53 protein-coding genes, 2 tRNA genes and 2 pseudogenes (1 of these 57 only partly in view) are annotated in these 55,428 nt (G+C 61.1%); 27 read left to right on the top strand and 30 right to left on the bottom strand.

The genetic code is table 11. The annotated features are described in order from the left end of the window. From BMZ91_RS14280 to BMZ91_RS14270, 3 genes are all read left to right on the top strand, one after another. A protein-coding gene (locus BMZ91_RS14280) for an ABC transporter substrate-binding protein (protein WP_092840317.1) crosses the window boundary here: on the top strand, nt 1–706 show its 3' portion. The gene continues 575 nt to the left of window position 1, outside the view; the window shows 706 of its 1,281 coding nt (coding positions 576–1,281); its start codon lies off the left edge, out of view; it ends in the stop codon at nt 704–706. 107 nt (nt 707–813) lie between these two features. Next, nucleotides 814–1,638 (top strand): ABC transporter ATP-binding protein, encoded by an 825-nt coding sequence (locus tag BMZ91_RS14275; RefSeq protein WP_092840314.1) that lies wholly within the window; start codon nt 814–816, stop codon nt 1,636–1,638. An 87-nt stretch (nt 1,639–1,725) separates the two neighbouring features. Further along, nucleotides 1,726–2,946, top strand: coding sequence for a phenylacetate--CoA ligase family protein (locus BMZ91_RS14270; RefSeq protein ID WP_092840311.1), 1,221 nt, complete (start codon nt 1,726–1,728; stop codon nt 2,944–2,946). Between the two features lie 38 nt (nt 2,947–2,984). Here the strand turns inward: BMZ91_RS14270 and BMZ91_RS14265 are convergent, their stop codons facing one another. From BMZ91_RS14265 to BMZ91_RS14255, 3 genes are all read right to left on the bottom strand, one after another. Beyond that, on the bottom strand, nt 2,985–4,226 hold the full coding sequence (locus BMZ91_RS14265; protein WP_092840308.1) for an NAD(P)/FAD-dependent oxidoreductase: 1,242 nt from the start codon (nt 4,224–4,226) through the stop codon (nt 2,985–2,987). Between the two features lie 211 nt (nt 4,227–4,437). Continuing rightward, a complete protein-coding gene (ykgO, locus tag BMZ91_RS14260; protein WP_092840305.1) occupies nt 4,438–4,563 on the bottom strand; it encodes a type B 50S ribosomal protein L36 in 126 nt (41 codons plus the stop codon). Between the two features lie 78 nt (nt 4,564–4,641). Continuing rightward, nucleotides 4,642–4,716, bottom strand: a tRNA-Val gene (locus tag BMZ91_RS14255). A 145-nt stretch (nt 4,717–4,861) separates the two neighbouring features. On the opposite strand from BMZ91_RS14255, the gene BMZ91_RS14250 reads away from it, so the two are divergent. Beyond that, a complete protein-coding gene (locus BMZ91_RS14250; RefSeq protein WP_092840302.1) occupies nt 4,862–5,725 on the top strand; it encodes an N-formylglutamate amidohydrolase in 864 nt (287 codons plus the stop codon). A 116-nt stretch (nt 5,726–5,841) separates the two neighbouring features. Here the strand turns inward: BMZ91_RS14250 and BMZ91_RS14245 are convergent, their stop codons facing one another. The 5 genes from BMZ91_RS14245 to BMZ91_RS14225 form a co-directional block, all read right to left on the bottom strand. Next, on the bottom strand, nt 5,842–7,095 hold the full coding sequence (locus tag BMZ91_RS14245) for a DNA polymerase IV (protein ID WP_092840299.1): 1,254 nt from the start codon (nt 7,093–7,095) through the stop codon (nt 5,842–5,844). 52 nt (nt 7,096–7,147) lie between these two features. Beyond that, nucleotides 7,148–8,083: an FAD:protein FMN transferase gene (locus BMZ91_RS14240; RefSeq protein ID WP_092840296.1), complete on the bottom strand. Its 936-nt coding sequence runs from the start codon at nt 8,081–8,083 to the stop codon at nt 7,148–7,150. Next, nucleotides 8,064–10,277, bottom strand: coding sequence for a PepSY domain-containing protein (locus BMZ91_RS14235; RefSeq protein WP_092840293.1), 2,214 nt, complete (start codon nt 10,275–10,277; stop codon nt 8,064–8,066). Before BMZ91_RS14235 ends, BMZ91_RS14240 begins: the two co-directional genes overlap by 20 nt. 25 nt (nt 10,278–10,302) lie before the next feature. Next, a complete protein-coding gene (locus BMZ91_RS14230) occupies nt 10,303–10,767 on the bottom strand; it encodes a DUF2271 domain-containing protein (protein ID WP_092840290.1) in 465 nt (154 codons plus the stop codon). Between the two features lie 120 nt (nt 10,768–10,887). After that, nucleotides 10,888–11,277: a PepSY domain-containing protein gene (locus BMZ91_RS14225; protein ID WP_092840287.1), complete on the bottom strand. Its 390-nt coding sequence runs from the start codon at nt 11,275–11,277 to the stop codon at nt 10,888–10,890. Nucleotides 11,278–11,424: 147 nt separating this feature from the next. On the opposite strand from BMZ91_RS14225, the gene BMZ91_RS14220 reads away from it, so the two are divergent. The 3 genes from BMZ91_RS14220 (at nt 11,425) to BMZ91_RS14210 (ending at nt 14,811) form a co-directional block, all read left to right on the top strand. Beyond that, nucleotides 11,425–12,084, top strand: coding sequence for a response regulator transcription factor (locus BMZ91_RS14220; protein ID WP_092840284.1), 660 nt, complete (start codon nt 11,425–11,427; stop codon nt 12,082–12,084). Then, entirely contained in the window at nt 12,081–13,424 is a 1,344-nt protein-coding gene (locus BMZ91_RS14215; RefSeq protein WP_092840281.1) for a HAMP domain-containing sensor histidine kinase, read from the top strand. Before BMZ91_RS14220 ends, BMZ91_RS14215 begins: the two co-directional genes overlap by 4 nt. A 127-nt stretch (nt 13,425–13,551) precedes the next feature. Further along, entirely contained in the window at nt 13,552–14,811 is a 1,260-nt protein-coding gene (locus BMZ91_RS14210; protein ID WP_092840279.1) for a D-amino acid dehydrogenase, read from the top strand. A 30-nt stretch (nt 14,812–14,841) separates the two neighbouring features. Here BMZ91_RS14210 and BMZ91_RS14205 read toward each other — a convergent pair whose 3' ends face one another. From BMZ91_RS14205 to BMZ91_RS14195, 3 genes are all read right to left on the bottom strand, one after another. After that, on the bottom strand, nt 14,842–15,765 hold the full coding sequence (locus BMZ91_RS14205; RefSeq protein ID WP_092840276.1) for a sulfite exporter TauE/SafE family protein: 924 nt from the start codon (nt 15,763–15,765) through the stop codon (nt 14,842–14,844). A gap of 253 nt (nt 15,766–16,018) precedes the next feature. Next, nucleotides 16,019–16,094, bottom strand: a tRNA-Ala gene (locus BMZ91_RS14200). Nucleotides 16,095–16,180: 86 nt separating this feature from the next. Next, entirely contained in the window at nt 16,181–16,507 is a 327-nt protein-coding gene (locus tag BMZ91_RS14195) for a TIGR02300 family protein (RefSeq protein WP_092840273.1), read from the bottom strand. Between the two features lie 112 nt (nt 16,508–16,619). Here BMZ91_RS14195 and BMZ91_RS14190 point away from each other — a divergent pair, with 112 nt between their 5' ends. From BMZ91_RS14190 to BMZ91_RS14180, 3 genes are read left to right on the top strand one after another with little or no spacing between them, the layout of a single operon-like run. Next, entirely contained in the window at nt 16,620–17,312 is a 693-nt protein-coding gene (locus BMZ91_RS14190; protein ID WP_092840270.1) for a M48 family metallopeptidase, read from the top strand. Nucleotides 17,313–17,342: 30 nt separating this feature from the next. Next, nucleotides 17,343–17,990 carry a GntR family transcriptional regulator gene (locus BMZ91_RS14185; protein ID WP_092840267.1) on the top strand — a complete coding sequence of 216 codons (648 nt, stop codon included), beginning with the start codon at nt 17,343–17,345 and terminating at the stop codon, nt 17,988–17,990. A 6-nt stretch (nt 17,991–17,996) separates the two neighbouring features. Continuing rightward, entirely contained in the window at nt 17,997–19,163 is a 1,167-nt protein-coding gene (locus tag BMZ91_RS14180; protein ID WP_092840264.1) for a cation:proton antiporter, read from the top strand. Nucleotides 19,164–19,255: 92 nt separating this feature from the next. On the opposite strand, the gene BMZ91_RS14175 is transcribed toward BMZ91_RS14180, so the two are convergent. The 7 genes from BMZ91_RS14175 to BMZ91_RS14145 form a co-directional block, all read right to left on the bottom strand. After that, nucleotides 19,256–20,218, bottom strand: a complete 963-nt coding sequence (locus BMZ91_RS14175) for an acetyl-CoA carboxylase carboxyltransferase subunit alpha (RefSeq protein WP_092840262.1) — start codon at nt 20,216–20,218, stop codon at nt 19,256–19,258. 55 nt (nt 20,219–20,273) lie between these two features. After that, nucleotides 20,274–20,891 (bottom strand): hypothetical protein, encoded by a 618-nt coding sequence (locus BMZ91_RS14170; protein WP_092840259.1) that lies wholly within the window; start codon nt 20,889–20,891, stop codon nt 20,274–20,276. 19 nt (nt 20,892–20,910) lie between these two features. Continuing rightward, entirely contained in the window at nt 20,911–21,510 is a 600-nt protein-coding gene (locus BMZ91_RS14165; protein ID WP_092840256.1) for a LysE family translocator, read from the bottom strand. Nucleotides 21,511–21,677: 167 nt separating this feature from the next. Then, on the bottom strand, nt 21,678–22,328 hold the full coding sequence (locus BMZ91_RS14160) for a LysM peptidoglycan-binding domain-containing protein (protein ID WP_092840253.1): 651 nt from the start codon (nt 22,326–22,328) through the stop codon (nt 21,678–21,680). Between the two features lie 300 nt (nt 22,329–22,628). Then, nucleotides 22,629–23,903: a bifunctional folylpolyglutamate synthase/dihydrofolate synthase gene (locus tag BMZ91_RS14155; RefSeq protein WP_092840251.1), complete on the bottom strand. Its 1,275-nt coding sequence runs from the start codon at nt 23,901–23,903 to the stop codon at nt 22,629–22,631. After that, entirely contained in the window at nt 23,900–24,850 is a 951-nt protein-coding gene (gene accD / locus BMZ91_RS14150) for an acetyl-CoA carboxylase, carboxyltransferase subunit beta (protein ID WP_092840248.1), read from the bottom strand. The genes BMZ91_RS14155 and accD overlap by 4 nt, the downstream gene beginning before the upstream one ends. A 60-nt stretch (nt 24,851–24,910) precedes the next feature. Further along, nucleotides 24,911–25,834, bottom strand: coding sequence for a CPBP family intramembrane glutamic endopeptidase (locus tag BMZ91_RS14145; protein WP_245736395.1), 924 nt, complete (start codon nt 25,832–25,834; stop codon nt 24,911–24,913). A gap of 63 nt (nt 25,835–25,897) precedes the next feature. Here BMZ91_RS14145 and ilvD point away from each other — a divergent pair, with 63 nt between their 5' ends. The 4 genes from ilvD to BMZ91_RS14125 all read left to right on the top strand — a co-directional run bounded on the left by ilvD (nt 25,898) and on the right by BMZ91_RS14125 (nt 29,563). Next, on the top strand, nt 25,898–27,625 hold the full coding sequence (ilvD, locus tag BMZ91_RS14140) for a dihydroxy-acid dehydratase (protein WP_092840243.1): 1,728 nt from the start codon (nt 25,898–25,900) through the stop codon (nt 27,623–27,625). Further along, nucleotides 27,606–28,340 (top strand): hypothetical protein, encoded by a 735-nt coding sequence (locus tag BMZ91_RS14135; protein WP_177193875.1) that lies wholly within the window; start codon nt 27,606–27,608, stop codon nt 28,338–28,340. The genes ilvD and BMZ91_RS14135 overlap by 20 nt, the downstream gene beginning before the upstream one ends. A gap of 72 nt (nt 28,341–28,412) precedes the next feature. Beyond that, a complete protein-coding gene (locus tag BMZ91_RS14130) occupies nt 28,413–29,171 on the top strand; it encodes a DUF6478 family protein (protein ID WP_092840240.1) in 759 nt (252 codons plus the stop codon). A 14-nt stretch (nt 29,172–29,185) separates the two neighbouring features. Next, complete coding sequence (locus tag BMZ91_RS14125) at nt 29,186–29,563, top strand: hypothetical protein (protein ID WP_092840237.1); 378 nt, start codon at nt 29,186–29,188, stop codon at nt 29,561–29,563. Nucleotides 29,564–29,977: 414 nt separating this feature from the next. Here the strand turns inward: BMZ91_RS14125 and BMZ91_RS14120 are convergent, their stop codons facing one another. The 5 genes from BMZ91_RS14120 to BMZ91_RS14100 all read right to left on the bottom strand — a co-directional run bounded on the left by BMZ91_RS14120 (nt 29,978) and on the right by BMZ91_RS14100 (nt 35,281). Continuing rightward, the gene (locus BMZ91_RS14120; protein ID WP_092840234.1) at nt 29,978–30,364 is read right to left on the bottom strand and encodes an ankyrin repeat domain-containing protein; all 387 of its coding nucleotides are present in this window, start codon (nt 30,362–30,364) and stop codon (nt 29,978–29,980) included. Between the two features lie 63 nt (nt 30,365–30,427). Then, nucleotides 30,428–31,597: a DNA recombination protein RmuC gene (locus tag BMZ91_RS14115; protein ID WP_092840231.1), complete on the bottom strand. Its 1,170-nt coding sequence runs from the start codon at nt 31,595–31,597 to the stop codon at nt 30,428–30,430. After that, nucleotides 31,594–33,456 carry a DNA mismatch repair endonuclease MutL gene (mutL, locus tag BMZ91_RS14110; RefSeq protein ID WP_092840228.1) on the bottom strand — a complete coding sequence of 621 codons (1,863 nt, stop codon included), beginning with the start codon at nt 33,454–33,456 and terminating at the stop codon, nt 31,594–31,596. Before mutL ends, BMZ91_RS14115 begins: the two co-directional genes overlap by 4 nt. 134 nt (nt 33,457–33,590) lie before the next feature. Next, nucleotides 33,591–34,916: an ammonium transporter gene (locus BMZ91_RS14105; RefSeq protein ID WP_092840226.1), complete on the bottom strand. Its 1,326-nt coding sequence runs from the start codon at nt 34,914–34,916 to the stop codon at nt 33,591–33,593. Nucleotides 34,917–34,942: 26 nt separating this feature from the next. Next, the gene (locus tag BMZ91_RS14100) at nt 34,943–35,281 is read right to left on the bottom strand and encodes a P-II family nitrogen regulator (protein ID WP_073196730.1); all 339 of its coding nucleotides are present in this window, start codon (nt 35,279–35,281) and stop codon (nt 34,943–34,945) included. 255 nt (nt 35,282–35,536) lie between these two features. On the opposite strand from BMZ91_RS14100, the gene BMZ91_RS14095 reads away from it, so the two are divergent. Next, a complete protein-coding gene (locus tag BMZ91_RS14095; protein ID WP_177193874.1) occupies nt 35,537–37,678 on the top strand; it encodes a transglycosylase domain-containing protein in 2,142 nt (713 codons plus the stop codon). 54 nt (nt 37,679–37,732) lie between these two features. On the opposite strand, the gene BMZ91_RS14090 is transcribed toward BMZ91_RS14095, so the two are convergent. Both BMZ91_RS14090 and BMZ91_RS14085 read right to left on the bottom strand, forming a co-directional pair. Further along, a complete protein-coding gene (locus BMZ91_RS14090) occupies nt 37,733–38,338 on the bottom strand; it encodes an MlaC/ttg2D family ABC transporter substrate-binding protein (RefSeq protein ID WP_092840221.1) in 606 nt (201 codons plus the stop codon). Next, complete coding sequence (locus BMZ91_RS14085; RefSeq protein WP_092840218.1) at nt 38,328–39,125, bottom strand: MlaA family lipoprotein; 798 nt, start codon at nt 39,123–39,125, stop codon at nt 38,328–38,330. The genes BMZ91_RS14090 and BMZ91_RS14085 overlap by 11 nt, the downstream gene beginning before the upstream one ends. Before the next feature lie 204 nt (nt 39,126–39,329). Here BMZ91_RS14085 and BMZ91_RS14080 point away from each other — a divergent pair, with 204 nt between their 5' ends. From BMZ91_RS14080 to BMZ91_RS14055, 6 genes are all read left to right on the top strand, one after another. Then, on the top strand, nt 39,330–41,069 hold the full coding sequence (locus BMZ91_RS14080) for a type I secretion system permease/ATPase (protein ID WP_092840519.1): 1,740 nt from the start codon (nt 39,330–39,332) through the stop codon (nt 41,067–41,069). Further along, nucleotides 41,066–42,373, top strand: a complete 1,308-nt coding sequence (locus tag BMZ91_RS14075) for an HlyD family type I secretion periplasmic adaptor subunit (protein ID WP_092840214.1) — start codon at nt 41,066–41,068, stop codon at nt 42,371–42,373. The genes BMZ91_RS14080 and BMZ91_RS14075 overlap by 4 nt, the downstream gene beginning before the upstream one ends. Nucleotides 42,374–42,467: 94 nt before the next feature. Then, complete coding sequence (locus tag BMZ91_RS14070; protein ID WP_092840211.1) at nt 42,468–42,929, top strand: RidA family protein; 462 nt, start codon at nt 42,468–42,470, stop codon at nt 42,927–42,929. Beyond that, complete coding sequence (locus tag BMZ91_RS14065) at nt 42,926–43,693, top strand: glycerophosphodiester phosphodiesterase family protein (protein WP_092840208.1); 768 nt, start codon at nt 42,926–42,928, stop codon at nt 43,691–43,693. The genes BMZ91_RS14070 and BMZ91_RS14065 overlap by 4 nt, the downstream gene beginning before the upstream one ends. Before the next feature lie 53 nt (nt 43,694–43,746). After that, nucleotides 43,747–44,934 carry a GNAT family N-acetyltransferase gene (locus tag BMZ91_RS14060; protein WP_092840206.1) on the top strand — a complete coding sequence of 396 codons (1,188 nt, stop codon included), beginning with the start codon at nt 43,747–43,749 and terminating at the stop codon, nt 44,932–44,934. After that, nucleotides 44,931–45,227 (top strand): 4a-hydroxytetrahydrobiopterin dehydratase, encoded by a 297-nt coding sequence (locus BMZ91_RS14055; protein WP_092840203.1) that lies wholly within the window; start codon nt 44,931–44,933, stop codon nt 45,225–45,227. The genes BMZ91_RS14060 and BMZ91_RS14055 overlap by 4 nt, the downstream gene beginning before the upstream one ends. 155 nt (nt 45,228–45,382) lie before the next feature. On the opposite strand, the gene BMZ91_RS14050 is transcribed toward BMZ91_RS14055, so the two are convergent. After that, nucleotides 45,383–45,871 (bottom strand): peroxiredoxin, encoded by a 489-nt coding sequence (locus tag BMZ91_RS14050; protein WP_092840200.1) that lies wholly within the window; start codon nt 45,869–45,871, stop codon nt 45,383–45,385. Between the two features lie 101 nt (nt 45,872–45,972). Between BMZ91_RS14050 and BMZ91_RS14045 the strand changes: the two genes are divergently transcribed. Continuing rightward, nucleotides 45,973–47,184: an NAD(P)/FAD-dependent oxidoreductase gene (locus BMZ91_RS14045; RefSeq protein ID WP_092840197.1), complete on the top strand. Its 1,212-nt coding sequence runs from the start codon at nt 45,973–45,975 to the stop codon at nt 47,182–47,184. Then, complete coding sequence (rsmD, locus tag BMZ91_RS14040; RefSeq protein ID WP_092840194.1) at nt 47,181–47,741, top strand: 16S rRNA (guanine(966)-N(2))-methyltransferase RsmD; 561 nt, start codon at nt 47,181–47,183, stop codon at nt 47,739–47,741. Before BMZ91_RS14045 ends, rsmD begins: the two co-directional genes overlap by 4 nt. On the opposite strand, the gene BMZ91_RS14035 is transcribed toward rsmD, so the two are convergent. Next, nucleotides 47,738–48,991 (bottom strand): UbiH/UbiF/VisC/COQ6 family ubiquinone biosynthesis hydroxylase, encoded by a 1,254-nt coding sequence (locus BMZ91_RS14035; protein ID WP_092840191.1) that lies wholly within the window; start codon nt 48,989–48,991, stop codon nt 47,738–47,740. The genes rsmD and BMZ91_RS14035 overlap by 4 nt on opposite strands. Before the next feature lie 57 nt (nt 48,992–49,048). Between BMZ91_RS14035 and BMZ91_RS14030 the strand changes: the two genes are divergently transcribed. Then, complete coding sequence (locus BMZ91_RS14030) at nt 49,049–50,377, top strand: amidase (protein WP_092840187.1); 1,329 nt, start codon at nt 49,049–49,051, stop codon at nt 50,375–50,377. Between the two features lie 146 nt (nt 50,378–50,523). Further along, nucleotides 50,524–51,198, top strand: a pseudogene (locus BMZ91_RS14025) (IS3 family transposase); the annotation flags it as partial. Between the two features lie 46 nt (nt 51,199–51,244). Here BMZ91_RS14025 and BMZ91_RS14020 read toward each other — a convergent pair. Beyond that, nucleotides 51,245–52,186 carry a LysR family transcriptional regulator gene (locus BMZ91_RS14020; protein ID WP_092840184.1) on the bottom strand — a complete coding sequence of 314 codons (942 nt, stop codon included), beginning with the start codon at nt 52,184–52,186 and terminating at the stop codon, nt 51,245–51,247. A gap of 121 nt (nt 52,187–52,307) precedes the next feature. Between BMZ91_RS14020 and BMZ91_RS14015 the strand changes: the two genes are divergently transcribed. Together BMZ91_RS14015 and BMZ91_RS14010 are read left to right on the top strand one after the other, a co-directional pair. Next, a complete protein-coding gene (locus BMZ91_RS14015; protein ID WP_425441581.1) occupies nt 52,308–53,555 on the top strand; it encodes a TRAP transporter substrate-binding protein in 1,248 nt (415 codons plus the stop codon). Nucleotides 53,556–53,569: 14 nt separating this feature from the next. Continuing rightward, complete coding sequence (locus BMZ91_RS14010; RefSeq protein ID WP_092840181.1) at nt 53,570–54,508, top strand: alpha/beta fold hydrolase; 939 nt, start codon at nt 53,570–53,572, stop codon at nt 54,506–54,508. A 252-nt stretch (nt 54,509–54,760) separates the two neighbouring features. On the opposite strand, the pseudogene BMZ91_RS21155 reads toward BMZ91_RS14010, so the two are convergent. Beyond that, nucleotides 54,761–54,841, bottom strand: a pseudogene (locus BMZ91_RS21155) (integrase core domain-containing protein); the annotation flags it as partial. Between the two features lie 213 nt (nt 54,842–55,054). Beyond that, a partial coding sequence (locus BMZ91_RS21630; RefSeq protein WP_218145673.1) for a hypothetical protein occupies nt 55,055–55,428 on the bottom strand: 374 nt, incomplete at its 5' end.

Genomic DNA, 55,428 nt, shown 5'->3' with positions numbered 1-55,428 from the left:
TGAGCTTACGCTGCTGCCGGTTGACCACCCCGGTCAGGAGCAGAAATCGCAGTGGCTGCAAATTCGCCGTGAAAAGCCGGATTACGTGATTATGTACGGCTGGGGCGTGATGAACCAGGTCGCGATTCAGGAAGCCGCGAACATTCGGTTCCCGATGGAAAACTTCATCGGAATCTGGTGGTCAGGATCGGAAAATGATGTGGTTCCCGTCGGCGAGGGCGCGCATGGCTACAAGGCGGTGGCCTTCCACAACGTAGGCGACGACTACCCGCTTTACGACGACCTGAAGGCCTATGTCTTCGACAAAGGTCTGGCTGCGGGTGCTGGCGATCAGCATGGCAGCGTCGTTTATAACCGTGGTGTATATGCCGCGATGTTGGTTGCCGAAGCTGCCAAGGCCGCGCAGGAAATCCACGGTACAGCCGCGATCACCCCGGTGATGATGCGCGATGGCATGGAAAACCTTGAAATGACCGAAGAGAAGATGACCGCACTTGGCCTTCCGAAATTCGGGCCCGAGTTCAAGGTGTCTTGTGAAAACCATGGTGGCAACGGCTATGGCGCCATTGCGCAATGGGATGCGACGGCAGGCGAATGGAGCCTGATCACCGACTATTTCCAGTCGGATCAGGAGGTGCTTGCGCCGTTGGTTGAGGAAGATTCGGCCGCTTATGCCGCTGAGAACGGCATCGAGCCGGGCTGCTAAGCCAGACCCTTTTCCCCGGCCGCCCTATATGTGGCGGCCGGGGGATTTTGAGTATTTTTCGAAAGATGAAAGCAGGGCCAGGTGCCCGACCGGGACGGAGACACGGGATGTTGGATGCAGGACCGAGTGACGAGACCCTTCTTGAGGTCAACAATATCGAGGTGATCTACAATCACGTCATCCTTGTGCTGAAAGGTGTCAGCCTGAAGGTGCCGAAAGGCGGGATCACGGCCCTTCTGGGGGGCAATGGCGCGGGCAAGACGACGACGCTCAAGGCGGTGTCGAACCTGTTGAAATCCGAACGCGGCGAGGTCACCAAGGGCAGCATCGTGTATCGCGGCGAACGCGTGCAGGATCTGGTGCCGTCCGACCTTGTTAAAAAGGGTGTCATTCAGGTGATGGAGGGCCGCCATTGCTTTGAACATCTGACGGTCGAGGAAAACCTGCTGACCGGCGCCTATACGCGTGGCTCGTCGCGGGGTGAGATCGACGAGGATCTTAACAAGGTCTATGAATATTTTCCGCGCCTGAAAGAGCGGCGTAAAAGCCAGGCGGGCTATACCTCGGGGGGAGAGCAGCAGATGGTTGCCATCGGGCGCGCCCTGATGAGCCGCCCCGAGACGATCCTGCTTGACGAGCCAAGCATGGGCCTTGCGCCGCAGCTTGTGGAGCAGATTTTCAACATTGTGAAAACGCTGAACGAAGAAGAGGGCTATACCTTTCTTCTGGCCGAGCAGAACACCAACGTCGCGCTGCGGTTTGCCCATTACGGTTATATTCTTGAATCCGGGCGGGTGGTGATGGATGGCCCTGCGGCCAGCCTGCGTGAGAATCCGGACGTGAAGGAATTCTATCTTGGGGTGTCGGACGAGGGCCGCAAATCGTTCCGCGATGTGCGCAGCTATCGCCGCCGCAAGCGTTGGCTGAGCTAAGACGCAGAACGGCACCTTGGCCGGAGACCCGATATCACAAGGATAGACAATGCATGATCTGCCGGGGGACCGGCGAAGGATGAGGCTATGACCCAGTTTTACGACCAGCTCGAAACCCGCAGCAATGATGAGCGTGCCGCAGCCCTGGCAAGGGCCCTGCCAGATCAGATTGCCAGAGCGCAGACCTTGCCGGGCTACGGTGGGGCGCTCAGGGATGTTGACGCGGCGGTGATCACGACCATCGCCGATCTGGCCCGTTTGCCGGTCTTGCGCAAATCTGATCTGGGCAAGGCGCAGGGCAATGCGGCGCCCTTTGGTGGGTTGACGACGCGGCCCGCACATGGGTTTTCCCATATTTTCCAATCGCCCGGCCCGATTTATGAACCCGGCGGTACCGATCATGACTGGTGGCGGATGGGCCGGTTTTTGCATGCCTGTGGTGTCGGTAAGGGCGATATCGTGCAGAACTGTTTTGGCTATCACCTGACGCCGGCCGGCATGATATTCGAGAATGGCGCGCGCGCTGTCGGGGCGGCGGTCTTGCCTGCGGGCACCGGGCAGACCGAGCTTCAGGCGCGTGCCGCACATGATGTGGGGGTCACCGTTTATGCCGGCACGCCCGATTACCTCAAGGTTATTCTCGACAAGGCCGACGCGCTTGGCCTGCCGCTCAAGATTACCCGTGCGGCGGTTGGTGGCGGGGCGCTTTTCCCGTCATTGCGGGCGGAATACGCCGAGCGCGGCATTCAGTGCCTGCAATGCTATGCCACCGCCGATTTGGGCAATATCGCCTATGAAAGCGCGACGCAGGAGGGGATGATCGTCGATGAGGGCGTGATCGTCGAAATCGTCACCCCCGGCACCGGCAATCCGGTCGCCCCCGGTGAAGTGGGCGAGGTTGTGGTGACCACGCTCAACCCCGATTATCCGCTGATCCGTTTCGCCACCGGCGATCTGAGCGCGGTGATGGAGGGGACAAGCCCTTGTGGCCGTACCAACACGCGCATCAAGGGCTGGATGGGGCGCGCCGATCAGACCACCAAGATCAAGGGCATGTTCGTGCGCCCCGAGCAGGTGGCGGCGCTTGTTGCCGGGCACGCGGGTATTGTGCGCGCCCGCGTCATCGCCAGCCGCGAAGGCGAGGCCGATGTGATGACCGTGCAGATTGAGGCCGATGGCAATGATGCCGATGGTTTTGCCGGTGTCGTGGCCGATACGCTCAAGCTCAAGGGCCGGATCGAGGTGGTCGCCAAGGGCAGCCTTCCAAACGATGGCAAGGTCATCGAGGATCTGCGCAGCTACGATTGAGAGGTCATGATTTTTCGCAGAAAAATCGAAGGCGGCGCTTAGAACCGGTTGGCGTCATAGGGCGCAAGGTCGATATTGGGGCGTTTGCCGCTGATCAGGTCGGCGACGAGGCGCCCGGTCTTGGGCCCTGCCGTCAGGCCGACATGTTGGTGGCCAAAGGCCGCATGCACGCCGGTTTGACCAATCTCACCAATCAGCGGCAGGCTATCGGGCGTTGAGGGGCGAAAGCCCATCCATTCCTCGACGCCCTCATGGCGCATTTCGGGAAAGACGCGCGCGACCCCGCGTCGGATAAGGTCAAGCGGTGCGCGTGACGGGCCCTTGGTGATGCCGCCCAATTCCACCGTCCCGGCACAGCGCAGCCCATGCGCCATCGGGTTCACCGCAAACTTGTCACGGGCGATCATCATCGGATTGTTTGGCATCTGGCTTGGCGCGGTAAAATGCAGGTGATAGCCGCGCTCGGCCTCAAGCGGCACCTTGAGGCCAAGTTTCTGCATCAACGGCTTTGACCAGATTCCGGCGGCGAGCACCGCGTGATCGCAGGGCATGGTCCCGCGGCTTGTTTCAAGCCCGGTAATGCGGCCATTTTCAAGGGTGATATCCTGCACTTCGGCCTGTTGATAGGTGCCGCCCTCTTCCTGAAGCACAAGCGCCAGATCGGCCATATAGGCGCCGGGGTTCAGGATATGCCCATGACTCTTGAGCGTCGCAAGGCATTGGATCGCCGGGCCGAGAATCGGTTCGGCCTCTTGCACGGCCCCATCTGTCAGAACCTCGGGCACATAGCCCGCATCGCGTTTGAAGGCCCAGGCATAGGCGTCGGCGTCGAACGCCTTGCGGCTCTCATAGGCATAGCTGAAATCGCTGGCGGTGACCCATTTCGCGGCGCGGGTACCACGGGTCAGGGCGATATGCTGATCAAGGCTGTCGCCGACAATCGGCGCGATCCCGGCAACCATGCGGCGGGTGTCGCTGTCATTGGCATTGGCGGCGAATTTCATCAGCCAGGGCAACAGGCGCGGAAAATAGGACCATTGCACGAACAGCGGCGAGCGCGGGTTCAGGATATACTTGAGCCCGGTGCCGATCAGGCCGGGGGTGTTCACCGGCACGATCGCCCATTGCGCCAACAGGCCCGCATTGCCGAAAGACGCCCCCGCGCCGGGCGCGTCCTTGTCGACAAGCGTCACCTCATGGCCCGCCCGACGCAGCCAAATGGCGGAACTCAGCCCGCAGATACCTGCGCCGATGACGATGATCTTCTGTGGGGTGCTCATGGGGGGCCAGTCATGGGATGGAACGTATGCCACCTAACCGCAGCAGGGGCAGCGCGGCAAGTGGGCTGTTATAGGTAACGGCAGAAAACAGGAGAGGCGCCCGCAAACAAGGCGCATCACGCCGCCGGGCAGCGCCCGAAGCCATCCACACAAAAGAAAACCCCGCCGAAAAGGCGGGGCTGATATCGTCCACCCAAGGGTGGGTGCAGGCTTATCCCTGGCGGGCTTTGAACCGGGGCTGCGTCTTGTTGATGACGTAGACGCGGCCTTTGCGGCGCACGACACGGCAGTCGCGGTGCCGTTTCTTAAGCGAGCGGAGTGAATTACGAACCTTCATGGTCGTCTCCTCAGTTGTCGCGGCGCGGGCCAGCGCCTTGGTTGCGGGCGTTCTGCGGGGTGCAGAACAGTGAATTCATGGTGGGCGATACAAGGTTCGAACTTGTGACCCCTTCGATGTCAACGAAGTGCTCTACCACTGAGCTAATCGCCCATGAATACCGATCTGGCCCCAAGCCCCAACAAAAGGGGCGCGGGAGTCCGCGCCGGTTCGCTGGTCTATAAAAGGAGTCGGAAGAGGGATCAAGGGCTTTTAGAACCTCAATTTCAGTCTATTATGGGTTTCACAAGGAGAGGTCATGCCAAAGGTCGCCTATCACCTCACATATCCGGAACGGCGCACCACCTCTGTGGTGTTCGCCTCGCCCCATAGCGGGCGCGATTATCCCTGGACTTTCCTGCGCCGCACCACGCTCAACGAGCATTCCGTGCGTTCCTCCGAGGATGCCTTTGTCGACCAGTTGTTTGAAAGCGTGCCAGAGGTTGGCGCGCCCTTCATCAGGGCCGGTGCGCCGCGCGCCTATGTCGATCTCAACCGAAGCGAGGACGAGCTTGACCCCGCTCTGATCGAAGGCGTCAGCAAGATCGGGCACAACCCGCGCGTCGCCTCTGGCCTTGGGGTGATTCCGCGGGTCGTGGCCAATGGTCAGGCGATCTATTCCGGCAAGATCTCGATAGCCGAGGCCAGGCGCCGGATCGACACCTATTGGCGGCCCTATCATACCGCGCTTGCCGGGCAATTGGATCAGGCGTTCTTGATGTTTGGCCAGGCGATTCTCGTGGATTGCCATTCGATGCCGCACGAGGCGATGGATGCGGTGGCGCGGCGCGGGGTCCGTCGCCCCGAGGTGGTGCTTGGCGACCGCTTTGGCGCGGCCGCCAACAGCGATATCGTCGATCGGATCGAGGCCGCCTTTCAGCGCACAGGTCTGGTGGTGACGCGCAACACGCCCTTCGCCGGGGCCTATATCACCCAGACCTACGGCCGCCCCACGCGGGGCCGCCATGCCATCCAGGTCGAGATTGACCGCGCGCTTTACATGAACGAGGGGCTGATCCGCCCAAATGGCAATTTCGACGCCTTCCGCACCCTTCTGCGCGGTGTGATCCGTGAGATTGCCGATATTGGCCGCCCCATGGCCAAGCCGTTGGCGGCTGAATAGTACCGAAAACACCTGGCTCAGGGCTTTGACCTTCTTCTTGGTCCAAATACTCATCGCGCCCTCCGGGCACACGAACCGGCTTTGGCCATGGATGCCGATGCCTTTGGCTGACCCTGTCAGCGCAGGGCACGCCCCTTGAGAATCGCGTCAGCGCCAAATTTCTGCCGAATCAGATCGGTGGCCTTTTCCGCCTTGCCGCGCTGAGCCGCCTGCGGATCAAGCAGATCGCCGGATCGGTCCGCCCCCGCCTCTGGGCCAAGCTCCGACAGACCCACCCCGATAAGACGATAAGCGGCCCCGGTGGGGAGTTGATCCATCAGACCGCGCGCCGTGCGATAGAGCGTATCGGCAAGCTGGGTCGCGTCGCGCAGCGCCTGGCGCCGGGTGATCAGCGAATGATCGCTACGCTTGAGCTTGAGCGTCACGACCCGCCCGGCAATCTGTTTCGCCTTGGCGCGATCCGCCACCTTTTCCGACAGCCGCCATAAATGCCCGTCAAGAATATCCGCATCCCTGGTATCTTCAAAAAACGTGGTCTCGTTCGAGATGGATTTCACCGGCTCATGCGCCGAGACGCGCCGCGCATCGCGCCCGCGCGCAAGATGCCAGAGCCGCCCGCCCATGGCGCCAAACCGCGCCGTGAGGTCTTCGCGCTCCCAGCGGAGCAAATCGGCAAAGGTGCGGATACCCGCAGCGTTCAGCGCCGTGCGCGTGCTCTGTCCGACGCCCCAGATCAGGCTCACGGGTTTGTCGCGCAGAAAATCGGCGGTTTCGCGCGCGCCGATCACCGAAAAACCTTGGGGCTTGTCGAGGTCCGAGGCGATCTTGGCCAGAAACTTGTTATGGCTCAGCCCGATTGATCCGGTCAGGCCAAGCTCGCGCCGCATCTGGCGCACCAGCCGCGCCAGCATCACCGCCGGCGGCGCCCCATGGAGCCGCTCTGTGCCGGTGAGATCAAGAAACGCCTCATCCAGCGACAAGGGTTCGATCGCGGGGGTCAGCGCCTGCATCATCGCGCGGATCTGGCGCGAGACATCGGCGTAGACCTGCATCCGCGGCTTGATCACCACCGCCTCGGGGCAGAGCTTGAGCGCCTGAAACATTGGCATTGCCGAGCGCACGCCACGAATGCGCGCGATATAGCATGCGGTCGAAACCACACCGCGCCGCCCGCCGCCGATGATAAGCGGCTTGTCCGCCAGGTCCGGGTTGTCGCGCTTTTCGACGCTGGCATAGAACGCGTCGCAATCCATATGGGCGATGGACAGTTGGAACAACTCGTCATGCGCAATCACCCGCGGGCTGGCGCAGTTGGGACAGCGCGCGGCGGTTTCGAATCGGGCAAGGCAATCGCGGCAAAGGCTTGGCATGATGGCACCATATTACCCTATCGCGCGCGCCATGCCAGCCGACCCTTTCGCGCTAGCCGATATGGGTCTGGCGAAATGTCGCGCCGTCGCGTTCAACGAAAATGGCGCTTAACCCGTGGTTCCGGGCCAGAGACTTGGCCCGTTCCTTGCCCATCACCATGAAGGCGGTCGCCCAGGCATCGGCGTCCATGCAGGTCTCGGCCAGCACCGTGACCGAGGCCGCCGCCCCCAGCACAGGCCCGCCGCGCGACGGGTCCATTGTATGCGAAAGACGCTGCGTGCCAAGGTCGACCCAATGGCGATAATCCCCGGATGTGGCGAGGGCGCTGTCGCGCAGCTCAAGGATCGAGAGCGGCGCGCGCGCCTCGTAATCGGGTTTTTCAAGCGCCACCGTCCATGGTTTGCCCTCGGGGCGCTGACCGATGGCGCGCAATTCGCCATCAAGACCGACAAGCGCATGTTCGATGCCGAACCGGGCGAGCACCGCAACCATCTGATCGACGCCAAAGCCCTTGGCGATGCCCGAAAGGTCAAGTGTGAGGGGGGCGCATTTGCGCACCCGTTGCGTCGCGTGGTCAAGCTCAAGCGCCTCATGCGCTTGTGGTCGGGGCTGAATCAGGGCGCGACGCATCGCGTCGGTGTCATGCTCTTGCGCCCCAAACCCCCAGGCGGCGACCGCGTCGCCCATGGCGATATCGAATGCCCCTTCTGAGAAGCGCCCGATTTCAACCGCGCGCATCAGGACCGTCCTCAATTCGCGCGGCACCGCGACCCATTCGCCGACCGGCGCGCGGTTAAGCCGCATCAGGTCGCTGTCGGGTTTCCAGGTCGACATCTGTTGGTTCACCAAGGCGACGCTTGCGGCCAGTGCCGCCTCAATCGGGGCACGGTCGCGCGCCTCGTGGGCATGAAACTGCGCCGACCAGCGGGTGCCCATGGTCGGCCCGCTTAGGGTGTGGCGGGTCAGTTCAGTAGGTGTCTTCAACATACTGTCCCTCGGCTTTCAGCAGGGCCGGTGTCAATCCGGCAGGGGCTAGGATTTCGCTCAGGGCTTCGGCCACGCCGGCGGCCATGTCGCGGCCACCGCAGACCAGAACCTGCGCGCCCTCACTGATCAGCCGGGCAATCCGGGTGGCATCATTGCGCAGGGCGTCCTGCACATAGGTCCGCGTGTCGGTGCGCGAAAACGCCGCTGTTACCGAGGCAAGCCGCCCATCGGCCTGCCAGCCCTGTAGTTCCTCGCCATAAAACAGGTCGCTGTCGGGGTGACGGGCGCCGTAATAGAGGTGCATCTCGCGGCCCGGCCGATTGGCCCGTGCAAACCCGGCCAGCGGCCCGATCCCGGTGCCGGCCCCGATCAGGATCACCGGCCTGGCATTCGCCTGGGGGCGAAAATCGGGGTTGCGGCGCAGAAATCCCTGAACGCTGTCGCCGGGGGTGAGCGACAAAAGCTGCCCCGAGCACAGGCCGCCGGGGTGGCGGCTGACGCAGATTTCGATAAACCCGTCGGCCTGCCCTGAGGCCAGCGAATAGAACCGTGGCACCGCGGCACCCTCGGGGATAATCCCCAAAAGGTCACCCGCCGAGAATCTGGCAAAGCCGCGCCCCACCAGCCGCCCAAACCGTCCGGTTTTGGGCAAGGCAAAGCGCAGGATCGCCGAAGGGGTCTGCATGTCAGAGCCATAATCGCGGCGCGAAATGAGTGTAAGCGCCTGAGTTTGCGGGATCACCGGGCTATGCAATAGCTCAAGCGGATGGCCAAGCGCCTCGCCCAGGGCGTGGCCCCAGCGGGCGAATTCCTGCGGCGATTGGCGGTCAACCGTGCCCATCGGCAAAAGCGAGGGCCAGCCGTTTTCGTCGGCCACGCGCGCCACCTCGGCGCCATAGGCGCAGAATTGCGGGAACTGACGGTCGCCAAAGCCAAGCACGGCAATAGACAGGCCGGGCGCTGCTTTCAGCGTGGCAAGGCGGTCAAGAAACCCCTTGGCCGAGGCCGGTGCCGCACCATCGCCATATGTGGCGGCGAGCACGATCACCTGCGCCGCGCAGGCATAGCGCTCGGGGCGAAACTCCGACATTGCGCCGGTGTGAACGGTGTGCCCGGCCTCGCGAAGCGCGCGGTGAAGCGTCGCGGCAAAGCCCCAGGTGCTGCCGCCCTCGCTGCCGACCAGAACGATGGTGTCGGCCTGACCGGCGGGGGTGTTGCCCTTGATCCGGGGGCGCGCGCGGCGCGATTGCAGCCAGAGCATCGCGCCGGTGATCGCCATGACCGGCGCGCCAAGCGCCATCAGGCCAAGCACCACCCCAAGCAAAGCCGCGCCTTGCCCGGTATGCAACATATAGATCGTCTCATTCACCCGCTGCCAGAGGCCCGCATCGGCCCAGATCAACACCTCGCCGGTGCCCTGGTCAATATAGCCCTCGCCGACATCGGTAGTGAGCTTGAACACATCCGTGGGATCATCCGGGTAGGGATAGGTCAATTCGCGCAGCGCACTGACGGGGGTGTCGCGCAGCATCGCCATGGTGCCGGGAATGGCGCCGGTCTGTTCGCTGACCGCGCGGGGAAAGGTGGGGGGATTTTCCGCCTCGGGGATAAGGCCAAAGGTGCTTGCGGTCATGAAAAGCGCGGTGATGGACGAGAGCAACAGCCCGGCAACGCTAAACCGTGCCACCTCGACATGAAGCCGACCGGTCAGCGGGCCACGCAAGCGGGAAAAGAAATGCCGCCAGCCGCCCACGCGCCGCGCCGTCAGCATCAGGCCCGACACCGACAGCATCAAAAGGGACGCCGCCCCGGCCGCAACGGCCCACCGACCGGCGTCATCCAGAAACAGCGAGCGGTGCAGATTGGTCATCCAGCGTGCAAAGGCTGAGCGTTGGGCGTCTGCAACGCCAACGCCGGTTGCGGGATCAATCACCACCGCGCCGGGCTGTCCGCCGTCAAAGTAAAACGCGATGATCTTGCCCGAGGGCGAGCGCTTGATCTGTTCAACGCCGGGATAGGTGATCGCGATCCGGTCGGCCAGCGTCGCGACGCTCAGGCCGGCCCCGGGCCGGGCCGGGACCTCTGCCACGACCTCCCAGGCGGGCAGGACCGAAAGAACCGCGCCGCTCAGTGTGATAACCACGATCAGGATTGCCGCGATCAGACCGGGAATTTTGTGCAGGTTACGCAACATGGCAGGGGCCTTTCGTCTTCTTGGCTTACATGCCGTAGGTGAAATCACGGATATAACGACGCCCTTTGACGGGGGTGTTGGCCCCGGCGCGGGTAAGCGGAACGACCACCTCGGAGGGGCTGTCGCGCATATCCTCGACAGCGGCGTCGATATGAAGCTCATAGCCCGCGTCAAACAGGGCATCCGACAGATCCAGCGTGATATTGAGCTGTCGCCCCGCGCCGACGCTGGCACCGGTGATGCCGTTGATCTCGGCGGTATCGCCGCCGGTGGCGCGATGCCAGTCGGTAAGATGCGTGTAATATTTCGCTTTGCCGCCCGCCATCCAGAGGCTGCCCATATAGGCGCCGCTGGCGTCGGTGACATAAAGCGCAAGATAGGCGCCATCGCCGCCATAGTTGGACAGGTTGGTGGTAAAAGTGACCGGCGCGGCCAAGGCCGGGCCGCTCAGCGCCGTGCTCAGGGCAAGCGCACAAAGCAGGGTTTTCATGGTGTCATCTCCTGGTGTTGTCTTGATTGGCCCCTGTATGACGGGCCCGGCTGAAGCGTGGCTGACCGGATTGGGAAAATTGCTTCAGCCTGCCGTCAGCTTGGGTGTCAAACCTGCGGTTTACTGTTTGACCACCGGCTTGCTGCCGGGGGTGAACAGGCCATTATCCGGCGGGGCGAGGGTGCCGACGGGGGCGGCTTTCCTGCCCGACTTGCCGTAATCGTCGTCGTCATCGTCGTCCTCATATTCCATCTCGACGATGGCGAGCGTGCCGGGGTCGACCTTGACCTCGATCTCGCGGCCCTGGGCATCGCGCCCGTCGATTTCGTAACAGCCGTCGTCGGTCTTGATGCGGCGCACGCTCCAGCCTTTGGCCTCGGCCATCGCCTTGACCGCCTCGCGGGGCTGCCAGTTGGACATTGCCACGTTGCAGTCGTCGTCATCGGCCAATGCAAACCCTGCGGCGCCGATCCCGGCCAGAAATGTCGTTGCGATCAGATATTTTTTCATTTTCCCATCTCCTGAGATTGCTGGTGATGGGGCTTTATTGCGCGCTATGCTGACTTGAATCTGAAGCCCGCAATTTTTCTGTGTCAGGTCCGCGTCAGCTTCGCGGGTGATAGAACGGGCGAAAATTGAAACCGGACGGGAAATGCGATGCGCGTGCTGCTGATCGAGGATGACAGGGTTCTGGGGGCGGCGGTGCGCGACCAGATCACGGCTGATGGCCATTCCACCGACTGGGCGACGCGGCTTGATGAAGCCGGCGAATACCTTGATGTGGCCGCCTATGACCTTATCCTGCTTGATCTGATGCTGCCCGATGGGCGCGGTCAGCCGTTCCTGCGCGCGCTGCGGGGGCGCGGGGAGGCGACGCCGGTGATCATCCTGACCGCGCTCGATCAGATCAGCGACCGGATCGAGGGGCTGAATGCGGGGGCCGATGATTACATGGTCAAGCCGTTTGATCTCTCGGAGCTTTCGGCGCGGGTCGGGGCGGTGGCACGGCGCTATTCCGGCAATCCCAATCCGCTGGTGACTCTGGGCGATCTCGAGATCGACCTTGCCGCCAAATCGGTGCGTCGCGCGGGCAAGCCCGTGGCCCTGACCGCGCGCGAATGGGTGCTGTTTGAGGCCTTCGTTCAGCGCCCCGGTCAGCTTTTGTCAAAGGCGCAGCTCGAAGAGCGGCTTTATTCGTTCGAGACCGAGATCGAGAGCAACGCGATCGAGGTCTACGTCAGCCGGTTGCGCAAAAAGCTGGGCCGCGAGCGGATCGAGACGGTACGCGGGCTAGGCTATCGGCTGGGCGCGGCGTGAGAGGGCCGGGCTCTCTGCAAGGCAAACTGGCGCTTGGGCTTGGGCTTGGGCTTACGCTGGTCTGGCTTGCCACCGCTCTTGTCACCGCGACCCTGCTGCGCGGCGAAATGGACGAGGTGTTTGATTCCGCCCTTGAGGAAACCGCGCAGCGCATCCTGCCGCTGGCGGTTCTGGACATTCTTGATCGCGACGAAGAAGGTGTCAGTCAGCGCATCGCAAGCCTGCGCCAGCATGAAGAGTTTTTTACCTATATCGTGCGCGATGATCAGGGCCGTATCCTGCTGCGTTCGCATTCCGCCGATGTCTCGGTTTTTCCCCCCTTTGAGGCGGTCGGGTTTTCCCAATCCGCGACGCATCGGCTTTATTTCGATGCGGCGCTGCGCGGTACGATCACCATCGCCATGGCCGAGCCGCTTGAGCACCGCGCCGAGGTGGCGCGCGAAACCCTGATGGCGCTTGCCCTGCCGCTTGTCGTGGTGATCCCGCTAAGCCTGATCGGTCTGTTGCTGATCGTGCGGCGGAGCCTTGCCCCGGTGCGCGACTTCAGCGGGGTCTTGTCAAGCCGTGGCGCGCGCGACCTGTCGCATGTCGGTGACGAGAGCCTGCCGGAGGAATTTCTGCCAATGGCCGATGCGGTCAATCAGCTTCTGGATCGTCTGCGCCGCACGCTTGAGGCCGAACGCAGCTTTACCGCCAATGCGGCCCATGAATTGCGCACCCCGGTTGCCGCCGCCCTTGCCCAGACCCAGAGGCTGATGGCCGAAACAAGGGACGCGAGCGCAGGGGCGAGGGCAGGCGAGATTGAAACCGCGCTCAAGCGCCTGAACCGGCTGTCGGAAAAGCTCATGCAACTGGCGCGCGCCGAGGGCGGGCGGTTGCGCGCTGACACGGTCACCGACCTGCGCCCGGTGCTGCGCCTTGCGCTGTCCGATTTTGAACGGGTCGTCGGGGCCGGTCGGATTCTGGCCGAGACTTCCGACAGGCCGGTGCTCTCCAATATCGACCCGGATGCCTTTGCCATCGTTCTGCGCAACCTTGTCGAAAACGCCCTGCGCCATGGTCGCGACGAGGCCCCGGTGCGGGTCGCGCTGACGGCAGACGGCGTTTTGCAGGTGATCAACGAGGGTCCCGCCCTTGCGCCCGAAACCTTGGCGCGCCTGACCGCGCGCTTTGAGCGGGGCCAGAACACTGGATCGGACGGCAGCGGTCTTGGCCTTTCGATTGTCCAGGCCATCGCCGACGGTGCCGGGGCCGGGCTTAGCCTTCACTCCCCGGCGACGGGGCGCCCGGATGGGTTCGAGGCTCGGCTTCAGCTTCCCATCGGTGCGCCGTCGACATAGACGGCGCACCAGACTCTCCGGAGGATAAGGCGACATCCCCGTCGGTGTGCAAAATCGTCGGACCTATTGTGGTGCCGCCCTTTGCAATGCAAGGATAGGGTTGGAAACGCGTGGAAAGGACAGAACCATGAAGGTAGTCGTGATGGGGGCCGGCGTGATCGGTGTTACAACCGCCTGGTATCTGGCCAGGCAGGGCGCCGAGGTTGTCGTGCTCGACCGACAGCTTGGGCCAGGGCTTGAGACAAGCTATGCCAATGCCGGAGAACTATCCTATGGCATGACCTCACCCTGGGCCGCGCCGGGGATCCCGGTGAAGGCGCTCAAGTGGCTGTTCATGAAGCGCCGCCCCTTGTTTATCTGGCCGTTGATCAGCCCGACGATGTGGATGTGGTCGGCGCAGATGATCCGTAACTGCAACGATAAGAGCTATTCGATCAACAAATCGCGGATGGTCAGGGTTTCGAACTATAGCCGCGACGTGATGCCAGAGCTGATCGAAGAAACCGGAATCGACTATGACGGGCGCGAGCAGGGCACGCTTCAGCTGTTCCGCACCGTCAAGCAAATGAAGGGTTCTCGCGCCGACCAGGAAATCCTTGCGCAATTCGACAGCCCGTTCGAAGAACTGGGCCGCGACGCCTGCATTGCGGTGGAACCGGCATTGGCCGAGGTGCGCCACAAATTCGTTGGCGGTTTGCGGCTTACGGCGGATCGGACCGGGGATTGTCGGCTGTTCACGATTGCCCTTGCGGAAAAGGCCGCAGAACTGGGGGTACAGTTTCAATATGGCCAGTCAATCCGCAGCATCGCGATTGAAAACGGCCGGGTTGCGGGCGTGGACACGGAATTGGCGGGGCGCATCACCGGTGACAAATATGTCTGCGCCCTCGGGAGTTATGCCCCGCATTTGCTCAAGCCCATCGGATTGAAATTGCCGGTTTATCCGGTCAAGGGCTATTCGGTGACCATTCCGGTCGTTGATGATGCCATGGCGCCACAATCGACCCTGATGGATGAAACCCACAAGGTGGCGATCACCCGGCTTGGCGATCGGATCAGGGTGGCCGGCACCGCCGAGATTGCGGGCTATAGCAATCGGCTGGGGCCGCACGCCACGGATACCGTCAAACATGTGATCAACGACCTGTTTCCCAAGGGCGGCGATCTGAACCAGGCCGAAGGCTGGACCGGCCTGCGCCCGATGACACCCGATGGCACGCCGGTTCTGGGCGGGACGCGCTATGACAATCTTTACCTCAACACTGGCCACGGCACATTGGGCTGGACCATGGCCTGTGGATCAGGGCGCGCTGTGGCCGACCTTGTTGTCGGCAAAGAGCCCGAGATTTCATTCGATGGTCTGACAGCCGCGCGGTATGGACAGTAGTGCAAGGACGGGGCCAGACAGCCCCTGCGATCAGAGTCGAGGGGGTACGGAGATCGAGAACACCTCGGCCGGGTGCAGCACCAGATCAAGCCCCAGCTTGAGGCAGACGGCGAGAACCAGCAAGGCCAGCAAGATGCGCAGTTGTTCGGCCTTGAGCAGCAGACCAATGCGGGCGCCGATCTGGGCGCCGATCACGCCGCCGACGATAAGCAGAACGGCCAGCACCGTATCGACTGTGTGGCTGTTGTAGGCATGCATCATCGTCGTGTACGCCGAAACGAAGATGATCTGGAACAGCGAGGTTCCAACCACGACTTTGGTCGGCATGCCAAGGACATAGATCATCGCAGGCACGACAACGAATCCGCCTCCCACGCCCATGATGGCCGAAAGCACGCCGACGAAGAAGCCGACAATAAGCGGCGGAAAGACCGAGATATAGAGCCCCGACGAGCGGAAGCGGATTCGCAATGGCATGGCGTGGACCCAACCGTGACCGGCCCGCTTGCGCTTGGGTTTGGGGCCCTGCATCTTTGCCTTGCGCATCGCGTTCAGGCTTTCGATGAACATCAGCCCGCCGATCAGCCCGAGAACGACCACGTAGAAGATATTGACCAGAAGATCGACCTGCCCGAGTTCGCGCAGTAAATTGAAGATGTAGATCCCCACGGTCGAGCCGGTAAGGCCGCCGACCATGAGCGCAAGACCCATCGGAAAATCGACGGTACGACGGCGGATATGGGCAAGGATGGCTGAAAAGGACGAGGCGACAATCTGGTTGGCCGATGTGGCCACCGCGACGGCAGGTGGGATGCCGATGAAGAACAGCAGAGGTGTAATCAGGAAACCGCCGCCAACCCCAAACATGCCCGAGAGCAGGCCAACAACGAGCCCGATAGAAAGAAGAAGTGGACCGTTCACCGAAACCTCGGCGATGGGCAGGTAAATTTCCATGGGAGCCGGGAATACCTAGTTGCACAGGCCCCGCACCTACGCCCAAGCCATGTCGAACGCAAGACACCAGTCCCTGAAAACCTGTCGCAGGCCTGATGAACGGCTGCTTTCATGGTCGCTGTGCAGCAGGCAATCGGGCCGGTGCATGTCTGCCAAGGCCACGACTTCGCTATTCGCCGCGATCGACAGTCACAACGGATGTCCGGCGATCTGCCAAAAGCCAGGTCCAAAGTCTGCTGGAAATGAAGGAGGATGGTGGAGCCTAGGGGGATCGAACCCCTGACCTCTTGCATGCCATGCAAGCGCTCTCCCAGCTGAGCTAAGGCCCCATCACGATGGCCCCAAGAGGCCTGTGCGCCGCTATCTAGGGAAAGCGGCGGGCGGGATCAAGAGGAAAATCCCGCCCTTGCGTTTTTCACGACTCGGTGTCGTCCGAGGCAACGTCGGCGATCTCGTCAAGCGAGACATCGTCGTCGTCGTCGTCATCTTCGAGAAGGTCGTCATCAAGATCGACATCCACGTCATCGTCATCCAGCAGATCCGATTTTTCATCCGCATCCGTTGTCTTCAGCTTTTTGGTCTCGGCATCTTCGGCATCCGGCGTCATTGATCGGCTTTTACCGGTGGCGAGTTCGACCACTTCGCCCGTGTACGGGCTAACGATCGGGTTCTTGTTCAGATCGTAAAAGCGCTTTCCGGTGGTCGGGCAAAGGCGCTTTACGCCCCATTCTTCTTTGGGCATTGGTGATCCCCTTTAAATCTCTGGTCTTGTCGACGGTCCGCGCCACCTGCCATAACAATGCTCAGCTGTCAAAGGCTTTAGTCGCCACGCAATCCGCTAATCAGGAGGCCATATGGGCCATCACGTGCTTCCGGGCAACCCCCCAGTTGAACTTAGCCTGCGTCGGTCCCCGCGCGCGCGGCGGATTTCGCTGCGTGTTTCGGGGCTTGATGGGCGGGTTACGCTGACCCTGCCACGCGGTGTGCCCGAGGCCGAAGCGCTTGATTTTGCCCACACCAAGGCCGATTGGTTGCGTGCGCAGTTGGCGCAGCGCCCGGCCATGGTCACGGTGACGCATGGGCTTGAGATTCCGGTCGAGGGCAGGGTGATGCGAATCGCCCAAGGGTCCGGGCGGCGGGTGGTACAGGATGGCATCACCCTACAGGTGCCCGGTGCGCCCGAAACCGCCGCCGCGCGGCTTGAGGGCTGGCTCAAGGCGCGGGCGCGCGACCGGCTGGCGGCGGCGTCGGATCATTATGCCGGGCTGCTTGGCCATGGCTATAGCCGGATCACTCTGCGCGATACGCGCTCGCGATGGGGGTCGTGTTCGTCAAGCGGCGCGCTCAGCTATTCCTGGCGGTTGATCATGGCCCCGCCCGAGGTGCTTGATTATGTCGCCGCCCATGAGGTGGCGCATCTGGCGGAAATGAACCATTCGCCCGCCTTCTGGGCGGTGGTGGCGCAGCTGATGCCGGGCTATGGCGCGCAGCGCGCCTGGCTGCGCCGTGAGGGCGGCGCGTTGCACCGTTATCGTTTCAGCGATTGACCCCGGCGTTATTTGTGATCACATGATACCATGCTATTGACCCCGCGCCCCGATCCAAGCCCTTCGGCGCATGACCGCGTTTATCGCGGTCTGCGCACCCGGATCATGCATGGCGAAATTGCGCCTGGTCAGGCGATGACCCTGCGCGGCATCGGCGCGGAATTCGGCGTTTCGATGACCCCGGCGCGCGAAGCGGTGCGCCGCCTGTCCGCCGAGGGCGCCCTCACGATCTCAAGCTCGGGGCGGGTCAGCACGCCGGAACTCAACAACGAGCGGATCGAGGAGTTGGCCGCGCTGCGTTCCCTGATCGAGGTAGAGCTGGCAAGCCGCGCATTGCCGCGTGCGCATATCGCGCTGATCGACCGGCTTCAGAGCATCAACGCGCGGGTCGCCGAAGATATCGCGCGCCAGGATGCGGTTTCCTATATCCGCCGCAATCTGGAGTTTCACCGCACGCTCTATTTGCGTGCGCAGGCGCCTGCGATGCTGGCTATGGCCGAAACCGTCTGGCTTCAGCTTGGACCGACCATGCGCGCCCTCTACGGGCGTCTGCGACGCAAGGATCCGCCGCACCACCATCGTCTTATCATCGCGGCGCTCAAGGCAGGCGACGAGCCAAGCCTGCGCCTTGCTGTGCGCTCGGATGTGACGCAGGGCCTCAAGATGTTGCTCGGATAGGGCGAAATGGATAACGCCACCCTGATGATCACGCTGGGCGCGCTGTTCCTTCTGGGGCTGGCCGCCGATACGATCGGGCGCCGCACGCGCCTGCCACGGGTCACGCTGTTGCTGATCTGCGGGATCATCGCGGGCGGGTCCGGCCTTGATCTCATTCCACCCGAGGTGCGCGCGCTTTACGATTTCCTGTCGGTCATGGCGCTGACCATGGTGGCGTTTCTGCTGGGAAACTCGCTGACCGGCAAGGCGCTTAAGCGCCACGGCGCGGCGATTTTTCTGGTTTCGCTGGCGATTGTGCTGGCAACCATGCTGGGGGTCACGCTCGGGTTGTGGCTGATTGGCGTGCCGGTGTCGGTCGCTTTGCTTCTGGGGGCGATTGCCTCGGCCACGGATCCGGCGGCGACGCAGGATGCGATCCGCCAATCCGGCTCAAAGGGGCCGTTTGTGGACAAGATTCGCGGCATTGTCGCCATCGACGATGCCTGGGGCCTTCTGGCGTTTTCGCTGGCCGTGGTCTTTGCCCAGATGCTTGGCGGCAACGGCGATACCTCTGCCTTGTCAGAGGCGCTCTGGGAAATTGGCGGCGCGGTTGGCCTCGGGGCGATGATCGGCCTGCCTGCGGCCTATCTGACCGGGCGGCTCAGCAAAGGCGAACCGCTTCAGACCGAGGCGATCGGGATTGTCTTTCTCACCGCCGGGCTGGCGATCTGGGCGGGGGTGTCCTTTCTCATCGCCGGCATGGTGGCGGGCGCGATCATCGCCAATCTGGCGCGTCACCACGGCCGCGCCTTTCACGAGATCGAGCACCTGCAATGGCCCTTCATGGTGCTGTTTTTCCTGCTGGCGGGCGCGCGGCTTGAACTAGGGCTTCTGGCCGAAATCGGCCTGCTTGGCCTTGTTTTTATCGCCCTGCGCACCGGCGCGCGGGTGGCGGGGGGCTGGATTGGCGGCGCGTTTGCCGACGCACCTCCAGCCGAACGCCGTTGGTTCGGCGCGGCCCTCTTGCCGCAGGCGGGCGTTGCCGTTGGCATGGCTCTGGTGGCGGCGCGCGAATTCCCGCAATCGGGCGAAATGATCCTTACCCTGACCATCGGCACCACGGTTCTGTTTGAACTGATCGGCCCGCTGATGACTGTTCTTGCCATCCGTCGGGTCGCCAACAGCTCCAGATAAATCGGTACTCTGCGTTTCTTCTGGCCTTAAATATCCCCGCCGGAGGCCCCCGCAGTTTTCGCGCGCGATGCCGCTTGTGGGGCGTTTCACCTCTAGGCAGCAAGCCCTTTCGAGCCGATCTTCAGGAACTTCTCGCGCCGGTCCTTGATCAGGGCCGCCCGGTCTTTTTGGTCCAATTCGCCAAGCATCGCCTTGATCGCCTTGCCCACCGCCACAATCGTGGTGTCGCGGTCGCGGTGCGCGCCGCCAAGTGGTTCGTCGATGATGCGATCCGCCACGCCCAGCTTGATCAGATCCTGCGCCGTCAGGCGCAGCGCCTCTGCCGCCTCGCGCATTTTCTCGGAGTCTTTCCACAGGATGCTGGCGCAGCCCTCGGGCGAAATCACCGAATAGACCGAATGATCCAGCATCGCCACGCGGTTGGCCGAGGCAAAGGCCACCGCCCCGCCAGAGCCACCCTCGCCAATAATCACGCTGACCAAAGGCACGCCGATTTGCAGACAGGTCTCGGTCGCGCGGGCAATCGCCTCGGATTGGCCACGTTCTTCGGCGCCCTTGCCAGGATAGGCGCCGGGGGTATCCACAAGCGTCACCACAGGCAGGCCAAAGCGATCCGCCATCTCCATGAGCCGCACTGCCTTGCGATAGCCTTCGGGCCGGGCCATGCCGAAATTACGGGCAATCCGGCTTTTGGTGTCATTGCCCTTTTCATGGCCGATCACCATCACCGGCCGATCCCCAAGCCGGGCCAGCCCGCCCATCACCGCATCGTCCTCGCCAAAGGCGCGATCGCCTGCCAGCGGGGTGTATTCGGTGAACAGCGCCTCGATATAATCGCGGCAATGCGGGCGGTCGGGGTGGCGCGCCACCTGGCATTTGCGCCAGGGGCTGAGGTTCTTGTAGAGATCGCGCAGCAAATCCGCTGCCTTGCGGTCAAGCGCGCCGGCCTCGGCCTCGACATTCATTTCCGCATTCGCCCGCGCCATCGCGCGCAGCTCTTCGGCCTTGCCTTCAATTTCCGCCAGGGGCTTTTCGAAGTCGAGATAATTGGTCATCGCTTACTCCACGGTTGCCGTGGCGTTATATGGCGGTACGGCAGATGATTTGCAATCATAACCGGGCCAATCCGGCCCGAAGCGCAAGTTCCGGCGAGGATAAAACCGCAACGCCCAGATCCCCCAGCATCGGCGCCGCCCCCGCCATCGAGGCCTGCGCAAGAACAATCGCCCCAAGATCAGGCATCTGGACCGCCTGATCGAGAATCGCCCTGGCCAGGGCCTTGGCAAAATCCGTTGTCTTACCCTGGGCAAAAAGCGGCCAAAGTGCGGGCAGGGGCAGCGGAACAAGCGGGCCGGGATGACCCGCGCCGCGCATCGCATCCTGCAACAGCTCAAGGCTTGGCGCGCGGGTACTTTCAAGGCAATAGACCATCAGCACCGCGCCCTTTGTCCGCGCGGCGGCCTGCATCATCGGCCAGTCAACACGGATCGCGCCCGCGCGCGCAGCAACCGGGCCGATGGTTGTGCAGGTGCAAATCACCGGCCCCGGCGCAGAGGCGATCGTCGCGGCGATCTCATCGCCAAGCGCCGCGTCGATGCCGTCCTGTGCGCGCTCAAGGAAATCGGGGCGCACGATATGCACAAGCCGCGCGCCCGGCGCAATTTTGTCGCGCAGGGCGTCAAAACTGGCGCGATGCGCCTCGGCGGTGTGCAAAAGGGTCAGGGTCATGGCAGGCCTTGCGCAATGGTCACTGGGCCGGAAACAGCACGGGGATCAGGGTGGTGACCAGCAACCCCGCCATGATCCAGTTGAACGCGCGCAGGCGGGCCGGGCTTTTGAGGAACCGGCGCAGCTGTTGGCCGAGCACGGTCCAGCCTGTGGTGCTGAGGCCAGAGACCAAAACATAGATGCCCGCCACCCAGAGCACCGCCACAAGATCGCGCCCTGTCGCGTAAAGCGTCACGGCCGACAGCGCCATGCTCCAGGCCTTGGGATTGACCCACTGAAAGGCCGCGGATTGCAGGAATGTCAGCGGGCGGCCTTCGGCCTCGGTCTGTTTTGGCGGGGCGGCATGGGCGATCTTCCATGCCAGATAAAGCAGATAGACAACCGACACGATCTTGAGGATCACATAGCTGAGCGGCCAGAGGTCAAACACCTGCATCACCCCGATCCCGACCAGAAACACCATCGTCGGAAAGCCAAGCCCGATGCCAAGCATATGTGGCACGGTGCGGCGAAACCCGAAATTCGCGCCTGAACTCATCAGCATGAGGTTGTTGGGCCCCGGCGTGATCACCGTGACGAAGGCAAAGCCGGTGAGGGCAATCAAAAGATCATGTGTCATGACGCAATCCCATGCGAAGGCCTATGGTTCTGAATGGCGTTTGTCGGCGCGATCTAAACCGCTCTGCACGCAAATGAATTCATAAACAAGAGGCGTTCCGAAAATGAAAGGGGGCCGTTGGTTCGGCCCCTCAGTCATTCCTGCCAGGTGTTCGGGAAAGTTCTTCGCTAGAGGTTCGGGATGGTGAGAACCTGCCCGACGCTTAACTTGTCGGCGTCTGCAAGTGTCTCGCGATTGGCGTTCAGGATATCGGCCTGACGATCGGTGCGCCCGTAAAAGCGATAGGCGATCGAGGCAAGGCTGTCGCCGGGGCTGACGATATAGGTCTGGGCCTCGGGGGTGACATTGGCGGGATCCGACAGGGTGGCCATCAAGAGCGCGGTGTCGACCTGCCCCTCGGCGGTGACCAGCGATTTGGGCACCTCGACCTTACCTTTCTTGGCGGCGTCATTGACCAGCGCGTGAATATAGCTTTCCGACTGGCCTTGACGCAGCGCCCTGATGATCAGCGCCTCAAGGTCGGTCGGCGGCGCGGGGGCAATGACAGGGGCCGCCGTGATTTGCGGCACCTCTGCGCGTAGCGGGGCCACTTTCGGCCGCAGGCTGCGTGGTGTTTCGGGGGCGGGCGTGACGGCTTCGGGTCCGGCCTGCTCAGGCGCAATCGTGGCAAGGCTCGACAGGTCGGTGTCGGCACGGGTCACATCGCTGGCACCTGGCAATGCAAGATCGGCAGAGCGACGCGGTTTGCTGGGCTGAACAAGGATCAGCGCTATGGTGACGGCGAAGAAGGCGGCAACGATCAAGAAAACACGTATCATCTTGAATACCCTTTAACACTATAGATCGAAGGGGATTGCCCGACTGGGCAAGGGCCTGCGAAGGTCGAAATATGGCCTTTAGCATGCGCAAGCACCGCGCGTCCCCCCCCCAATTGCCTTGCCGCCGACCTGTTGGGGCCGCACCGCTCAAGTGACCCAGATATAGTCGAAAGGCGACGAAGCGGTCAACATAAAGTGATTCGGTGTATGATTACTGTTCGATTTTGCAACCTATACTTGTGAGGTGGCGTCGAAGCGCCCGCATTTACGCAAATCCATGCCGTCATCCACACCGATGCACTAGCCATTTTCGCGCAGAATGCCACCGGCAAGATAGAGCGACCCACAGATCAGGATGCGGGCCTTCGGGGTATGGGCGACAATCGCGCGCACGGCGTCAAGCGCGCTGTCGGCGGTCTGCGCGGCCAGCCCCACGCCAAGGGCGGCCTTGGCGGTGTCTTCGGCGGGCAGGGTATTGGCCTCGCCCGGAATTGACAGCGCGGTCAGGCTTTGGGCCTCTGCCGCCAGCGGCGCGAGATAACCGGCGATATCCTTGGTGTTGAGCATGCCACAGATCAGATGCGTGGGCCGTTTCGCCAGGCTGGCAAGATGGTGCCCGAGCGCCCGCCCTGCCGCCGCGTTATGCCCGCCGTCAAGCCAAAGCTCGGCCTCGGGGGCGGCCTCGACCAGCGGGCCGCGGACAAGCCGCTGCATGCGGGCTGGCCAGACAGCCGAGGTAACCGCGGCCTCAAGCGCCACATCGCCCATCTCAAGATGGCGCAGCGTGGCAAGTGCGGCCCCGGCATTCTCAATCTGATGCGTGCCGGGCAGGTTGGGCAGCGGCAGATCGCGCAAGCCGGTTTCATCCTGAAAGATCAGCCGCCCGCGCTCGATGCTCACATGCCAGTGCTGGCCTTGGGCCATCAGCGGCGCGCCAAGACGGCGGGCGGTGGCCTCGATCACCTCCATCGCCTCGTTCGCTTGCGGGCCGACCACGCAGGGCACGCCGCGCTTTAGAATGCCGGCCTTCTCGCCCGCGATCTTGGCTAGGGTGTTGCCAAGATATTGCTCGTGGTCGATGGAAATCGGCGTGATCACGGTCAGTGCAGGTTTGGCGATCACATTGGTCGCATCAAGCCGCCCGCCAAGCCCCACCTCAAGCAGGGTAAAATCGGCCGGGCTGCGCGCCATGGCAAGGATGCCGGCGCAGGTGGTGATCTCGAAATAGGTGATATCACCGCCGTCATTGGCAGCGTAGCATTCATCAAGCACCGCCGTCAGATCTGCCTCGGAGATCAGATCACCGGCAAGCCGGATACGTTCGTGAAACCGCGCCAGATGCGGCGAGGTATAGGCATGCACGCGCTTGCCTGCCGCCTCTAGCCCGGCGCGGATCATCGCCTGGGTGCTGCCCTTGCCGTTGGTGCCCGCAAGGTGGATCACCGGCGGCAGATCGTTTTGCGGATTGCCAAGCGCGTCAAGCAAACGCCAGACGCGGGTCAGCGTCAGGTCGATGATTTTCGGGTGCAGCGCCATCATCCGATCAAGGATGACGTCAGATGTGGGCGCGCTCATTTTTTGGCGGTCTTTTCGGCGGGCTGCTCCTCAGCCGTGACCGGCTGCGTCGCGGTGTCGGCGGCCTCTGGGGCGGGCAGATCGCCGCGCACGGCAGGGGGAAGCCCCATTAGCATCCGGGTGATGATGATCAACTCGTCGCGCATTTCGGTGCGTGGCGTCACGCGGTCAAGCATGCCATGTTCGAGCAGGTATTCGGCGCGCTGAAACCCGTCGGGCAGCTTTTCGCGGATCGTCTGTTCGATCACCCGCGGCCCGGCAAAGCAGATAAGCGCGCCCGGCTCGGCAATATGTACATCGCCCAGCATCGCATAAGAGGCGGTCACCCCGCCGGTGGTCGGATGGGTCAGCACCACGATATAGGGCAGGCCCGCCTCGCGCAGCATTTGCACCGCGACCGTGGTGCGCGGCATTTGCATGAGGCTGAGAATCCCCTCTTGCATGCGCGCGCCACCCGCCGCCGAAAACAGGACCAGCGGGCGCTTGAGCTTTACCGCCGTTTCAGCGGCGGCAATGATCGCATTGCCGACATACATCCCCATCGAGCCGGCCATGAAGGAGAAATCCTGCGCGGCAGCCACGATCGGCGTGCGGCCGATCTCTCCGGTGGCGACAAGCATCGCCTCTTTCTCACCGGTGGCCTTTTGCGCGGCGCGCAGGCGGTCGGGATATTTCTTCTGGTCGCGAAAATGAAGCGGGTCGGCGTTTGGCAAAGGCACCTCGGCCTCTGAAAAAACGCCACCGTCAAACAGCGCGGCAAAGCGTTCGCGCGGGGTAATCGCCATGTGATTGCCGCAACTGGTACAGACGTTAAGATTATCGCTCAGCTCGCGGTGAAACAGCATGGTGCCGCAGTCATCGCATTTGGACCACAGGTTTTCGGGGATTTCGCGGCGCGAGAAGATCGAATTGATCCTTGGGCGCACGTAGTTGGTGATCCAGTTCATCGGGCCGGTCCCTCAGTTGCGTTTCGCCCCTGAGATAAGCGGCGCGGAGAGGAAATGCAATCAGCCTCGCAACGCAAGCCGGATTGTCAGCCAGCCACAGACCAGGATCATTATGTCAATCGGCATGAAGGTCCAGAATGCGGCGCTATCTTCCATCGAAAACGGATAGGAATAAAGCGCGAGCCCGTCAAATTGCCCCTGTGGCGCGGTAATCAGAATGGCGCCGAAATTATTGATGAAATGCAGCGCCGTTGCCGGGCCAAGCGTGCCGAACCGCGCGGTAAGATCGCCCGCCGCAATACCAAACGCCCCGGCCCAAAACACCACGATCCAGGCATTCACCCCAAAGGTGGTCGGATCAAAATGCAACAGGGCAAACCCCAGCGACGGCAGGCCGATCCAGATCAGCGGCGAGGAAAACCGAGCCGCGAGCTGGCTTTGAAAATAGCCGCGAAACAGCACCTCTTCGGCAAAGACCTGAATGAACAGCCCGACAAGCGCGAGCGGCAGGAAACCCGCCCATGTGCCAAAGGCCACGTTCGGGGCGGGCTCCATCCCCTCGGGCAGGGGCAGCATCATGATCACCGCATAAAGCACCAGCATCGCAAGAAAGGCGCGGCGAAACTGTCGGCTTGCCGAAACAGGCGCGCCGACAAGTGTCATAAGCCCGCGTTTGTGCACCAGCCTGAGCGCGACGGCGAGCGCGGTGATTAGCATGGCAAAGATAAACAGGTTCACCAGTACGCCAACCGGGCTTGTGGCGCTTTCAATGGTGGGGGCGAGGCGCGCCCAGATATCCTTGGGAAAAACTCGCTGCAAGACCTCGGCATAGCCAAAGCTGAGCCCCAGAAACAGAACGGCGGTCAGCGCTGTCCCGACAATCAGATAGGGCAGGCGGGCGGTTGCGCGCGCAGGCGCAACAAGGCTGTCATGGGCGTCATATCGCATGGCGCGCAAGCTATCCGGGGTTGTGGGGCGTTGCAATCGGCTTGCCTGTCTCGCGGCTCTGGCCTAGACCGTTTCCCAGCATTTACCGGGAGGCCGCTCATGACCAAATTCGACAAAGCCAAATTGCCCAGCCGTTATGTGACAGAAGGCCCCGCGCGGGCCCCGCATCGGTCGTATTACTATGCCATGGGCATGAGCGAGGCAGAAATCCACCAGCCGCTCGTCGGTGTTGCCACCTGCTGGAACGAGGCGGCGCCCTGCAATATCGCCCTCAACCGTCAGGCACAGGCCGCCAAGATGGGCGTAAAAGAGGCGCACGGCACGCCGCGCGAATTCACCACCATCACCGTCACCGACGGCATAGCGATGGGCCATGAGGGCATGCGATCCTCGCTGGCCAGCCGCGAGGCGATTGCTGACACGGTGGAGCTGACGATGCGCGGCCATTGCTATGACGCGCTTGTCGGTCTGGCGGGCTGTGACAAGAGCTTGCCGGGGATGATGATGGCGATGGTGCGGCTCAACGTGCCGTCGGTGTTTCTTTATGGTGGCTCGATCCTGCCGGGCCGTCTTGATGGCAAGGATGTCACCGTGCAGGATGTGTTCGAGGCCGTCGGCCAGCATCAGGCCGGTAACCTTACCACCTGCGAGCTTGAAAAGCTTGAGGCGGTTGCCTGCCCCTCGGCCGGCGCCTGCGGTGGTCAGTTCACGGCCAACACCATGGCCTGTGTCTCCGAGGCGATCGGCCTTGCCCTGATGAACAGCGCCGGCGCACCGGCCCCTTACGAAAGCCGCGATCAATACGCCGAGGCCTCTGGCCGCGCGGTGATGAACCTGCTTGAGAAAAACATTCGCGCGCGCGATGTGGTGACGCTCAAGTCGCTTGAAAACGCGGCGCGGGTCGTTGCCTGTACCGGCGGGTCGACCAATGCCGGGCTGCACCTGCCGGCCATCGCGCATGAGGCGGGGATTGACTTCTTCCTTGAGGATGTTTGCGAGATTTTCCGCGATACGCCCTATTTCGTCGATCTGAAACCCGGCGGCGCTTATGTCGCCAAAGACCTCTACGAGGTTGGCGGCGTGCCGGTGGTGATGAAAGAACTGCGCAAGGCGGGCCTGTTGCACGAGGATTGCATCACCGCCGATGGCACCACGATTGGCGAGGCGCTCGACAAGATCACCCGTGAGGCCGATGGCAAGGTGATTTACCCGATCTCGGCCCCGATCAGCAAGACCGGCGGTGTTGTCGGCCTCAAGGGCAATCTTGCGCCCGCAGGCGCAATCGTCAAAGTCGCCGGCATGACCGAGGAACAGCAGGTCTTTACCGGCCCGGCGCGGGTGTTTGAATGCGAAGAAGACGCGTTCGAGGCGGTCAAGGCGCGCTCTTATAAAGAGGGCGACGTTCTTGTGATCCGCAATGAAGGCCCGGCAGGCGGCCCCGGCATGCGCGAAATGCTGGCCACCACGGCCGCGCTTTCGGGGCAGGGCATGGGCAAGAAAGTGGCGCTTATCACCGATGGGCGCTTTTCGGGCGCAACCCGCGGCTTTTGCGTGGGGCATGTCGGCCCCGAGGCCGCACATGGCGGGCCGATTGCCCTGTTGAAAGATGGCGACATGATCACGCTGAACGCTTTGACCGGCGAATTGTCGGTGGCACTCAGCGATGAGGATCTGGCGGCGCGCAAGGCCGACTGGACAGGCCCGCGCGAGACGCTCTATGCCAGCGGTGCCCTCTGGAAATACTCACAGCTTGTTGGCGAGACATATAAAGGCGCGGTGACCCATCCCGGGGCCAAGGCCGAGCGCCATGTCTATATGGATCTTTGATCAAACCACGGCCTGGAGGATCATTCGCCGGGCCTTTTTCACACTACTGATCCTGCCACTGGCCGCCTGTCTTGAAGGGGTGCCGGGGGCTGGGTCTGGCGTGTCTGCGCTCAGCAAGGTGATGTTTTACGGGGGCGATGTCACCGTGGCCGGGCCGCGCGGCTATTGCATTGATCCTCAAACCGTCAAACGCGGCCAGAGTGGCAGTTTTGCGCTGTTGGCCAGTTGTGAAAGCCTGACCGGCACGGCGGGGGTTGTGGTTGATCCGGCGGTTCTGACGGTGTCAGTCCTGTCGCGCCAAGCGGGTGTGACCCAGCCCGATTCTGCGGAAATGGCCCGCGCCCTGAGCCCGGACAAGGTTTTGCTGGGCTATGACGGCGACGGGATATCGCTGGTGCATGTCGCAACTGGCGGGCGCGCGGTGCTGCCAACGGGCGATCCGTCTTATTGGCGCGCCGGTATGGTGATCAACGATCACCTGATCGGTCTGGCGGTCTATGGGCCGGAGGGCGGCGTCGTCGCCAATAAAGCGGGGCGCGATCTGTTGATGGATCTGGCCGAAGAGTTGCGCGACCAAAGCCCCAAGCGCAGTTTTGCCCCCGAAGCGGCGGCGGCAACGGCAGAAACCGCGTCAGAGGACGTAACGCAACCCGTTTCAAGGGCCAGGCAAAGCCTTGATAAGCTTTTAGATGGATTGTTTCCGATCAAAGGTTAATGCTATGTAAGGGGTTATTGGGCAGACTGGTGGCGCACCACGTCCAGACGAGACTTAGATGGTAGTACCGGGATGAAATTTCTAGATTTGGCTGCGCATCGTCACGGGCTTCGAAAATGGAGCCAGGCCGCGCGCAATGCCCCGATGATGAGCCTCGCCAATCTGCGCAGGGAGCGTGCACGCGCCCGCAAGCTTATGTATTCGTTGAACGAAGTGATCTCGACGGCGGATAACCGTCTGGCCTTGCCGATGATCGGCTCCAATGCCTTTCCCAAACCGCATGGCACCGACTGGTCGTGGCGGCCAGAGCTTTGGCGCGAACCCTTGCCGACACCGGGCATGGCCTCGGTTCAGTCCAAGTCGATGTTGGGACGCGAAGTGACATTGTTTCACGATTGCGCACATTCCGAGCTTTCCTTGCGTCAATTGCGCAACAGTCGCGAGGCCGATCTTGCGCCTTACGGGCTTCGGATGGACGTGTTTGCCTTTGACGGCTCGTTTTTGTCGGTGGTGCTGGATTTTCCGCAAGAGGCGGTCAATGGTCTGACGCGCAAGCACCTGTTGCGGATGGATACGATTGTCGAGATGGAAAAACCGCTTGAGATATTCGCGCGGCTCAACATCAAGCATGGCCCCAATACCGAACAGATCGTGCGCGAACTGCCGTTGCATGATGATGAGATCATGGTCGAGTTTGACCTCGCCTATTCCAACCTCAATGAAAAACGGGTGGAACGGGCGTGGATCGACCTGATTTTCGAGAACCCGCAGATGAGCCAGGTGGTCTTGCGCGATCTCACCTTTAGCCGCCGCCCGCGCGCAGAATTATAAGAAAGGACCCCCGGATGAGTGAGTTGACGCTGACCAAAACCCGCCTGTTTGAAGGGGTCTGGGAAGGGGTTCTGACCTATGAGGGCGAGGGCAACTACCAACCCCAGATTGAGGTTATGCATCTCCAGGAACGGGTGCCGGGCGTCGAGGTCGTTGAGAAACCCGAAGAGGGTCTCTGGGTCGTGCGGGTGCCGGTGCCCGCGGCGGCGATTGCCGACGGAATCCAGACCTTCGTGATCCGCGATGCGCGCAACGGTGATGTTCTCGACAGTTTCGCGCTCTTGTCCGGTGATGTGCTAAGCTATGATATCCGCTCGGAAATCGCGCTTTTGCGCGAAGAACTCGACCTCTTGAAACGCGCGTTTCGCCGGCATTGCCTGGAGTCGATGTAACCTCTGTAAGGGGTTTTCTGCGACAGGCTGCCGCATCCTTTTGTCGGCGCGTCGCGCTACCTCCCGCCTATCGGATCAACCGGTGCAATGGAGGATGTAAGATGTTCAAGGGCCTGGGACTTTCAATCGCGATCATCACCGCCGGCATGCTTGGCCTGCCAGCCGTAATTCTGGCGGCCCTGTAACGCCTGATATGGTTTTGCCATAAGGCCGGGGCGCGCATTGATACCGCACCCCGGTCTCTTTTTTCTGACAGTGGGCCAAGCCATGATATCCACGCAAGATTTTCGCCTTTGCGCGAAGAACGCGTGTTTCGCCGCCATTGTCCGGAGTCGATAAAGGTCATCCGGCCGAGGTTGTAGACCGTCACTGACGCGGATAAATCTGGCCGTGATGTCATGGATGTATCTGGCGTTACCGGTTGTCGAAAAGCCGTCGAACCTCACCTTTCAACCGATCTGCAAGGTCACGTGGCGACTGGCCAAATTCATCCACACAAGAAACGTCTGCTCCGGATTTAAGCAGGGCCGCCACGGCAACAAGATTCTGCTTTTTTAACGCGACATGAAGTGGCGTCTCGGACATATCACCGACCGCATTCACATCTGCTCCAGCCTCGATGAATTGCAACACGGCATAGGTATTGTTGCGCCACAGCATCACATGAAGCGGCGTATCACCATCGACATCGCGACTATCCAAAGTCACAGCCGCCTTACCCATTTCTGCTGGGAAAAGCGTATCGGAGCATGACGCCAACATCTCTTCGAATGTCTCGCGGGTTTTTGCCTTCTTGGCCATTCACTAAAGTCCGATATGTTTGCTGCGATTGAGCGGATATTGCCAGATTGCCCGCAACCCGCTCTAGCTGTCTTTGGACAGCGCGATGATCTGGGTGTCGGCATCGGGGGCCAGTTCCTCGAAATCGAAATTGTCGAGACGGCGGGCACGGCGCCCGGCCTTGTCGGCGGAAATCTTGATCTCCGAGATGTCCTTGGATGCCTGATTGAAGTGCCGGTCAAGGTTTTCCACCCGCGTGCCAAGCCGCTCGACATCGCCGAACAAAAGCCCCAACTCGCGCCGGATCGCGCCGGCCTGTTCGCGCATGCGGGCATCCTTGAGAATGGCGCGCATGGTGTTGAGTGTCGCCATGCAGGTGGTCGGCGACACGATCCAGACCCGTGCGGCAAAGCCGTCGCGCACCAGTTCGGGGAAATTGGCGTGAAGCTCGGCATAGACCGCCTCTGAGGGCAGAAACATCAAGGCGCCATCGGCGGTCTCGCCATCGAGAATGTATTTCTCTGATATGTCGCGGATGTGTTTCTTGACCGACACCCGCAAAAATTTGGCGGCTTCGTTCAATTCCCAATCGGTTTTGGCACGGCGCAGGGCCTCATAGGCCTCAAGCGGGAACTTGCTGTCGATGCAGATCGGCCCCGGCGGGTTGGGCAGATGGATAAGGCAATCGGCCCGCCGCCCGTTCGAGAGCGTGTGTTGCAGGCTATAGCTGTCCGAGGGCAGCGCCTTGGTCACGATATCGGTCAGCTGGATTTCACCAAACGCGCCGCGGGTCTGTTTGTTGCTCAGGATATCCTGAAGCGACAGAACATCGCCTGAAAGCTTGGTGATATTGTCCTGCGCCTTGTCGATCGCCTGAAGCCGCTGTTGCAGATCGCCAAGCGATTGCGCTGTGCGCCGGGCCGAGCCTTGCAGGTTTTCCGACATTTGTTCGGAGACCTGCGACAGGCGCTTTTCCATCAGTTGCAACAAATGCGTTTGCGCCGCCGCCTGCGCCTCGGACACATGGTTGAGCCCACCAGCAAGCTGGTGTTGCCCGTCGCTCAGCCCCTGCACCCGAAGCCCCAATTGCCCGACCTGTTGCGCCAGCGGTTCGGCAAGGTTGGCCGAGCGCGCCGAGGCGCGTACCGCCATGATTAAAAGGATCAGGATGAGCATCACGAGCGCGCCCCCCAGGAGGGCGGCCAGCACCAGCGGATCGCTGAGCGAAAACTGGGTATTGCCGATTTGGATCATGTGCGTCCGAACAGGCGTTCGATGTCGGACAGACGCAATTCGACATAGGTGGGGCGGCCGTGGTTGCATTGGCCCGAAAGCGGCGTGCGCTCCATCTCGCGCAATAGGGCGTTCATTTCTTCGCCACTCATGCGGCGCCCCGAGCGGATAGAGCCATGACAGGCGACCCGCGACAGGATCGCGTCGATGCGTGACTTCAGCGTCTGGCTATCGCCCTGATCGGCAAGCTCATCAAGGATATCGCGCAACAGGGCCGGGGCGTTGACCTGCCCGAGAATGGCCGGGGTTTCGCGCACGGCGATGTTTCCCGGACCGAAGGGTTCGAGGATAAGGCCAAGCCGCGCAAGATCTTCCGCCGCGTCAAGCAGGACGGCGCAATCGGCCTCGCAGAGGTCAACGATATCGGGGATCAAAAGCGCCTGCGAGGCAACGCCGGCATCGGCCATCTGCGCCTTGAGGCGTTCATAGACCAGCCGTTCGTGCGCCGCATGCTGATCGACGATGACCATGCCGGTTTCGGTCTGGGCGATGATATAATTCTCATGTACCTGCGCGCGCGCCGCACCAAGCGGCAGGGCGGTTGCGGGGGGCTCGTCCGGCTCTTGCGTGCCGGTCTCGACAGGCTCCGGCTCGACTCGCGCGCTATAGGCCTGCTGCATTTCGGCAAAACCGGGCGCTTGCGCCTGATAGGCAAGGGCGCGGGCAGCAGAGGACGGGCGATCCATCTGGTAGACGCGCGCGCCGGATGTCGCGGTTTCCTCGGGGCGAAACGCCCCAAGCGTGGCCCCGGCAACGGTGCTTGAGGCGCGATGCCCGGCCTCGGCCAGGGCATGGCGCAGCCCCGACACGATAAGCCCGCGCGCCAGCCCCGGATCGCGAAAGCGGACCTCGGATTTGGCCGGGTGGACGTTGACATCTACAAGGCTCGGGTCGCAGTCCAGAAACAGCGCCGCCGCCGGATGGCGGTCACGGCTAAGCACATCGCTATAAGCGGCCCGAAGCGCGCCATAGAGCATCTTGTCGCGCACCGGGCGGCCGTTTACGAAAAGGTATTGCGTCACCGACGAGCCGCGCGAATAGGTCGGCAGGGCGGCATAGCCGGTCATGTTTATCCCCTCGCGCGTCGCCTCGATCCGCAGGGCATTTTCGGCGAACTCCGCCCCAAGGATACGCGCCAGCCGCCCGTGCAGCGCGTCAAACAGATCGCCGGTTTCGGCCTCGGCGCGAAAGGTAACGCGCCCCTCGCCGCCGCCGGAAATATCGCGCAGGGTAAAGCCGACAAACGGTTCGGCCATGGCAAGGCGTTTGACCGTGTCGCTGATCGCCTGAGTCTCGGCGCGGTCGGTGCGCATGAATTTTAACCGCGCAGGGGTGGCGTAAAACAGATCGCGCAGAGTGACCGTGGTGCCCGAATTCAGCGCAGCGGGTTTGACCACGCTCATCTGTCCGCCCGAAACCGAGATTTCGGCAGCCTCGCACCCGCGCGCCCGCGAGGTGATGGTCAGCCGACCCACCGCCCCAAGCGACGGCAATGCCTCGCCACGAAACCCGAAGGAATGGATGTTGAGCAGGTCCGAGCCATCAATCTTTGACGTTGCATGACGCGCAAGCGCCAGCGGCAATTGTCCGGGCGCGATACCACATCCGTCATCGACCACGCGGATCAGGGTTTTGCCGCCATCGGCAAAGGCCACTTCGATCCGGGTTGCGTCGGCGTCAAGGGCGTTTTCCACCAGTTCCTTGACCGCAGAGGCCGGGCGTTCGACCACCTCGCCGGCCGCGATGCGGTTGATGGCGCCCTCGTCAAGCTGGCGAATTGTCGGCTGAACCGGGTCTATATTGGGGTTGGCGGTGCTCATACCGCAAGACTTAGCACGGGTCTGGGCGATTCTGCTAGATGCGCCAGAAGGTGGGACACGCCGATTGTGCATAAAAAAACCCGGGCGCGAACGCCCGGGAATATCTCTTACAGCTGATCAGGGAGGAGGAAAGATCAGCCTTTGGAGAATTCAGGATAGGCCTCCATGCCCAGCTCTGCCATGTCGAGGCCGTTGATTTCATCCTCTTCGGTGACGCGCAGACCCATGGTGCCCTTGAGCAGCATCCAGACGACGGCCGAGGCGACAACAACAAAGGCGCCAACGATCAGGATCGAGATGATCTGGGTGCCAAAGCTGGCGTCCGAGTTGGTCAGCGGCACCGCCAGTGTACCCCAGATACCGGCGAAGAGATGCACCGGAATGGCACCGACGACGTCGTCGATCTTGAACTTGTCGAGCATCGGCACGGCGAAGACCACGATCGCACCACCGACACCACCGATAAGCATGGCCTGGAAAAGCGAGGGCGTCAGCGGCTCGGCGGTGATCGACACCAGACCCGCCAATGCGCCGTTCAGGATCATCGTAAGGTCAGGCTTTTTGTAGAGCATCTGCGTCAGGATCAGAGCAACCACTGCGCCAGAGGCGGCCGCGATGTTGGTGTTCGAGAAGATCCGGCTGATATCGGCCACGTTGCCGGCGGTGTCCATGTAAAGCTGCGAACCGCCATTAAAGCCGAACCAACCGAGCCACAGGATGAACGTCCCCAGAGTGGCAAGCGCAAGGTTCGAGCCGGGGATCGGGATCACACGACCGTCTTTGGCGTATTTGCCGATGCGCGGCCCCAGGATGATCGCGCCGGTCAGAGCGGCCCAGCCCCCCACCGAATGCACGACGGTCGAACCCGCAAAGTCGAGAAAGCCCATTTCGTCAAGGAAGCCACCGCCCCATTTCCAGCTGGCCTGAACCGGATAGATCACAGCCGTCAGAACGATGGTGAAGATCAGGAAAGGCCAGAGCTTGATGCGCTCAGCCACAGCACCCGACACGATCGACGCGGTCGCGGCACAAAACATCAGCTGAAAGAAAAAGTCAGAGCCAACCGACGCATAGGTCAGGTCAGGTTCCGCCCCGGCAAGGCCAACCGGCTCGAGCGCGGTGATCGAGAAGGCGCCAAGCATGCCCTGCATGGTCCAGCCGTCGCCGGGGTACATCAGGTTATAGCCGAGAATATAGTAAAACAGCGAGGCGAGCGAGAAGAGCGAAATATTCTTGGTAAGCTGCATCGCAACGTTCTTGCCGCGCACAAGGCCCGCTTCGAGCATGGCAAAGCCGGCGGCCATGAAGAACACCAGAAAGCCCGAGACGAGGAACATGAAGGTGGTGAAGATAAACCCGATATCGGCATTGGTTGGCGTCGTATCGGCCTCTTGAGCAAGGCCAAGCTGCGGCAGCGCGATCAGCGTTGCGGCAAGGCCAAGTTTGGTCATGGAATTCATTGTACTGTCCTTTCCCCTGCGCGCTGTCAAAGCGCGTCGTCGTTGGTTTCGCCGGTGCGCACGCGCACGGCCTGGGCGATGTCGAGAACAAAGATCTTGCCGTCACCGATCTTGCCGGTGCGGGCGGTCTTGGTAATTGTCTCGACCACCTGATCGGCCATGCCGGCACTTACGCCGATTTCAAGCTTGATCTTGGGCACGAAATTCACGGCATATTCGGCGCCGCGATATATTTCGGTGTGTCCCGACTGCGAGCCGAAGCCCTTGATTTCAGTAACCATCATGCCGCGGACCCCGATCTCGGTCAGCGCTTCGCGGACCTCTTCGAGTTTGAACGGCTTTATCGTTGCAATGATGAGTTTCACGTCTACCCCTTTCGGTTTCCTGTGGCTCAGCGCGTTGTTTGCACCCGCAGAAAAAGCGCAGAACGCGGATTCTTGAAGCCAGAAGCGCGCATTTGGGGAGGATTGCCGCAGGGGGGTGATTAAATATTGGGCAAAAATGCTTTCGCGGCTAAAAAATGGGCGATTGGAAAATTCCCACGCGACGCTCCGGGGTCTCTACTTTTGTGAAAGGGCACGATAGAGTGGCGCAAAGCAACAGGTCCGGGCAGGGCGAGCATGAGCAATTCAGGACGTAAGAAGCCGCCTTTGGTGGCCCCCAAGCGTACGCGCAAGGCCCCGGCCAAACCGGCGCGGCGTAAACCTGCGGCCAAACGGGCGCGGCGCAAACCGGCACGCATCCGCAATCCGATCATCGCCTTCTTTGCGCGCATCATCGGCTGGGTCTTTCGGGTCATCTGGGGGATCAGCTGGCGAGTTGGCGCGATCATTGCGCTGATTGTCGGTCTGTCCGTGGGCTATACCTATACCACCTTGCCCGAGTATGCGGCGCTGCTGGATGGGCGCGCCAAGGGGTCGGTCACGCTTTTGGATCGCGAGGGCGATGTCTTTGCCTGGCGCGGCGATCAGTTTGGCGGCGTGGTCAATGCCAAGACCGTCAGCAAGCATCTCAAGAACGCGGTGATCGCCACCGAAGACCGACGGTTTTACATGCATCCCGGCGTTGACCCGATCGGCATTGCAAGCGCGATTCGCATCAACCTGCGCGAAGGCCGTGGCCCGCTGTCGGGCAATGGAGGCTCGACCATCACCCAGCAAACCGCCAAATTGCTGTGTTTTGGCGTCAAATATGACGAGACCCGATGGAAGAGCGAGGCCGAATACGTCGCTGATTGCCGTCGTTCCTCACTGTGGCGCAAGGCGAAAGAGGCGGTCTATGCCCTCGCGATGGAGGCGAAATATACCAAGGATCAGGTTCTGTCGGTCTATTTGAACCGGGCCTATCTTGGCGGTGGCGCTTACGGGGCCGAGGCCGCAGCGCAGCGTTATTTCGGCAAATCGTCGGCCGATCTCAACCCGTCCGAGGGCGCAATGCTGGCCGGTCTTTTGACCGCCCCCTCGACATTGGCCCCGACAAGCAACCTTGAACGCTCGCAAAACCGGGCCTCGGTTGTGATCGGCCTGATGCGCCGTCAGGGCTATTTGTCGGATCAGGAGGTTGCCATCGCCCTGGCCAATCCCGCAGAGCTATCGGAGGCGGCAGAGGCGCAGGCCGGCGGCTATTTTGCCGATTGGGTCATGGCCTCGGGGCCAGAGTTTTTCACCCGCGATACGACTGAGGATGTGATCATCAAGACCACGCTTGATCAGCGCATTCAACGCGCGGCCGAAGATGCGCTCAAGTATATTTTCGACGAAAAGGTGCGCGAGGGGTCCAAGGCGCAGGCGGCGATTGTGGTGATGTCGGCGGATGGCGCGGTGCGGGGCATGGTGGGGGGGCGCAAGACCAAGGTCGTGGGCGCCTTCAACCGGGCAACACAGGCCAAACGCCAGACCGGATCGGCCTTCAAGCCCTTCGTCTACGCCACCGCGCTTGAGCTCGGCTATCATTGGGATTCGGTCGTCGTGGACGAGCCCTATTGTCTTAATATCCCAGGATCGGGCCGCTGGTGCCCGGAGAATTATACCCGCAAGCATTATGGCCGCGTGACCCTGGCCGAGGCGTTACGCCAGTCGCTGAATGTGCCTGCGGTCAAGATTTCGGAAAGCGTGGGCCGCGATCTTGTGCGCAAGGTGGCGGGTGACTTTGGCATCGAAAGCGATCTGGCGGCGGGGCCGGCCCTGGCGCTCGGGGCCTCGGAAAGCACGCTGATCGAGATGACCGGGGCTTATGCCGGCATTCTGAACGGTGGGTCGTCGGTCACGCCTTACGGCCTGGTTGAACTTAGCCTGCTTGGCGAGCAAACCCCTTTGATGGGCAGTGGCGGCGGTATTGGCGAGCGGGTGATCCGCGAAGAAGCCGCCCGCGAGCTTATCTATATGATGAGCCGCGTGGTCGATGGCGGCACCGGTGCGCGCGCCAAGCTGCCGGACCGCGAGGCGGCCGGAAAGACCGGCACCACACAGGCCGCGCGCGATGCCTGGTTTCTTGGCTTCAGCGCCGATTATGTGGCGGGGGTCTGGATGGGCTATGACGACAACACGCCCCTCACCGGGGTGACGGGGGGTGGGCTTCCGGCGGAAATCTGGCATGAGACGATGCTGCGCGTGCATGAGGGTGTGCCGGTCAAGCCGCTACCGATGCTGCGCCCCGCGCCCAGACCAGACCCCGCCCCGGCCGCGCCCGAGCGGCGCGAGCAAAGGCCAAGAGGCAACAACCCGATTGAAAATATCCTGCGCGGTATCTTTGGTGGCAATTGAAAACGGCGCCCGAAGGGGGCGCCGTTCAACAAAATCAGAGGGGCCGATCGGGGATCAACCTGCCTTTTTGAGGTCGGCGATCATCGCATTGATATCGCCATTGCGACGGTCCAGCATCGCGCCCACTTCGGTGCGTTCACTCAGGCGCAGGCTGATACCTTCGATGATCATGTCAAAAAACCGGTCCTGGCCCGAGCGGTCAGAGATCAGAAAGCTGACCTCGAAGGGCGATTCGCCGCGCAGATAGGCGGTCGATTTCACCTCATGCCAGGATTTCACCTCCTTGACCGAATTCACTTCGATGCGACCGCCGACAAACTCGTTGAAGCGTTTGCCGTATTTGCGCGCGATATAGCCCCGAAACGCCTCGGTAAAGGCGGCCATCTGGCTGCTTGAAATCCGGTTGGCATCGGCCCCAAGGGTCGAACGGGCGATGATGTTCACATCGGCGTAGCGCGTAAAAATACGCTCGAAATCCTTGATCATGCTGGACACCGATTTGCCCGACGCGATCACCCGGTTGATATCCGACACGATCGCGTCAACGAGTGAGCGCGCCCGCGCATCGGTAAGCGCCAGAACGCCGGACGGCAATGCGGCAAGCCCGCCAAAGGCGAGACCTGTGGCGACAAAATGGCGACGAGATAGGTTACTGGTCATAGGGGTCCTCCAACGAGCCGGACGTGGTGGGTGCGCCGTAAGGGTCAGTCCCGGACAGGGCAGGCGCACCATAGGGGTCGATATAGGTATTGCTCTCTGTTCCGCCCAGTTCAAAGCGGCGATTTTGTAGATAAAGTGATCGTGACTGTGCGTAACTGTCTGCGCTCTCATAGAGAATTGAATCGATCGTATCGCCGAATTTTTCGCGTTTGCTCAGACCGGCGGAGACGCCTGCGGCGGTGCCGGCAAAGCTCTCGGGTGAATCCAGCACATAGGTGAGCGGGTTGGTGAATAGATCCACGGCCATGCCCCAGGTATCACGCTCTGTCGAGGGTCCGAGAATCGGCAATTCGACATAGGCGCCTTCGCGTGCGCCCCAGACATGCAGGGTTTGGCCGAAATCGGTGTTCGTGCCTGCGGGCATGCCCATTTCGCTGGCCGGATCAAAGAGCCCGCCAAGGCCGACAGTGGTGTTCACGACAAAGCGCGCGGTGTCCTGAATGGCGCCACGCATGTTGAGCTGAAGCACGTTGTTGACGACGTCACTGGGCAGCGACAGATTGACGGCAAACCGCACAATAGCGTTCTCGATGTCGTCGGGCACTACATCTGTGTAGCCCTTGGCCACCGGGCGCACCAACGCGCGGTCAAAACCACGGTTGAACTGGTGAATCTCGCGGTTCTGACCCTCATAGGGATCGAACGGCTTTTGGGTGTCGCGCGACGGGTCAGGCTTGGCGCAGGCCGCAAGCAGAATCAGGCCCGTGAGGGCGGCCACACGGCGCATCGGTGAGGACAGCAGTTTTAAGTTTGAGGGCAGCAATGGAAATATCCGGAAATTCAGGGAATCAAAAGGTTACATATATGATCGGGCGAGCAAACCCAGTATCGTTTGCGGCTTGTTCACAATGCTGTGGCAGAATGGTGACATTGGCTTTACTCATTTAAACCGCTTCTTTGCAAGACGTAAGGTATAGCATACGGGATGAGCATGCGACTGGATAAGCGAAAACTTGAGGCGGGACGCGAAGAATTGCGCGCTGCGCGCCGTGAAAGCCGTGGTCTGTACTGGTTCGTCGGTGTTTTCAGTTTTTTTGCAAACCTCCTGATGCTGACCGGCCCGATTTATATGCTTCAGGTCTATGATCGGGTACTTGGAAGCGGCTCTGTCGAGACATTGATCGCGCTATCGGTGCTTGTGCTGTTTCTCTACGGTATGATGGCGCTTCTGGATTATGCCCGCGGGCGGATCATGGGACGTGTCGGGGCCCGCTTTCAGGCCCGTCTCGACCGCCGGGTGTTTGACGCGGTGATTCGCAAGTCTGCTGTCGCGCCGGATGCCACGACCGCCACCGGTCTGCGCGATCTGGAAGCGGTGCAGCGGCTGATGACGTCGCCGGTCTTGCTGTCGATTTTCGACATCCCTTGGGCACCGTTCTTCTTTGCCGCGATTTGGGTCTTTCACCCTTGGCTGGGTGTGCTTTCGCTAATTGGCGGGCTTGTTCTTGTGTGTGTCGCCGCGATCAATCAGCTCGTCACACGTCACCCTGTTGGCCGCGCCAATAGCGCCAGCGTCAAGGCCGAATCGACCTCCGAGAAATTGCGCAGTGAAGCCGAGATGGTTCAGGCCATGGGGATGCGCGATGCCGCTTTTGATCGCTGGCAGGAGGCGCGTAAAGTCGCGCTGGTCGAGCAAGTCCGCTCGGCCGATATAGGCGGCAGCTTCATCACTTCCACCAAGGCCTTTCGCCTGTTGCTGCAATCGGCGATGCTTGGCCTTGGCGCATACCTTGTGCTTAGGGGCGAGATGACTCCCGGTGGGATGATCGCGGGCTCTATCCTGCTGGGGCGGGCCTTGGCGCCGATTGAACAGGCGCTCGGACAATGGGCATTGGTTCAACGTGCGGCCAAAGGCTGGGACAGCCTGGCGGAATTGCTTGGCGCCGTGCCGCCGGAACAGCCGCGCACCGCCTTGCCCGATCCGCGCGCCATCCTGGAGATGCAACAGGTCACCGTGGTGGCGCCCGGCGAGAGCCAGGCGGCCCTCAAATCAATCACCTTCAAGATAGAGCCGGGGCAGGCGCTTGGCGTGATCGGCACCTCGGGGGCCGGCAAATCGACTTTGGCGCGCGCCATTACCGGCGTCTGGCGCCCGGCCGGGGGTAAAATCCGGCTCGATGGCGCATCGCTTGATCAATACGATCCGGCGGTGCTTGGGCGACATATTGGATATCTGCCGCAGCGCGTACAGCTCTTCGAAGGGACGATCGCCGAGAACATCGCGCGTCTTTCGCAAGAACCCGATGCGGCCAAAGTGGTTGAGGCGGCCAAAAAGGCCGATGCGCATGACATGATCCTGAAGCTGCCCGATGGCTATGACACGAAGGTAAGCGCCAATGGCGGGCGTCTGTCCGGCGGGCAGGTTCAGCGCATCGGTCTGGCACGCGCTATGTATGGCGACCCTGTCATCCTTGTTCTGGATGAACCCAATTCAAATCTGGACAACGAAGGCAGCGAGGCCGTGAACTCCGCGATTCGCAGCTTCAAGGCCGACGGCAAGGCCGTGGTTATCGTGGCGCACCGCCCGGCGGTCATCAAGGAATGCGATTTCCTGCTGATGCTGGACAACGGCGCGGCGCGGGCCTTTGGGCCACGCGACAAGGTGCTACAGGAGGTTCTGCAAAACCATAAGGACCTGGCCGCCGCCACCACCAAGGGAGGCCTGCAATGAGCGCGCCATCTGATGCTGCATGGTCGGCACGCATGCCGGTCATTATCGGGCTTCTGGGGCTGGTTCTGCTGGTCGGGGGCTTTGGCACATGGGCCGGTTTGACCCAGATTTCCGGCGCGATCATCGCCAGTGGGCGCATCGAGGTGGATCAGAACCGACAGGTTGTGCAGCACCCTGATGGTGGTGTTGTCGCCGAAATCTACGTGCAGGAAGGCGATTCTGTGACCGAAGGGCAGGTTCTGTTGCGGCTTGACGCGACGCTATTGCAATCCACCCTGTCAATCAACGAAAACCAGCTGGCGGAGTTGATGGCTCGGCGCGGTCGGCTTGAGGCCGAGCGTGACGGGCGCCGCGATATTGAGTTTGATCCGCTTCTGATGGAACTGGCTGCGCATATGCCTGATGCGGCCAACCTTATGGCTGGGCAGGAAAACCTGTTCCGCGCGCGCGAGGAAACCAATGCCGCCGAGATTGACCAGCTGGAAAAGCGGCGCGGTCAGATCACCAATCAGATCGAGGGCATCGAGGCCCAGCAGGTGGCGCTAGCCCGCCAGCTCGAGTTGATTGAACAAGAGCTGCGCGACCAGCAATCGCTGTTTGATCGTGGGCTGGCGCAGGCCGGTCGGGTGCTTGGTCTGCAACGCGAACAGGCCCGCCTTACCGGGTCTGTGGGCGATCTCATTGCGCAAAAGGCACAGGCTGGCGGGCGTATCACCGAGATCGACACCCAGATTCTGAAACTCGGTTCGGATCGGCGCGAAGAGGCGATCACCACGCTGCGCGATCTGCAACTGCGCGAGCTGGAACTGCGCGAAGAGCGCCGCGCCATGATCGAGCAGATGAGTCGGCTGGAGATCACCGCGCCGGTGGCGGGGGTGGTCTATGACATGAGTGTTTTCGCCCTGCGCTCTGTCCTGCGCCCGGCCGACCCGGTGCTTTACATCGTGCCGCAGGACCGCGCTCTGGTGATCAATGCGAGGGTGGATGCGATCCATGTGGACAAGCTTTTCCTTGGTCAGGACGTCACTTTGCGGTTCACCGCGCTCGATCAGCGGCGCACGCCCGAACTGACCGGGCGCGTCACGCAAATCTCGGCGGATGCCTTTCAGGACGAGGCGACGCGTGCCAATTATTACCGCGCCGAAATCGTGCTTGTCGAAGGTGAAAAGGACCGCCTGCCAGAAGGCACGACCCTGATCCCCGGCATGCCGGTCGAGACGTTTATCCGCACCGAGGATCGCACCCCGATTGCCTATCTTCTCAAGCCCTTCACCGATTATCTGAGCAAAGCCTTTCGCGGTTAGGCGGATTTGATCGCGCGCGGAACCGTTTTTCGATTTCATTCCCGAATAACAGCGACTAGCTTCTGCGCAACGCTGTACCAAGGGAGACGTGGACATGGGTCAATTTGAAACGAAACTTGCCGAGATGGGGGTCACCCTTCCCGACGCCCCGGCCCCTGCGGCCAATTACGTGCCCTATGTGCAGGCGGGGGACATGCTTTATGTTTCCGGCCAGATTGCCAAGGATGACAGTGGGCTAATCGTCGGCACGCTTGGCGAGGATATGGATGCGGCGGCAGGCGCGGCGGCGGCCAGGGTCTGTGCGATTGCGCTTTTGGCCCAGGTCAAGGCGGCCTGTGGTGGCGACCTTGATCGGCTGGTGCGGGTGGTCAAACTGACCGGTTTTGTCAATTCCACCGCCGATTTCACCGATCAGCCGCAGGTGATCAACGGCGCCTCCGATTTCATCGGCGAGGCGCTTGGCGAGGCGGGTAAACATGCGCGTGCGGCGGTGTCGGCGCCGTCCTTGCCGTTTGGCGTGGCGGTTGAAATCGACGGGGTGTTTCAGATCAGATGACGGCCCTGCCAGAGGTGTTTTTTCGCCCGCCGCTTGCGCATCGCGGGCTGCATGACGTTGCGGATGGGCGGCCCGAGAATTCGCGCGCGGCGATCCGTGCGGCGATCAAGGCGGGCTATGGGATAGAGATTGATCTGCAACTGTCGCGCGACGGGCGCGCGATGGTGTTTCACGACTACGATCTTGGGCGGTTGACCGGCGTCAGGGGGCCGGTGCGCCAACGCGATGCCGCCGAGCTTGCGCAAATCCCGCTTTTGGGGGGCGATGAGGGCATTCCGGGTCTTGCCGAAGTGCTGGCGCTTGTCGCCGGGCGCGTCCCGCTTTTGATCGAGCTCAAGGATCAGCACGGCCAGATGGGCGAGACCGATGGCACGCTGGAGCAGGCCACGGCGCAGTGTCTTGCGGGCTACGCCGGCCCGGTCGCGGTGATGTCGTTCAACCCGCATATGGTGGCCCGCATGGCCAGCCTTGCGCGGGATGTACCGCGCGGGATCGTTACCTGTGGCTATACCGCCGAGGATTGGCCGATGCTGCGCGCCGAGACCCGCGCGCGACTTCGGGGTATTCCCGACTATGGCGCGACCGGATCGGTTTTTGTCAGCCATGATATCGACGATCTCGACAATCCGCGCCTTGCCGACCTCAAGGCCGAGGGCGCCGGTCTTTTTTGTTGGACCGTGCGCTCGCCCAAAGCCGAGGCCGAGGCGCGCAAAACAATGGATAACATCACATTCGAGGGTTATCTTCCCACGCCCGCCGCTTGATCCCTGCGCAAAGCGGGTCAGATAAGGAGGGCGGGAAGAGAACGGCGGGGGCAATGACGCAAAGCGAGGTAGTGATAAGCCTGCACGACACCCTGGCGCAGATCGGGCCGGATGCCTGGGATGCCTGCGCCTGTCCCGAGGCCATGGGCGGCGCACGCCCGAATGACCCCTTCACCACCTATCGGTTCCTCAAGGCGCTGGAAGACAGCCGCTCGGTCGGGGTGGGAAGCGGCTGGCAGCCCCATTACATGACCGCCAAGGCCGACGGGGAAATCATCGCCTGCGCGCCGCTCTACCTCAAATCCCATAGTCAGGGTGAGTATATTTTCGATCACAACTGGGCCAGCGCCTATGAGCGCGCAGGCGGGCGCTATTACCCCAAGCTTCAGATTGCCGTGCCGTTTACCCCGGTCACCGGTCGACGGCTCTTGGTGCGTCCGGGATTCGAGGATATTGGCCGCGCCGCCCTTGTTCAGGGCGCGGTCGAGACCGCCGAGCGCAATGCGCTGTCCTCGCTGCACCTTACCTTTTGCACCGAGGAAGAGGCCCGCGCCGGGGTCGCCATGGGCCTTATGGCGCGCAAGACCCAGCAATATCATTGGATCAATCGCGACTACGCCGATTTTGATGCGTTCCTCTCCGATCTGTCATCGCGCAAACGCAAGACCATCCGCAAGGAACGCGCCCGCGCGCAGGGTTTTGGCGGCGAGATCGAACGGCTGACCGGCGATCAGATCAAGCCACACCACTGGGATGCGATCTGGGCGTTTTATCAGGATACCGGCGCGCGCAAATGGGGCACGCCCTATCTCACGCGGGCGTTCTTCGAGCGCGCGCAGGCGCATCTGCGCGATGATATCCTGCTTGTGCTGGCGCGGCGCGGCGGGCGCGTGGTGGCGGGCGCGATGAACCTGATCGGCGCCTCGGCACTTTATGGCCGATACTGGGGCTGCATCGAGGATCATCCCTGCCTGCATTTCGAGCTATGCTATTACCAAGCCATGGATTTCGCCATTGCACAGCGGCTTGATCGGGTAGAGGCTGGCGCACAGGGCGAACACAAGCTGGCGCGCGGATATTTGCCGGTGGGCACCCATTCCCTGCACTGGCTGCGCGATGAGGGTTTCGCCGAAGCGGTCGCGCATTATCTTGAGGCAGAGCGCACGGCGGTGGACGAGGATATCGAGATACTCACCGGCTATGGCCCGTTCCGCAAAACCGATTTGGAGGATCACGAATGAGCGAACATTTAAGCGAAACCGCCCGCAAAACCACGCTGACACCGCTGCTTGAAAACGGCTGGAGACTGGACGAAGAGCGTGACGCGATTTCAAAAGACTACAAGTTTCGCGATTTCGTCGAGGCCTTCGGCTTTATGACCCGCGCCGCGATCTGGGCCGAGAAATGGAACCACCACCCGGAATGGTTTAATGTTTACAATAAGGTGCAGGTGACTTTAACCACCCATGATGTCGACGGTCTAAGCGCGCTTGACCTCAAGCTTGCGCGCAAGATGGACGGCCTTGCCGCATGAATAGCCTCACCCCTGCGCGGGGATTGGCTTGAAACCTTTGCACCCTTCTTCTGGCCGACAATATCCCGGGGAGTGTGAGGGGCAGCGCCCCTCATTCCAACAAAAAAGAGCGACCTGCGCCGCTCTTTTCCGACCGCTTCAAAGCGGCGGGCGACTTACATAGCCGCCAAAAGCGCCTCGCCTGCACTCACTTCACAGGTGCCGGGGCTTTCCTCGGCATGTAGCAGGGTGACAGTGCCGTCCTCGACCAGCATGGCATAACGTCTGGAGCGGCCATAAAGCCCGGCGGGCGGGGCGTCGAATTCCATGCCGATCGCCTTGGTGAACGTGCTGTGGGGGTCCGACAACATGCTAAGCCCGGCCTCCGTCGCGCCGGTTGCCTCACCCCAGGATTTCATCACGAAGGGGTCGTTGACGCTGATGCAGATGATCTCATCCACACCTTTTTCGTCAAACTGCGCCTTGGTGCGTACAAAGCTTGGCACATGCGCCGAATGGCAGGTCGGCGTATAGGCGCCGGGCACCGCAAAGATCACCACCTTGCGCCCTGCTGTGTGCTCGCCAAGCGAGACCTCTTGCGGGCCGTCTGCGCCCAGTTGCAAAAGCGTGGCATCGGGAAGTTTGTCGCCTTTCGAAATACTCATGGTCGTTCCTCACCTATCAGACATGTTTCGGTTGGATGTAAGTATAGGTGGGTGATAGGCAAGTGACCACGATTAATAAAGATGAACAAGGGAGAGGGCATATGCCGGGGATAGTCGTGATCGGGGCCGGTCAGGCCGGTGCATCGGTGGTGGCCAAGCTGCGTGCGGAGGGCTTTGACGGGGCGATCACCCTGATCGGCGACGAACCCGTTCCGCCTTATCAGCGCCCGCCCTTGTCCAAGAAATACCTGCTTGGCGATCTCGCGCTTGAGCGGCTTTACCTGCGCCCCGAGCGGTTTTATTCCGAGGCCGATATTGACCTGCGCCTTGGCCAGAAAGTGACCGGCATTGACCCTGCAGCCAAAGCGGTGATCATCGGGCAGGAGCGGCTTGGCTATGACGACCTGGTGCTGGCCACCGGATCGCTTCCCCGGCGCTTGCCTGCCTCGATTGGTGGCGATCTTGGCGGGGTGCATGTGGTGCGCACGTTGGCCGACGTCGATTCTATGGCGCCCGGATTTCTGCCCGGCGCAAAGGTGCTGATCGTCGGCGGCGGCTATATCGGGCTTGAGGCGGCGGCGGTTGCCGCCAGTCGCGGCATGCAGGTGGTTCTGGTTGAAATGGGCGAACGGATTTTGCAACGTGTGGCGGCAAAAGAAACCTCGGATTATTTCCGCGCTCTGCATACGCGCCACGGCGTCGATATCCGCGAGGGCATCGGTCTTGACCGGCTTTTGGGCGCGGGTCAGGTCAGCGCCGCGCGTCTGAGTGACGGGTGCGAATTGGCGGTCGATATGGTCATTGTTGGCGTCGGCATCACCCCCGACACGGCCCTTGCCGAGGCCGCAGGTCTTGCGATCGACAACGGGATTGCGGTTGACGCCGTGGGGCGCACCAGCGATCCGTCGATCTGGGCAATCGGCGATTGCGCCTCTTTTCCGTACCGGGGCGGGCGCCTTCGGCTGGAAAGCGTGCCCAATGCGATTGATATGGGCGATTGCGTGGCGGGCAATATCATCGGCAAGCATATCGAGTATGTGCCGCGCCCGTGGTTCTGGTCGGATCAATATGATGTCAAACTACAGATTGCCGGGCTCAACACCGACTATGACCGCATCGTCACCCGCGCCGCCGAAGGCGAGGATGCGGTGTCGTTCTGGTATTTCAAGGGCGCACAGCTTTTGGCGGTTGATGCGATGAACGATCCGCGCGCCTATATGGTCGGCAAGCGGCTGATTGATGCAGGCAAAACCGCCGATCCGGATCAGGTCGGCGATGCAAGCGTTGACCTCAAGGCGCTGTTAAAGGCGTGAGGATCATCGCCGGAAAACATCGTGGCCGCGCCCTTGCCAGCGTCGGCAAAGGGGATGCCGCCGCGCATCTGCGCCCGACAAGCGATCGGGTGCGCGAAAGCCTGTTCAACGTGTTGGCCGGGGGCTATGGCGATCCGGCGCAGGGCGCGCGGGTTTTGGACATCTTCGCCGGCACCGGCGCGCTTGGCCTGGAGGCTCTGTCGCGCGGCGCGGCGACGGTCAGTTTCATCGAGAACGGGCGTAAGGCGCTTGGGCTGTTGCACCAGAACATCGCGCTCTGCCGCGCCGAGGATCAGACCCGAATTTTCAAAGCCGACGCGCGCCGACCGGGCGTGAACCCCGGCGCGCCGCATGATCTGGTGTTTCTCGATCCGCCCTATGGCAAGGGCCTTGGCGAAGCGGCGCTTGCCGCCGCCCTCGTCGGCGGCTGGATCGCTGAGAGCGCGCTGATTGTCTGGGAAGAAAGCGCAGGCATCACCCCACCCGACGGATTCCAGCTTATTGAAGAGCGCAAATATGGCGATACCACCATTCGCTTTCTGGAGCGGATCGCTTAGCCGCGCATCAATTCCGGAAGATCGCCCGTCAGCCCCGCCGCCTCGCGGATAAAGCCACGGCGCAGGCCGGGCATGGCGCCGACTGCGCCCATGCCAAGGTCGCGCGCCACGCGCAACAGCGGGTTATCGTTGGAAAACAGCCGGTTGGTCATGTCAGTCGCCATCGCCAGCGTGGCGGTATCAAACCGGCGCCATTGCTGATAGCGGGCCAGAACATCGGCGGCGGCAAAGTCTTCGCCGCGATGGGTGGCCTCGTCAAGCACCTGCGCCAGAGCGGCCACATCGCGCAGCCCGGCATTGAGGCCCTGACCGGCAATCGGGTGCATCCCATGCGCCGCATCGCCGATCAGCGCAAGCCGCTCGGCGACGAACTGATTGGCGACGCTCAGGCTGAGCGGATAGGTGAAGCGTTCGCCCGCCAGCCTGATCTGGCCAAGGAAATCGCCAAAGCGCGGGCGCAGCACCTGCATGAAATCCGCATCCGACAGGGCGGCAAACCGGGCGGCGGTTTCATCTGCTTCGCTCCAGACGATCGAACTTTGATTGCCGGGCAGGGGCAGGATTGCCAGCGGCCCGTGCGGCATGAAAAACTGATGCGCGATGCCGTGATGCGGCAACTCATGCGCGATGGCCGCCACCAGAGCGGTCTGGCCATAGCTCCAGCCGGTGCGCCTTATCCCGGCGCGCAGGGCGGTGCCCGAGCCGCGCCCGTCCGAGCCGATGATCAGTCGCCCGCTCAGGGTCTTGCCCGAGGCGAGCGTGACATGTGCGCCCTTTGGCCCGACCTCTTGTGCGGTGACACGCTCACCAGATATCTGGGTGATCAACGGCGCCTCGTTCATCGCCTCAAGCAGGGCACGGCGCAGGAAACGATCCTCAAGCATATGCCCCATCGGGCCTTCTTCGATTTCGGCGTGATCGAAATGCAGAAAGAACGGCGCGGGGCCTTGTCCCGCATGCCCATCGGACACCTTGATTTCAAGCATCGGCTGGGCGTGATCAGCGACCCGTTGCCAGATTCCGAGATTATCCAATAGCCGCACCGAAGCCAGAGCCAGGGCATAGGCGCGTCCGTCAAAGGCGGCGTTCTTGCGCACCGGTTCGGCCAGAGCGTCAAGCACCGTGCTGCGCAATCCGGCGCGCGCAAGGGCCAAGGCAAGCGCCGGGCCATTCAACCCGCCACCGACAATCAGGATATCGCTGTCATGTTCCATGCCTATCAATATGTTTGCCGGGCCGGGATTGTCCATGCGCCGCTCTGCCGCTACCAATGATTTTTGAATGCAGCGTTAGGCGAGGGGCAGATTATGCGAGACTGGTTAAAGATGACAGCAGGCGATCTGGGGCGCGGCATCGGGCGCGGCGAGATCGACCCACAGGCCCTGACCGAGACCTATCTTGAGGCGATCAACGCCCACCCGGCGCGCGACCGGATCTATAGCGCGGTGACCGAGGGGCGGGCGCGCGCCGAGGCCGAGGCCGCCGCCGAGCGTGCCGCCGCCGGGCAACGCCTTGGTGTGCTTGACGGCGTGCCAGTCAGTTGGAAAGACCTGTTTGACAGCGCAGGCGTGGCGACCGAGGCGGGCAGCGCCCTGCTTGCCGGGCGGATGCCCGCGCGTGACGCCGAGGTATTGCGCAACGCATCGGCGGCGGGGCTTGTCTGCCTGGGCAAGACCCATATGAGCGAGCTGGCGTTTTCCGGGCTGGGCCTCAACCCGGTGACGGCGACGCCGCCTTGTGTGAATGACGCGGGCGCCGTGCCGGGCGGGTCATCTTCGGGGGCTGCGGCCAGCGTGGCGTTTGATCTTGCGGCCTGCGGGATCGGGTCGGACACCGGCGGATCGGTGCGCATTCCCTCGGCCTGGAACGATCTGGTAGGGTTGAAAACCACCGCCGGGCGGGTGTCGCTTGAAGGCGTCGTACCGCTTTGTGCGAAATTCGACACTGTCGGGCCGTTGTCGCGCTCGGTCGAGGATGCGGCGTTGATGCTGGCGGCGCTTGAGGGAGGCAAACCCGCCGATCTGCGTGGCGCGCGCCTTGAAGGGCTGCGCTTGGCCGCCTTGCAGACGTCTGTGCTGGACGATATGCGCCCCGAACCGGGCGCCGCCTATGAGGCTGCCGTTGCGCGGCTTCGCGAGGCCGGGGCGGTGGTCGAGGAAATCGAATCGCCCGAAGTTGCGCAGGCCATGCCGCTTTCTGCGGCGCTTTTCACCGGCGAGGCCTATGGCATCTGGCGCGATGTGATCGAGGCGGCACCGGGCAAGATGTTCGCACCGATCCTTGAGCGTTTTCGCGGTGGCAAAGCGGTGAGCAGCGCCGATTACGTGGCCGGATGGCGCCTGCTTGACGGCTTGCGTCGCGATTGGGCCGCGCGCGTTGCCGGATACGACGCGGTGATCATGCCCTCGGCCCCGAATTTGCCGCCCGATGCCGCGCGTCTGATGAGCGATGAGGGCTATTATGTCACCGAGAATCTGTTGACCCTGCGCAACACCCGGGTTGGCAACCTGATGGGGCTTTGCGCCGTGACATTGCCCACCGGCCGGCCCAGTTGCGGGATCATGTTCTGTGGCAAGGCATTTCAGGAAGAGCGGCTTTTGCGTGTGGTCAAGGCCGCCGAATACGCCTTGACCTAGGGCGCGCGAGGCACGGCAGGGACGCCTCCGGCGGGAGTATTGTCAAGTTAGAAAGTTGATACTTATCAGTACTATAATAGAAGTATCAGGTATATGATCTACGTTACTATCAACATCTCGGGATTGGACTGGAAGAGATTGGCTAGAATGTTGGCCATCGGCGTGTGGGCCGCTTGATGCGCCAAACCGGCATATCTGTCGTGCGGACCCGCAAACACAAAGTTACAACCGACAGCGACCATAAATTCAATATCGCACCGAACCTGCTCGACCGTGACTTCAACGCAAATTTGCCGAACCAGAAGTGGGCGGGCGATATCAGTTATGTTTGGACGCGTGAGTGATGGCTGTATTTGGCTGTCATTCTCGATCTGCATTCTCGGCGGGTAATCGGCTGGGCTGTCAGTAATAGCATGAAACGGGACTTGGCTATCCGTGCGTTGAAGATGGCCATCGCATTCAGGGCACCATCAAAGGGCTACATCCATCATACGGATTGTGGCAGCCAATATTGTTCGCACGATTACCAGAAGACCCTGCGCCAACACGGCTTCAAGGTGTCGATGAGCGGCAAAGGTAATTGCTACGACAACGCCGCCGTTTTACGTCGGGGCCGACAGTCCACTGGACTGTCGGCTATTTCCCTCCTCACCCTCTTCAAAACGATCAAGGCCGAACTGATCTGGCGGAGATCATGGGAAACACGACGGCGGGCTGAGATGGCGATCTTCCAATACATCAATGGCTTCTACAATCCACGCCGCCGCCACCCAGCACTGGCGTGGAAAAACCTCGTCGCCTTTGAACGAAAGGTGGCTTAAACGAGCACTTGGGGCGGCACAAAAGCGGGACAGGTCCAAGTCAGCTTTACAACAATTTAGCGCCTGGCCAGCGACCATCTTTGACTGTGTTCAGAATCAACTCTTCAATAAACGCAACAGCTGGGCTGTCTGGGGCAAGGTGATCGTTCTGTAATAAGCCGAAAAGACTTATGTTTCTTTTAAACACCTGCTTTGGCATTTCTACTACACGAAGAAGGTCATGCTCAAGTTCGTTTGTTAAATGGGCATATGTCGTAAACGCGTAAGCATTGCCGCGTCTCACCAGATCTTTGATGATCGACATAGAATCGAGTTCCAATGCCACATTCAACGTTACGTGGTATATGTCCGCGATCTCCCCGATACTAGTACGTAATGGATTGGGAGAACTCGGCAAGATAATCGGCAAAGAAAGAGCCGACGGAACGTCCAGATTGTCTAGCGAACGAAATGGCATGCCACTATCAACATCTTCTTTAGGTGCTATAAATACGATGGGTTCTTCGAATAGCGGTTTGGTCCAGATATCAGTATATGGAAGTGGCTCGGGGACCACACCGATGTCAATCGAGCCATCCTTGAGCCCAGCGTAAATTGTAGGAGCAAGGCCTTCAAATATTCGGATTTTGGCAGCCGGAAATTGCTGGTTCCAGCCCGAAATTAGAGTCGACGCCACGGTCAGCCCTTCGCCGGTCGTCAACCCGATGACGAGGTCCTGCACTTCGGCGTTGGCCTGTTGTGATAAGGTTTCTTTTGCCTGATCAAGTTCCACCAAAAGCGGTAAGACGCGTTGCAACAGGAACTCACCAGCCCCTGTCAGTTTGATTCCCGCGCGCGAGCGGTTCATAAGCCTGACGCCGATTTCTTCCTCAAGGTTCTGGATTTGCCGTGACACTGCGGGTTGCGCGATATGCAGTTTCTCAGCTGCTTTGGTGATGCTCTTAGCTTGTGAGATCGCGGCGAAGTAACGAAGACTGCGCAAATTCATTAGGTTACCATATCATCATTCCATGCCATTTAGGCATGTCTCGCATATTTATATAGCATTTGATTTGTATGGGCAATGTCGAGACCTTCGAGGATGCAGGCCGTCAATTCGGAATCGGCCAATGTGGGAGGAAAAGATGAACGTCTCAATAAAGAACAACATTTCCAAGCGCGACTTCTTGCGCCTGTCTGGCCGTTTCGGTCTGTCATCAGTTATGATCGCCGGGGCGACTGGTAGTGCCTTCAGCTTGCCAGGCCTCGCGGCGGCCGCGGAATCAACCTATGAACGCAGGTTCGGCAAAGAACCGCGTCACACATTAAGATTTGGTGCGGCAGGCTTCAGTGCGAATTCCGAAAAAACTCTTGTCACCGGCGGGCTGCATTTTGCGCGTGATCTGGAAGAGCGGACAGACGGTGAAATTCGCATTGAATACATCGGGCAGAACCAGATGTGTGGTGAACTTAGCTGTGCGGAGAAAGCACAGCAGGGTATCGTCGATGTGTTCACTGCGTCAACACAGAATTCAGCTGGCGCTGCACCATACTTCAACGTTCTTGATTACGCTTATATGTTTCCATCAAGAGCGGCGCAGTACTATTTCTTGTATCACCCCGACAGCCAGAAAATCTTTCGCGATCCGATACGCGAAAAACACGGATTGCAATTCCTTTTCTCGCACTGCGAATTGCGTGGATTGATGATGGGAAAGGCATGGGCAAAAGATAAGCCCGTCGTCACGTCTTTGAGTGAACTGGCTGGTACAAAAAACCGTGTGACCGGCACCCAATTGGGTCGAATCGCCATGAGCTTGCTTGATCTTAATCCTGTACCAGTAGCTTGGGAAGAAACCCTCGATGGGTTGAAACAAGGTTTGATAGATGGGGCTGAAACCTGGGCTTCGGCAGCCGCTTATGCAAACATGGCACCGGTTTTAGGTCAGGCTATTGACTTACGTCTATTCTGCGGCACCGAGGCGACGTCAATGAACGCTGACGTTTTTGACCGGCTTTCCGGCGAGTTGCAGGATGCGGTCATGGAATCGGCGTACCAGACACAGATTTACGTGCAAAACGCACAAGAAACCGCATTGCTCAATATGGTCGGCGCAAGCAATCCGCAACTTCCCGGAACTACGTTTGCGAAGAACAATGTGCCATTTGTCGAACTTTCTGCTGATGTGTTGGCAGAAGCGGAACAGCGGGCAGCACCAGATCACAACCCTGAGCCATGGGAACAATGGCGTGAGCGCCTGAACAAGTGGTCTGGTGGCCAGGATACTTACACGGAAATACATCGGATCGCGCGTGAAATCAGCCCTGATATCCTGCCCGAAAATGTTGAACCCCGCCGCTGGTGGCGGTCAGCCTGAGAGGAGTGTTCCAAATGTCACAAATTGAGTTTTCACACCACACTACTACTGTTAACGGGCTTGACTGGCATTGGGTTGAAGAAGGCACCGGCCCTGCGATTGTTCTGCTCCACGGGATTCCCGAAAGCTGGCGTTGCTGGCAGCACCAGATCCCCACGTTGGCCAAGCAGTTCCGGGTAATTGCCCCTGACATGAAAGGTTATGGCCAGTCAGGTAAGCCAAAAGGAGACTATGCCGCCAGCACCGTCGCTGCTGAGACGCTGGAGTTTCTGGATGCCATCGGCGTCGAGAAATTTCACCTTGCTGGACATGACTGGGGCGTGGTGATTGCCGACAATATTGTCAACCTCGTCGCGGACAGGGTTGAACGTTATATCCGCTGCTGCCTGTCTCTGCATACCTATGATGCTCGCAATTCGCTGCATCATCAGTGGAACGGTCGTAATCCGGAAAAAGCCAGCCAATTGATGTCAAATGCTGATGCCTATGTGCGCGTTTGGTTCGAGACATCATGCAAGCCTGAATGCCGACCCGATGAGGCCGAATTGCAGGAGATCATTAAAGAATTCTCATACCCGGGAATTTCGGATGTAGTGCCGCTCTATTTTTCGCATATACGGAATAGTAAGCCGGTGGATTATTCCAAGTTCACGATGCCAGTGCTCTATATCCATGGTGAACATGACCCGCGTCAGCCAATTGAATACGCCCGTGGTATGGAAGATCACATTCCCGGGCTTGAAGCGGTTCTGGTGGTTGATGCAGGGCATTTCGTGACTTGGGAAAGACCCGAGGACGTCGCCAATGGCATGATGTGGTTCCTACATTCCATGCTGGCCTCGGGTCTGCCCTTATTTGACCGCTCACGCCATTATGACTTGCCGACCCGCCCCTGTCATGAGGTCGAATCTTGGGGCGTAAACCCTGGCATCGCTGCGAAAATAGCCAGCTGATGCCGTCGCCTGCGCCGTCCTCTCCCTGCGGTGCGGGCAATCGCCAACATCACTTTGATCTGGGAGAGGCTGACATGCCCCGCATTGGTCTGCTGTCATGTAGGACCGTACCGTCGAAAGATGTCAGCGATCTCCAGCTTTGACCGGGCCACTGGTCTTGGGCGCTTTTACATCCCTCATCGCAGGGTCTCGTCGTGCAGTAGCTTAATTTGTTCATAGGGGCTGACAGTGCTGCGGATTGTCTTGGTGGCCGAAGCTCTCTACGAACCCGTTCTGCATCGGTATGCCGGGTGCGATGTAATGCCAGTCAACCTTTCGGTCTTCCTGCCATTGGCCAGATGTCCAAGCGCTGCGTTGCAGCTTCCCCGAAGCAGACGGTCGACACATTTTGCAGCATTCTTGTTTGCCAAAGATCTGCTGAGCGGACGAAGGGTGAATTCGATGCGACTGCTCCAAGGTCTGCTTTAAGTCAGTTCAGAAACGATAAAAACATGAGTTTAGTGCACTCTGTAACCCTGAAACTGCGCACATGTTGATGATTGGGCATCATTTCGCATCAGTTCCGAATATTCGGTTCTTTAGTGCGTTTCCTAGCAGCTTCCTAGACCAACCAACAGCGAACACAGAAACCATAAACACTGTTGCAGTGATTGGCCCGACCAATGAATTCTCTTCATCGGAAGAGCTATAAATCAATACAGTGCTTGTTTCACTGGGCCAAACTTGGACCAAAAAGAAAGTCGGCACTACTGCTAGCAAGAGGTAAGCGCCCCAACACAACAGCTTCTTCTTAATTGAGAGGCCTTTTTTTGCCTCGATAGCACCTGGAATAGCCCCCTGAAAGTGGTCCACCACCTGGGATAGATTTGTCCCGTAACTTGGAGGATCAGCGATGGCTGGAAAACGAGAGAAACCCGAAG

The sequence above is a fragment of the Roseovarius lutimaris genome, assembly GCF_900115165.1.
Classification (GTDB): Bacteria; Pseudomonadota; Alphaproteobacteria; order Rhodobacterales; family Rhodobacteraceae; genus Roseovarius; species Roseovarius lutimaris.
The sequence above is the reverse complement of the archived record's forward strand: the minus strand, read 5'-3'. Positions and strand labels throughout refer to the sequence as shown.

What these genes read in the sequence shown, in the direction of transcription:
- BMZ91_RS14115 (WP_092840231.1), bottom strand. Translation starts at nt 31,597, where the DNA reads ATGATCCAAATCGGCAATACCCAGTTTTCGCTCAGCGATCCGCTGGTG.
- BMZ91_RS14120 (WP_092840234.1), bottom strand. Translation starts at nt 30,364, where the DNA reads ATGGCCAAGAAGGCAAAAACCCGCGAGACATTCGAAGAGATGTTGGCG.
- BMZ91_RS14060 (WP_092840206.1), top strand. Translation starts at nt 43,747, where the DNA reads ATGACGCAAAGCGAGGTAGTGATAAGCCTGCACGACACCCTGGCGCAG.
- BMZ91_RS14085 (WP_092840218.1), bottom strand. Translation starts at nt 39,125, where the DNA reads ATGCGCCGTGTGGCCGCCCTCACGGGCCTGATTCTGCTTGCGGCCTGC.
- BMZ91_RS14095 (WP_177193874.1), top strand. Translation starts at nt 35,537, where the DNA reads ATGAGCAATTCAGGACGTAAGAAGCCGCCTTTGGTGGCCCCCAAGCGT.
- BMZ91_RS14070 (WP_092840211.1), top strand. Translation starts at nt 42,468, where the DNA reads ATGGGTCAATTTGAAACGAAACTTGCCGAGATGGGGGTCACCCTTCCC.
- BMZ91_RS14195 (WP_092840273.1), bottom strand. Translation starts at nt 16,507, where the DNA reads ATGCCCAAAGAAGAATGGGGCGTAAAGCGCCTTTGCCCGACCACCGGA.
- ilvD (WP_092840243.1), top strand. Translation starts at nt 25,898, where the DNA reads ATGACCAAATTCGACAAAGCCAAATTGCCCAGCCGTTATGTGACAGAA.
- BMZ91_RS14205 (WP_092840276.1), bottom strand. Translation starts at nt 15,765, where the DNA reads ATGGAAATTTACCTGCCCATCGCCGAGGTTTCGGTGAACGGTCCACTT.
- mutL (WP_092840228.1), bottom strand. Translation starts at nt 33,456, where the DNA reads ATGAGCACCGCCAACCCCAATATAGACCCGGTTCAGCCGACAATTCGC.
- ykgO (WP_092840305.1), bottom strand. Translation starts at nt 4,563, where the DNA reads ATGAAGGTTCGTAATTCACTCCGCTCGCTTAAGAAACGGCACCGCGAC.
- BMZ91_RS14275 (WP_092840314.1), top strand. Translation starts at nt 814, where the DNA reads ATGTTGGATGCAGGACCGAGTGACGAGACCCTTCTTGAGGTCAACAAT.
- BMZ91_RS14125 (WP_092840237.1), top strand. Translation starts at nt 29,186, where the DNA reads ATGAGTGAGTTGACGCTGACCAAAACCCGCCTGTTTGAAGGGGTCTGG.
- BMZ91_RS14190 (WP_092840270.1), top strand. Translation starts at nt 16,620, where the DNA reads ATGGGCCATCACGTGCTTCCGGGCAACCCCCCAGTTGAACTTAGCCTG.
- BMZ91_RS14105 (WP_092840226.1), bottom strand. Translation starts at nt 34,916, where the DNA reads ATGAATTCCATGACCAAACTTGGCCTTGCCGCAACGCTGATCGCGCTG.
- BMZ91_RS14180 (WP_092840264.1), top strand. Translation starts at nt 17,997, where the DNA reads ATGGATAACGCCACCCTGATGATCACGCTGGGCGCGCTGTTCCTTCTG.
- BMZ91_RS14160 (WP_092840253.1), bottom strand. Translation starts at nt 22,328, where the DNA reads ATGATACGTGTTTTCTTGATCGTTGCCGCCTTCTTCGCCGTCACCATA.
- accD (WP_092840248.1), bottom strand. Translation starts at nt 24,850, where the DNA reads ATGAACTGGATCACCAACTACGTGCGCCCAAGGATCAATTCGATCTTC.
- BMZ91_RS14050 (WP_092840200.1), bottom strand. Translation starts at nt 45,871, where the DNA reads ATGAGTATTTCGAAAGGCGACAAACTTCCCGATGCCACGCTTTTGCAA.
- BMZ91_RS14175 (WP_092840262.1), bottom strand. Translation starts at nt 20,218, where the DNA reads ATGACCAATTATCTCGACTTCGAAAAGCCCCTGGCGGAAATTGAAGGC.
- BMZ91_RS14090 (WP_092840221.1), bottom strand. Translation starts at nt 38,338, where the DNA reads ATGACCAGTAACCTATCTCGTCGCCATTTTGTCGCCACAGGTCTCGCC.
- BMZ91_RS14245 (WP_092840299.1), bottom strand. Translation starts at nt 7,095, where the DNA reads ATGCCAAGCCTTTGCCGCGATTGCCTTGCCCGATTCGAAACCGCCGCG.
- BMZ91_RS14185 (WP_092840267.1), top strand. Translation starts at nt 17,343, where the DNA reads ATGCTATTGACCCCGCGCCCCGATCCAAGCCCTTCGGCGCATGACCGC.
- BMZ91_RS14220 (WP_092840284.1), top strand. Translation starts at nt 11,425, where the DNA reads ATGCGCGTGCTGCTGATCGAGGATGACAGGGTTCTGGGGGCGGCGGTG.
- BMZ91_RS14080 (WP_092840519.1), top strand. Translation starts at nt 39,330, where the DNA reads ATGCGACTGGATAAGCGAAAACTTGAGGCGGGACGCGAAGAATTGCGC.
- BMZ91_RS14035 (WP_092840191.1), bottom strand. Translation starts at nt 48,991, where the DNA reads ATGGACAATCCCGGCCCGGCAAACATATTGATAGGCATGGAACATGAC.
- BMZ91_RS14265 (WP_092840308.1), bottom strand. Translation starts at nt 4,226, where the DNA reads ATGAGCACCCCACAGAAGATCATCGTCATCGGCGCAGGTATCTGCGGG.
- BMZ91_RS14075 (WP_092840214.1), top strand. Translation starts at nt 41,066, where the DNA reads ATGAGCGCGCCATCTGATGCTGCATGGTCGGCACGCATGCCGGTCATT.
- BMZ91_RS14225 (WP_092840287.1), bottom strand. Translation starts at nt 11,277, where the DNA reads ATGAAAAAATATCTGATCGCAACGACATTTCTGGCCGGGATCGGCGCC.
- BMZ91_RS14130 (WP_092840240.1), top strand. Translation starts at nt 28,413, where the DNA reads ATGAAATTTCTAGATTTGGCTGCGCATCGTCACGGGCTTCGAAAATGG.
- BMZ91_RS14155 (WP_092840251.1), bottom strand. Translation starts at nt 23,903, where the DNA reads ATGAGCGCGCCCACATCTGACGTCATCCTTGATCGGATGATGGCGCTG.
- BMZ91_RS14045 (WP_092840197.1), top strand. Translation starts at nt 45,973, where the DNA reads ATGCCGGGGATAGTCGTGATCGGGGCCGGTCAGGCCGGTGCATCGGTG.
- BMZ91_RS14055 (WP_092840203.1), top strand. Translation starts at nt 44,931, where the DNA reads ATGAGCGAACATTTAAGCGAAACCGCCCGCAAAACCACGCTGACACCG.
- BMZ91_RS14240 (WP_092840296.1), bottom strand. Translation starts at nt 8,083, where the DNA reads ATGTTGAAGACACCTACTGAACTGACCCGCCACACCCTAAGCGGGCCG.
- BMZ91_RS14270 (WP_092840311.1), top strand. Translation starts at nt 1,726, where the DNA reads ATGACCCAGTTTTACGACCAGCTCGAAACCCGCAGCAATGATGAGCGT.
- BMZ91_RS14170 (WP_092840259.1), bottom strand. Translation starts at nt 20,891, where the DNA reads ATGACCCTGACCCTTTTGCACACCGCCGAGGCGCATCGCGCCAGTTTT.
- BMZ91_RS14010 (WP_092840181.1), top strand. Translation starts at nt 53,570, where the DNA reads ATGTCACAAATTGAGTTTTCACACCACACTACTACTGTTAACGGGCTT.
- BMZ91_RS14065 (WP_092840208.1), top strand. Translation starts at nt 42,926, where the DNA reads ATGACGGCCCTGCCAGAGGTGTTTTTTCGCCCGCCGCTTGCGCATCGC.
- BMZ91_RS14030 (WP_092840187.1), top strand. Translation starts at nt 49,049, where the DNA reads ATGCGAGACTGGTTAAAGATGACAGCAGGCGATCTGGGGCGCGGCATC.
- BMZ91_RS14250 (WP_092840302.1), top strand. Translation starts at nt 4,862, where the DNA reads ATGCCAAAGGTCGCCTATCACCTCACATATCCGGAACGGCGCACCACC.
- BMZ91_RS14230 (WP_092840290.1), bottom strand. Translation starts at nt 10,767, where the DNA reads ATGAAAACCCTGCTTTGTGCGCTTGCCCTGAGCACGGCGCTGAGCGGC.
- BMZ91_RS14165 (WP_092840256.1), bottom strand. Translation starts at nt 21,510, where the DNA reads ATGACACATGATCTTTTGATTGCCCTCACCGGCTTTGCCTTCGTCACG.
- BMZ91_RS14210 (WP_092840279.1), top strand. Translation starts at nt 13,552, where the DNA reads ATGAAGGTAGTCGTGATGGGGGCCGGCGTGATCGGTGTTACAACCGCC.
- BMZ91_RS14235 (WP_092840293.1), bottom strand. Translation starts at nt 10,277, where the DNA reads ATGTTGCGTAACCTGCACAAAATTCCCGGTCTGATCGCGGCAATCCTG.
- BMZ91_RS14135 (WP_177193875.1), top strand. Translation starts at nt 27,606, where the DNA reads ATGTCTATATGGATCTTTGATCAAACCACGGCCTGGAGGATCATTCGC.
- BMZ91_RS14015 (WP_425441581.1), top strand. Translation starts at nt 52,308, where the DNA reads ATGTGGGAGGAAAAGATGAACGTCTCAATAAAGAACAACATTTCCAAG.
- BMZ91_RS14020 (WP_092840184.1), bottom strand. Translation starts at nt 52,186, where the DNA reads ATGAATTTGCGCAGTCTTCGTTACTTCGCCGCGATCTCACAAGCTAAG.